The organism is Anabaena sp. FACHB-595 (assembly GCF_048568275.1).
In the GTDB taxonomy this organism is placed as follows: Bacteria; Cyanobacteriota; Cyanobacteriia; order Cyanobacteriales; family Nostocaceae; genus Trichormus.
Window position 1 is genome coordinate 115,343 of the sequence record NZ_CP183475.1, and the last position, 57,671, is coordinate 173,013.

General features: G+C 40.0%; 44 protein-coding genes and 3 pseudogenes (2 of these 47 running past the window's edge). 21 read left to right on the forward strand and 26 right to left on the reverse strand.

What is annotated here, in order from left to right; genetic code table 11:
• Nucleotides 1-1,760, forward strand: partial view of a heavy metal translocating P-type ATPase gene (locus ACN222_RS29400; protein WP_044520284.1) — the 3' portion only. 793 nt of this gene lie to the left of the window's left edge; the window shows 1,760 of its 2,553 coding nt (coding positions 794-2,553); its start codon lies off the left edge, out of view; it ends in the stop codon at nucleotides 1,758-1,760.
• A gap of 46 nt (nucleotides 1,761-1,806) precedes the next feature.
• On the opposite strand, the gene ACN222_RS29405 is transcribed toward ACN222_RS29400, so the two are convergent.
• From ACN222_RS29405 to ACN222_RS29430, 6 genes and pseudogenes are all read right to left on the reverse strand, one after another.
• Entirely contained in the window at nucleotides 1,807-2,505 is a 699-nt protein-coding gene (locus ACN222_RS29405) for a phosphatase PAP2 family protein (RefSeq protein WP_010993951.1), read from the reverse strand.
• A 250-nt stretch (nucleotides 2,506-2,755) separates the two neighbouring features.
• Nucleotides 2,756-3,299, reverse strand: a pseudogene (locus tag ACN222_RS29410) (group II intron reverse transcriptase); the annotation flags it as partial.
• 28 nt (nucleotides 3,300-3,327) lie between these two features.
• Nucleotides 3,328-5,094, reverse strand: a complete 1,767-nt coding sequence (locus ACN222_RS29415) for a hypothetical protein (RefSeq protein ID WP_010993953.1) — start codon at nucleotides 5,092-5,094, stop codon at nucleotides 3,328-3,330.
• Nucleotides 5,095-5,247: 153 nt separating this feature from the next.
• Nucleotides 5,248-5,337, reverse strand: a pseudogene (locus tag ACN222_RS29420) (DNA-binding response regulator); the annotation flags it as partial.
• Nucleotides 5,338-5,396: 59 nt separating this feature from the next.
• The gene (locus tag ACN222_RS29425; RefSeq protein WP_044520248.1) at nucleotides 5,397-6,140 is read right to left on the reverse strand and encodes a membrane protein; all 744 of its coding nucleotides are present in this window, start codon (nucleotides 6,138-6,140) and stop codon (nucleotides 5,397-5,399) included.
• 109 nt (nucleotides 6,141-6,249) lie between these two features.
• The gene (locus tag ACN222_RS29430) at nucleotides 6,250-7,449 is read right to left on the reverse strand and encodes an MFS transporter (RefSeq protein ID WP_010993955.1); all 1,200 of its coding nucleotides are present in this window, start codon (nucleotides 7,447-7,449) and stop codon (nucleotides 6,250-6,252) included.
• A gap of 458 nt (nucleotides 7,450-7,907) precedes the next feature.
• On the opposite strand from ACN222_RS29430, the gene ACN222_RS29435 reads away from it, so the two are divergent.
• The gene (locus ACN222_RS29435) at nucleotides 7,908-9,263 is read left to right on the forward strand and encodes a mechanosensitive ion channel family protein (protein ID WP_044520286.1); all 1,356 of its coding nucleotides are present in this window, start codon (nucleotides 7,908-7,910) and stop codon (nucleotides 9,261-9,263) included.
• Between the two features lie 51 nt (nucleotides 9,264-9,314).
• On the opposite strand, the gene ACN222_RS29440 is transcribed toward ACN222_RS29435, so the two are convergent.
• From ACN222_RS29440 to ACN222_RS29460, 5 genes are all read right to left on the reverse strand, one after another.
• Nucleotides 9,315-10,706: an MFS transporter gene (locus ACN222_RS29440; RefSeq protein WP_010993957.1), complete on the reverse strand. Its 1,392-nt coding sequence runs from the start codon at nucleotides 10,704-10,706 to the stop codon at nucleotides 9,315-9,317.
• 278 nt (nucleotides 10,707-10,984) lie between these two features.
• The gene (locus tag ACN222_RS29445) at nucleotides 10,985-11,611 is read right to left on the reverse strand and encodes a class I SAM-dependent methyltransferase (RefSeq protein WP_044520250.1); all 627 of its coding nucleotides are present in this window, start codon (nucleotides 11,609-11,611) and stop codon (nucleotides 10,985-10,987) included.
• A gap of 147 nt (nucleotides 11,612-11,758) precedes the next feature.
• Complete coding sequence (locus ACN222_RS29450; RefSeq protein WP_010993959.1) at nucleotides 11,759-14,884, reverse strand: CusA/CzcA family heavy metal efflux RND transporter; 3,126 nt, start codon at nucleotides 14,882-14,884, stop codon at nucleotides 11,759-11,761.
• 48 nt (nucleotides 14,885-14,932) lie between these two features.
• Nucleotides 14,933-16,618, reverse strand: coding sequence for an efflux RND transporter periplasmic adaptor subunit (locus ACN222_RS29455; RefSeq protein ID WP_010993960.1), 1,686 nt, complete (start codon nucleotides 16,616-16,618; stop codon nucleotides 14,933-14,935).
• A 235-nt stretch (nucleotides 16,619-16,853) separates the two neighbouring features.
• Nucleotides 16,854-17,582, reverse strand: a complete 729-nt coding sequence (locus ACN222_RS29460; RefSeq protein WP_010993961.1) for a DUF305 domain-containing protein — start codon at nucleotides 17,580-17,582, stop codon at nucleotides 16,854-16,856.
• Nucleotides 17,583-17,946: 364 nt separating this feature from the next.
• On the opposite strand from ACN222_RS29460, the gene ACN222_RS29465 reads away from it, so the two are divergent.
• The 7 genes from ACN222_RS29465 (at nucleotide 17,947) to ACN222_RS29495 (ending at nucleotide 23,981) form a co-directional block, all read left to right on the forward strand.
• A complete protein-coding gene (locus tag ACN222_RS29465; RefSeq protein WP_010993962.1) occupies nucleotides 17,947-18,315 on the forward strand; it encodes a four-helix bundle copper-binding protein in 369 nt (122 codons plus the stop codon).
• A 305-nt stretch (nucleotides 18,316-18,620) separates the two neighbouring features.
• Nucleotides 18,621-20,882 (forward strand): heavy metal translocating P-type ATPase, encoded by a 2,262-nt coding sequence (locus tag ACN222_RS29470; protein WP_010993963.1) that lies wholly within the window; start codon nucleotides 18,621-18,623, stop codon nucleotides 20,880-20,882.
• Between the two features lie 11 nt (nucleotides 20,883-20,893).
• Nucleotides 20,894-21,805, forward strand: a complete 912-nt coding sequence (locus tag ACN222_RS29475; protein WP_010993964.1) for a cupredoxin domain-containing protein — start codon at nucleotides 20,894-20,896, stop codon at nucleotides 21,803-21,805.
• 109 nt (nucleotides 21,806-21,914) lie between these two features.
• Complete coding sequence (locus ACN222_RS29480; RefSeq protein ID WP_010993965.1) at nucleotides 21,915-22,328, forward strand: heavy metal-responsive transcriptional regulator; 414 nt, start codon at nucleotides 21,915-21,917, stop codon at nucleotides 22,326-22,328.
• A gap of 235 nt (nucleotides 22,329-22,563) precedes the next feature.
• Nucleotides 22,564-22,758, forward strand: coding sequence for a heavy-metal-associated domain-containing protein (locus ACN222_RS29485; RefSeq protein WP_010993966.1), 195 nt, complete (start codon nucleotides 22,564-22,566; stop codon nucleotides 22,756-22,758).
• Between the two features lie 106 nt (nucleotides 22,759-22,864).
• On the forward strand, nucleotides 22,865-23,059 hold the full coding sequence (locus tag ACN222_RS29490; protein ID WP_010993967.1) for a hypothetical protein: 195 nt from the start codon (nucleotides 22,865-22,867) through the stop codon (nucleotides 23,057-23,059).
• Nucleotides 23,060-23,102: 43 nt separating this feature from the next.
• Complete coding sequence (locus ACN222_RS29495; RefSeq protein ID WP_010993968.1) at nucleotides 23,103-23,981, forward strand: hypothetical protein; 879 nt, start codon at nucleotides 23,103-23,105, stop codon at nucleotides 23,979-23,981.
• Between the two features lie 126 nt (nucleotides 23,982-24,107).
• On the opposite strand, the gene ACN222_RS29500 is transcribed toward ACN222_RS29495, so the two are convergent.
• On the reverse strand, nucleotides 24,108-24,359 hold the full coding sequence (locus ACN222_RS29500; RefSeq protein ID WP_010993969.1) for a thioredoxin family protein: 252 nt from the start codon (nucleotides 24,357-24,359) through the stop codon (nucleotides 24,108-24,110).
• A gap of 194 nt (nucleotides 24,360-24,553) precedes the next feature.
• Here ACN222_RS29500 and ACN222_RS29505 point away from each other — a divergent pair.
• From ACN222_RS29505 to ACN222_RS29515, 3 genes and pseudogenes are all read left to right on the forward strand, one after another.
• Nucleotides 24,554-24,859: pseudogene (locus ACN222_RS29505) on the forward strand (MerR family DNA-binding protein); the annotation flags it as partial.
• Between the two features lie 205 nt (nucleotides 24,860-25,064).
• A complete protein-coding gene (locus tag ACN222_RS29510) occupies nucleotides 25,065-25,250 on the forward strand; it encodes a hypothetical protein (RefSeq protein WP_217651766.1) in 186 nt (61 codons plus the stop codon).
• Between the two features lie 251 nt (nucleotides 25,251-25,501).
• Nucleotides 25,502-25,945 (forward strand): hypothetical protein, encoded by a 444-nt coding sequence (locus tag ACN222_RS29515; protein WP_010993971.1) that lies wholly within the window; start codon nucleotides 25,502-25,504, stop codon nucleotides 25,943-25,945.
• 93 nt (nucleotides 25,946-26,038) lie between these two features.
• On the opposite strand, the gene ACN222_RS29520 is transcribed toward ACN222_RS29515, so the two are convergent.
• Entirely contained in the window at nucleotides 26,039-27,283 is a 1,245-nt protein-coding gene (locus ACN222_RS29520) for a ParM/StbA family protein (protein WP_010993972.1), read from the reverse strand.
• A gap of 755 nt (nucleotides 27,284-28,038) precedes the next feature.
• A complete protein-coding gene (locus ACN222_RS29525; RefSeq protein ID WP_010993973.1) occupies nucleotides 28,039-28,617 on the reverse strand; it encodes a hypothetical protein in 579 nt (192 codons plus the stop codon).
• Nucleotides 28,618-29,496: 879 nt separating this feature from the next.
• Here ACN222_RS29525 and ACN222_RS29530 point away from each other — a divergent pair.
• Both ACN222_RS29530 and ACN222_RS29535 read left to right on the forward strand, forming a co-directional pair.
• The gene (locus ACN222_RS29530) at nucleotides 29,497-29,865 is read left to right on the forward strand and encodes a plasmid mobilization protein (RefSeq protein WP_010993974.1); all 369 of its coding nucleotides are present in this window, start codon (nucleotides 29,497-29,499) and stop codon (nucleotides 29,863-29,865) included.
• Nucleotides 29,866-29,907: 42 nt separating this feature from the next.
• The gene (locus ACN222_RS29535) at nucleotides 29,908-31,413 is read left to right on the forward strand and encodes a relaxase/mobilization nuclease domain-containing protein (RefSeq protein ID WP_231865445.1); all 1,506 of its coding nucleotides are present in this window, start codon (nucleotides 29,908-29,910) and stop codon (nucleotides 31,411-31,413) included.
• A 193-nt stretch (nucleotides 31,414-31,606) separates the two neighbouring features.
• On the opposite strand, the gene ACN222_RS29540 is transcribed toward ACN222_RS29535, so the two are convergent.
• A complete protein-coding gene (locus tag ACN222_RS29540; RefSeq protein WP_010993976.1) occupies nucleotides 31,607-32,182 on the reverse strand; it encodes a class I SAM-dependent methyltransferase in 576 nt (191 codons plus the stop codon).
• 394 nt (nucleotides 32,183-32,576) lie between these two features.
• On the opposite strand from ACN222_RS29540, the gene ACN222_RS29545 reads away from it, so the two are divergent.
• The 3 genes from ACN222_RS29545 to ACN222_RS29555 all read left to right on the forward strand — a co-directional run bounded on the left by ACN222_RS29545 (nucleotide 32,577) and on the right by ACN222_RS29555 (nucleotide 42,391).
• Nucleotides 32,577-40,322, forward strand: coding sequence for a hypothetical protein (locus tag ACN222_RS29545; RefSeq protein WP_010993977.1), 7,746 nt, complete (start codon nucleotides 32,577-32,579; stop codon nucleotides 40,320-40,322).
• A gap of 7 nt (nucleotides 40,323-40,329) precedes the next feature.
• Nucleotides 40,330-41,100, forward strand: coding sequence for a hypothetical protein (locus tag ACN222_RS29550; RefSeq protein ID WP_010993978.1), 771 nt, complete (start codon nucleotides 40,330-40,332; stop codon nucleotides 41,098-41,100).
• Nucleotides 41,101-41,602: 502 nt separating this feature from the next.
• Nucleotides 41,603-42,391, forward strand: coding sequence for a response regulator (locus ACN222_RS29555; RefSeq protein ID WP_010993980.1), 789 nt, complete (start codon nucleotides 41,603-41,605; stop codon nucleotides 42,389-42,391).
• Nucleotides 42,392-42,395: 4 nt separating this feature from the next.
• On the opposite strand, the gene ACN222_RS29560 is transcribed toward ACN222_RS29555, so the two are convergent.
• Genes ACN222_RS29560 through ACN222_RS29570 form a run of 3 tightly spaced genes read right to left on the reverse strand, consistent with a single transcriptional unit; the run spans nucleotide 42,396 to nucleotide 44,809 of the window.
• Complete coding sequence (locus ACN222_RS29560; protein WP_010993981.1) at nucleotides 42,396-43,016, reverse strand: DUF6753 family protein; 621 nt, start codon at nucleotides 43,014-43,016, stop codon at nucleotides 42,396-42,398.
• Nucleotides 43,017-43,071: 55 nt separating this feature from the next.
• Nucleotides 43,072-43,878, reverse strand: a complete 807-nt coding sequence (locus tag ACN222_RS29565) for a hypothetical protein (protein ID WP_010993982.1) — start codon at nucleotides 43,876-43,878, stop codon at nucleotides 43,072-43,074.
• 22 nt (nucleotides 43,879-43,900) lie between these two features.
• The gene (locus ACN222_RS29570) at nucleotides 43,901-44,809 is read right to left on the reverse strand and encodes a hypothetical protein (RefSeq protein ID WP_010993983.1); all 909 of its coding nucleotides are present in this window, start codon (nucleotides 44,807-44,809) and stop codon (nucleotides 43,901-43,903) included.
• A gap of 308 nt (nucleotides 44,810-45,117) precedes the next feature.
• Here ACN222_RS29570 and ACN222_RS29575 point away from each other — a divergent pair, with 308 nt between their 5' ends.
• Both ACN222_RS29575 and ACN222_RS29580 read left to right on the forward strand, forming a co-directional pair.
• Nucleotides 45,118-46,077, forward strand: coding sequence for an Rpn family recombination-promoting nuclease/putative transposase (locus tag ACN222_RS29575; RefSeq protein ID WP_010993984.1), 960 nt, complete (start codon nucleotides 45,118-45,120; stop codon nucleotides 46,075-46,077).
• Nucleotides 46,078-46,217: 140 nt separating this feature from the next.
• A complete protein-coding gene (locus ACN222_RS29580; protein WP_231865446.1) occupies nucleotides 46,218-46,436 on the forward strand; it encodes a hypothetical protein in 219 nt (72 codons plus the stop codon).
• 68 nt (nucleotides 46,437-46,504) lie between these two features.
• Here the strand turns inward: ACN222_RS29580 and ACN222_RS29585 are convergent, their stop codons facing one another.
• From ACN222_RS29585 to ACN222_RS29595, 3 genes are all read right to left on the reverse strand, one after another.
• Entirely contained in the window at nucleotides 46,505-46,822 is a 318-nt protein-coding gene (locus ACN222_RS29585; RefSeq protein WP_010993986.1) for a hypothetical protein, read from the reverse strand.
• Nucleotides 46,823-46,908: 86 nt separating this feature from the next.
• Nucleotides 46,909-49,104, reverse strand: a complete 2,196-nt coding sequence (locus ACN222_RS29590) for a hypothetical protein (protein WP_010993987.1) — start codon at nucleotides 49,102-49,104, stop codon at nucleotides 46,909-46,911.
• A gap of 554 nt (nucleotides 49,105-49,658) precedes the next feature.
• Nucleotides 49,659-50,843: a hypothetical protein gene (locus ACN222_RS29595; RefSeq protein ID WP_010993988.1), complete on the reverse strand. Its 1,185-nt coding sequence runs from the start codon at nucleotides 50,841-50,843 to the stop codon at nucleotides 49,659-49,661.
• Nucleotides 50,844-51,363: 520 nt separating this feature from the next.
• Between ACN222_RS29595 and ACN222_RS29600 the strand changes: the two genes are divergently transcribed.
• A complete protein-coding gene (locus tag ACN222_RS29600) occupies nucleotides 51,364-51,816 on the forward strand; it encodes a helix-turn-helix domain-containing protein (RefSeq protein ID WP_010993989.1) in 453 nt (150 codons plus the stop codon).
• An 85-nt stretch (nucleotides 51,817-51,901) separates the two neighbouring features.
• Here the strand turns inward: ACN222_RS29600 and ACN222_RS29605 are convergent, their stop codons facing one another.
• The 5 genes from ACN222_RS29605 to ACN222_RS29625 form a co-directional block, all read right to left on the reverse strand.
• Nucleotides 51,902-52,408, reverse strand: a complete 507-nt coding sequence (locus tag ACN222_RS29605; protein WP_010993990.1) for a hypothetical protein — start codon at nucleotides 52,406-52,408, stop codon at nucleotides 51,902-51,904.
• Between the two features lie 271 nt (nucleotides 52,409-52,679).
• Complete coding sequence (locus ACN222_RS29610; RefSeq protein ID WP_044520258.1) at nucleotides 52,680-53,945, reverse strand: hypothetical protein; 1,266 nt, start codon at nucleotides 53,943-53,945, stop codon at nucleotides 52,680-52,682.
• A 271-nt stretch (nucleotides 53,946-54,216) separates the two neighbouring features.
• Complete coding sequence (locus tag ACN222_RS29615) at nucleotides 54,217-54,696, reverse strand: hypothetical protein (RefSeq protein WP_010993992.1); 480 nt, start codon at nucleotides 54,694-54,696, stop codon at nucleotides 54,217-54,219.
• Nucleotides 54,697-54,717: 21 nt separating this feature from the next.
• A complete protein-coding gene (locus ACN222_RS29620) occupies nucleotides 54,718-55,182 on the reverse strand; it encodes a hypothetical protein (protein WP_044520259.1) in 465 nt (154 codons plus the stop codon).
• Nucleotides 55,172-57,349 carry a DNA translocase FtsK gene (locus tag ACN222_RS29625; RefSeq protein ID WP_010993994.1) on the reverse strand — a complete coding sequence of 726 codons (2,178 nt, stop codon included), beginning with the start codon at nucleotides 57,347-57,349 and terminating at the stop codon, nucleotides 55,172-55,174. Before ACN222_RS29625 ends, ACN222_RS29620 begins: the two co-directional genes overlap by 11 nt.
• A 55-nt stretch (nucleotides 57,350-57,404) precedes the next feature.
• On the opposite strand from ACN222_RS29625, the gene ACN222_RS29630 reads away from it, so the two are divergent.
• On the forward strand, nucleotides 57,405-57,671 hold the 5' portion of the coding sequence (locus ACN222_RS29630) for a hypothetical protein (RefSeq protein WP_010993995.1). It continues 384 nt past the right edge of the window; only the first 267 of its 651 coding nucleotides appear in the window; its start codon is at nucleotides 57,405-57,407; its stop codon lies beyond the right edge, outside the window.

Below are 57,671 nucleotides of genomic sequence, written 5' to 3' on the forward strand. Positions count from 1 at the left end.
GCATTGGTATAGTAATTGCTGGCTATCCGATCGCACGGGCTGGTTTGTTTGAGTTGCGCTTGCGCCGCGCCGATATGAATCTGCTGATGACCATTTCGGTGATTGGGGCAGTGATTTTAGGAGACTGGTTTGAAGGGGGGCTGGTTGTCTTTTTGTTCTCTTTAGGCACAACATTGCAAGTTTTCACCTTTGGTCGTACCCGCAACGCAATTCGCTCACTGATGGATTTGACTCCACCTACTGCTACAGTTAAGCGCGGGAATCAGGAATTTACAGTTCCCGTCGAAAGTATTCAGCTAGGTGAAATTTTGACGATTCGACCAGGAGGGCGTGTGGCGTTGGATGGTGTGGTTGTTTCTGGTAACAGTGCTATTGACCAATCTCCAATTACGGGAGAGTCAATCCCAGAAGATAAAGATGTTGGGGATACTGTCTTTGCTGGAACACTAAATCAGACAGGTTTTTTAGAAGTTAAAGTTACGCACACTTCTAGCGATACAACCGTTGCCAAAATTATTAATTTGGTGGAACAAGCTCAAGAAAGCCGCGCACCCTCGCAGCAGTGGGTGGATAAGTTTGCACAAGTCTACACACCGATAGTGATTTTAGCAGCGATTGCCATCGCCCTAATTCCGCCCTTGGCTTTTGCTCAACCTTTTAACGTCTGGCTTTACCGCGCACTGGTCATGCTAGTAATTGCTTGTCCCTGTGCCTTAGTCATTTCTACCCCAGTTTCCATTGTCAGTGCTATTGGTGCTGCAACTCGGCGGGGCGTTTTATTTAAAGGGGGTAATGCACTGGAAACTGCTGGACATCTGACTACCCTTGCTTTTGATAAAACCGGCACAATTACACAAGGGCTACCGATTGTGCAGCAGGTTTATGACTTGGGGGTGGTGAGTGGAGACATGGTATTATTGCTTGCCGCTTCCTTAGAACAAAAGTCTGAACATCCTTTAGCAAAAGCTATTGTGGTCAAGGCTCAAGAACTGGGGCTAGAGTTAGAAACTCCCCTTAATTTTACAGCATTACCCGGTAAAGGGATTCAGGCAAACTTTGGTGAGCAGTTATATTTAGTTGGTAATCGACGGTTGTTTTCAGACCAAGGTATTTGCTTGTCTGATGAAGCTGAATCTTTGTTAACTGAAATTGAACAATTCGGTCAAATTCCGGTGTTGGTAGGGACGAACGGGGGGTTATTAGGAGCGATCGCCCTCTCTGATGGCATCCGCTTAGAAGCCACCGAAGCCCTGCGACAATTGCAGAGGGTTGGATTGAAGCGGTTGGTGATGTTGACAGGCGATCGCGCATCTGTAGCAAAGCAAATTGCCCAACAAGTTGGAATTACAGAGTATCAGGCAGAACTATTACCTGAAGATAAACTCCAAGCAATTCAACAATTGCGTCGTCACGGAGTAGTAGGTATGGTTGGGGATGGCATTAACGATGCACCTGCTTTAGCTACGGCAGATATTAGTTTTGCTGTAGGTGGAATTGATATTGCTTTGGAGACAGCAGATGTGGTGCTGGTAGGTAGTGACTTGAGACAGCTCGCTTATGCAGTAGATTTAAGCCGACGTACTGTGTCAGTGATTCAACAGAATGTGGTTTTTTCTCTGGTAACTAAGGCTTTATTTTTACTATTGGGGACGTTTGGGTTTGTTGGTTTAGCGATCGCCGTCTTAGCTGATACAGGAACTTCTCTGTTAGTTACTGCAAATGGAATGCGGCTATTTAAAACCAAAACTTTGAAAAATTAAACAAATAACGCATATTCTACAGAGATTAGTAACGTCATTAAAGGTTTTACTCTAGTAATTGTCCTTGCCTGAATTTCTGTAGTTTCAGCATCGCAATACATATCATTAACCACAAAAATCCAACACCATATCCAGCAATTACATCTGTCGGCCAATGTACTCCTAAATATAGGCGACTGATGCCAATTGCCGCTATTAAAATAACTGTTAAAACATAGATTAACCGTGAAAATTGAGGATAATGAGTAGCTAGTATATAGGCAATAAAACCATACAATACCATAGAGCCTAGTGCATGACCGCTAGGAAAACTGAAAGATTTTTCAGAAATCAAAACTGTCCAAAGTTGCGGACGGGGTTTTGAGAAAAATAACTTTAAACCTGTATTTAGAGTTAACCCTCCTATACAAGTAAGCGCAAAAATATATGTTTCTACTCGGTAACGTCGCCACCAAAGTATTCCTAAAGTAAATGCTGCGACTACTACTACTGTCTTTGGATTACCAAGATTCGTAATAAATAACATTAAATTATCAAGACTCGGATTGGCAAATTGATGTAGCCATAATAAGAAAGATGTATCAAATGCAAAAGCTTCTTTCTCTAAAACTTCTTCAGCAAGCTTGGCGACAACAAACAGGATCAGCAAACAAATTGCAAGTCCAACTATACCAATTGTGGCAATTAAAGGAGCTAAACGAGGGTATATATGGCGCAACCAAAAGGTAGAAATTTTTCGTATCATTGAATATGTCTAAGTCTGTTATGGATTTATAGCTTACAAAATAATAGTCAAGAACTTGAAAAGACGATTTTGAATCGAAAATTGAGTTATTTTGCTCAAACTAGGCTTCTAAGCACCTGGTTTAAAGTAATCTAGTAATCTATCTCCTGAATCTTCCCTTACTAGGGCTACCACTATACAGTTTTTGAGTTTGTTGATTTTTCATCGATTTTCACATCTTTATGGTATTGAGTTAGGTCGAGGGGGAGTATTATCTCCCGCCCCTCCCAATTAGAACCGGACGTGCGCCTTTGGGTGCATCCGGCTCCCGACAAACTTACTTATTTGCTCATGTGGATGTAATGATGGCAGGATTGATGAATAACGAGGAGGTTTTTAGGCTTCCAGTTATCATGATTACCATCTACGTGATGAAGATGTACATCTTCACAATCTGCAAACTTAAGTCCGCAGTGTCCACAAGTATGGTCTTGTTTTATGAGTGCTTTGGCTGTCACGCCATCATAGTGGAGGGATTGTCTCTTACTCCAGTAAACAATGTCACCATTAAAAGGAGACGCATCTCCTTTAACCATGACGTGCTTGTTTTCTGAATACGGTACTGCGGGGAATGCTTTATCTATTAAAGCATCCGTTTGATAGCGGTTAAGTTTGGATTCTTTATTAAAGACATTCCATGTTCTCCTGCGGGTGAACCACAGTCTGAACCTTGAGCCGTCCATCTTACAGTAGCGATGATAGTTTCTCCAGCCTCTAATAATGGGGGAGAGTTTTTGACTTTTAACTAAAGCACCATCTCACCGTTCGCGTAATAGAATTTGACTAAGAGGAATTATCTACAAGATTGCTATAAATATCAGGAACAAGACCAAGCAAACTAATAATTTCCTGTTGTAGAGGGTTTAAAGGAGGAACATAACCAAAACGCTGACCACGGGCTTCAATAATCGTCAAAGTGATATTAGAAAAAGCACGTAACAAGCGTTCAGCAGTAGGTTGAGCAGTCCGTTTTTTTGGATGTTCGGGATACAGTCCAGCAAGAGAGTTGACCTCCTGTACAGTCAATTGTCGTCTGACAACAAACTCGATGATTGTCAGCAAACGTAGGGCTAGACTCAGTAAATTAATCAGACCTGTAACTTGGTCATCACGTTGCACAAACATGGGAGCAATGGAAAGTGACGCACCCTTGAGACGATGAAAACCACGTTCAGCAATCCATTCGTCTCGATAAGTCAGTACAGCTTGTTCAATAGATAACATACTCTTGGGAGCATTGCTGACAAAAGCTCTCCAGCCAAAAGTTTTGTGAGTTTGGGCAATAGCATCTTCATTGCGGATAACGGTCTGAATTTGATACCTAATTTTTCGAGTAATTTGCTTGGGGCGAGATGTGGGACGACCTCGACCAATGTAGGTTTCTTCAACAGTTTCTTGGCACTCATAATCGAAACTCAATAACCCTTCAACTCGATGAAGGCGCAGAATTTCTGTAGCTTTTTGCAATAAAACCTGTAGGTCGTTGATTTGTCGTTTACCACGACCTTTTTGTGGAGTTAACGCCATCAACTTCTGCTGTGCGTTGTGAAGTCGCTTCTCTAATCCCTGAAACTGTTGTTTTGCAAGCGTTGGTGAGTGAACAATCAACACCCTTTCTTGCCAGCATAGTAATGGCAATTGTTCATCAACAACCTCGACATGACGACACACCTCATAGCCAGTGGCGATAGTTGTTTCAAGGGCATCCAGGTCTGGGCTGGTTTCGGTGTTGTGATGAAAACTGGTTCGCTTGATCTCAACAAGTGGAAATTTACCCATGACAGCATCATTTATCCAGCCAGCAAGAAGTTCTGGAGTTTTACCCACATTAGATAATGGGCATAGGTAGTAATCTCCCTGAATATGTATGTTGCAGCGTGTTGATAGTGAACTCATTTTACAGTCACCAACAAACAATAACCCTTTTTTGTTCAACGTGGCAGCAATTTGTTGGTATGCGGGAATGTAGAGTCCATCATCTGCTTGTTCTCCAGATACTACCTGGGTGACAAGAGGCATCCCCAATGGGTCAATCATTCCCATCATCAGTTTTACCTGTGGTAGATTCGGGTCATCTTTGCTGTGTCCAAATTGGAATAAACCTGATTCGCTGATGAGATGGTGTCCACTGATTGTTGTTGCATCTAAACGTACTTGCTCCACCGCTAATTCATAGGCTCGGATGCTCTTTTGCGTCAGAAACCGTTCTATTTGTTCCCAGGTTTCGGGCTTGCTTAATCGCTTCAACAGTATTCCTAAACGGTCATCGGTAAAGTCTGTTTCTCTAATGTTGATTCCGCATACTTGCTCTATGGTGTAGTGTCGTTGTTCTACCCATTCCCGAACACGTACTTTTCGGTGGTCGCCCTGTGAGATGATATATGATAACCAAATGCAAGCCACCCATCCCCAATCCAGTCCTTCTTGTTTCCAGTGACGTGGCAAATGTTGGTTGAGGATTTCTGGCAGTCCCATTTTTTTCATCACCTCTAGCAGCACAACCACATCATCGATTCGTTCTGATATTATTTGTTGGGGTAAATGTGCCATTTCTCACACTTACCATTAAACTGTTACACCTTACACAACTTTCTTCCTAGCACAAGGGCGACGGGAAACGATCACCTACGGTGGGCGGAACGCCATCGCCTGCTTTGATACTCTCTCTTATTTCATCTATTTCACCAAACTCATCCTCGATTGCGCGAACGGTGAGCAATGATGCTGGTGTTTTAAATCTTCGGCTAAGGGTTTAGCAATGCGATCGTCATCTTCAACTATTAAAATTCTCATATTTCTATACTATTTATTTTGTATTTAACAAAAAATAGTCATCTATCTGCTTAAACGCATCACTCAATTGGGTAACGCACTTTTTTCTCCTTTCGCACGGAAAAGAATAGGACAACCGCCAGCAGGATAAAGGCGATCACTGAAGCATAGCCCCTTGGCAGTGATAAACCGCCATCTTTTATCGGTTTGGTAAGAAAATCGCCGAAGGTAGCTCCAAAGGGTCGCGTGAAGATGAACGCGAGCCAGAATAGGAGAACATCGTTCAACTTTGTTACGTAGTGAAGGGCGATGACAACACCAATGACGCTGGCTGTCACGAATGCGCCCTGGATATAGCTCAGTCCTAAGTTGCTTGTCAGAAAATCACCAAAGGCCGTTCCCAAACTGTTGGAGAACACAATCGCCAGCCAATACGTTGTCTCTGCGTCTTTCCTCACAATTGGATAAACGCTCAAATCTCGATCCCGGTAATACCAGATGGCAAGAACGCTCAACAGACTGGCTACCAGGATCAGCGATCCCATTGCGTAGCCTAGCCCAAGCGATCGATCCATCAGGTCTGAAACTTCAGTTCCGGCTGTGGTTGTCGCAATGATGGCTAACCAGTAAAGGGCTGGACGATATCTGTCAGATTGAATTTGAAAAAACAGGAGAATCGCCAGAATAGCAAAAGTTACGGCAAAGGCTATGTAATACCCCAGCCCAAGAGACATTGAGATAAAGTCACCTGCTGTTTCGCCGAGCGTCGTGGCGATGATCTTCATAATCCAAAAGAAAATTGTGACTTTTGCAACTTTGTTCATTATTGCTCCTATTTGCTGCTGGACTACCAACACGTTATCTGAACTTGCAGGTTCATCGTAGAGAGAAAAAGTCAAGAACTTGGAAAGAGATAGCTAGCAATGAAGATTTTTACTCTTTACCTACTGATTTTCGTCTTCCACCTTCAAATACCAGCAGTAATGCGATCGCACTCAAAGCGAAAATACTTCCAGTGATGAAAGTTGCTTTTGGACTGATTGTTTGCCACAAAACACCTCCCAACAAACTAGCTGGTAAGAGTGCTACACCAGTAGCTAAATTAATTAACCCAAAAGCAGTACCTCGTAGATGGGACGGAACTCTATCTGCTACCAGTGCTAATAATATGCCCTGACTCATCCCCTGATACAGCCCATACAGCCCAAACAGTCCCCACACCTGCCAAGGAGCATTAACAAATGCAAAACCTAAATATGCCAACGCATATACACAAAATCCACCCACTAGTAGCCCCAATCTACCAATGCGGTCAGATAGCAATCCTACTGGATAGGCACTGAGGGAGTAAGCTATATTCATTACAACTAGAGTAAGTGGTACTAGTGAGGCGGATACTCCAGCTTGCTGCGCTTGCAGCAATAAAAAAGCATCGCTAGAGTTACCGAGATTAAATAGTAATGCAACCACAACTAGCACCCAGTAGCTTTTACCCAAACTTTGCAAAGCAGACCAATGTAGAGGATTATTCTGCCTTCGATTATTTCTATTGTCAGGTTCGCGCACGCCAGTTGCCAAAAGGGCTACTGCTAAAATTCCGGGAAGCACTGCTAACCAGAAAACTAGACGAAAGTTCTGTCCTGAAAAAGACATCAAGATGAATGCAACTAGTGGCCCAGTGAATGCGCCGATGGTGTCTAAAGATTGCCGCAAACCGTAGGCAGCTCCACGATTAACGCTATCGGTAACATCTGCTACGATTGCATCGCGGGGAGCTACACGAATTCCCTTACCAACGCGATCGCCAAAACGAGCCATCAATACCCAAGCAGGACTAGTTGCCAATGCGAACAGGGGTTTAACTAAGGTAGATAATCCATAACCAACAACAGCTAATTTCTTACGCTGTCCTAAATAATCACTTAAGGCTCCTGAAAAAACTTTCAGTACAGAAGCAGTTGATTCTGCAATTCCCTCAATCCACCCAACTGTTAGCAAATTTGCTCCTAATGCTGAAACTAAAAATAACGGCAACACCGAATGAATCATCTCAGAACTAATATCAGTTAACAAGCTGACAAATCCCAAAACCCAGACATTACGGGGGATGGTTTGAAAAGTTTTTGTTGTCACTGCTGTTACCTTTGAGTTGATGACTGGCAATTCGGTGCTAACAGAAAGCTGTAATTGTTAAATCACAGTTAATTGCATTTATCATCATCACACTTGACGATGAAATTAGAATGAAATTCTATCGACTCCAAGAAATCTCAATTTGGAGCAATTTTTACGGTTGGCGTAGTGCTTGTAGTTGTTCTAATTGTTGTGTTTGTTCTTGCAGCCGAATAGCAAGGCGATACCTTTGGCGGGCTATGCCTACGCACACTGTTAAAAAATTGCTAAACAGACAATATGCCAATGCGTTAAGCTATTATGCCTTTTTAGCTTCAGGGTTTCTTTCGCAAGCATGAAGACAAATATCGCACATAGCTTTATTTTTAAGCAATAACAGTAATTTATTAATCTTATCAATAGGCAAATCAAAAATTTTGATTTGTGGCTAAGTGGATGTTTGCGAGGGTAATTTAATTGTGAGGCTAAGAACCAGGACAGTAATCACAAATCGCTTGAGCAAACTAGCACGGACTCGCACAATTTGGGTATTTTTACTCACCATTTTGATTGTGATATCAATAACTATACCCAATTCAGTGAGAGCGCAAGATGAACGAGTAACAGTACGTCTAGATGGTCGTGCATTGTTCCGAGTAAGTGCAGTGGATAACACCAAGGCATCAGATCGAGCAAGGCAAATCGAACGACGCATGAATCGGTTATTAGAAAATCCAACAGCAATTTCTCCACCTCAGATTGAAACTTCCCAAGATAAGCAAAAGCGTGTTATTACTACTGCGGGAGTACCAATTGTTACTCTAACTACAACAGATGCTCAAGACAATTTAACAACCGTTGACGCGCTAGCTATCCAATGGTCACAGGCAATTGATGCTGCTCTTAAACGAGCAAGTCAACGCCGCCTTTCGCCTTGGGGGCGATTTGTAGCAGAAGTACAAGCATCAGTAGAGACTGCTTTTGGGCGACTGATAGAATCTGCCATCACAATTATTCCGCGTGCGATCGCTGCTATTTTAGTAATTGGTCTTTTCTGGGCAATAGCCACATTCATACGCTGGCTGATGCGAATTATCTTCCGCCACATTGTTGAAGATTTGACTGTTGAAAACCTAATTAAGCAGGTTGCATATTACGCCGTTTGGACACTCGGCTTGATAGTTGCCCTCGATGCTTTTGGTTTTGATCCCCAGGCTGTGGCTACTGGATTAGGATTAACTAGCCTTGCCTTGGGATTTGCCCTCAAGGATATCATCTCCAACTTTATTAGTGGTATGCTAATTCTTGTCTTACGTCCTTTTGAGTTGGGCGATCAAATTGTTGTTGGCGAAACCGAAGGAAACGTTGAACGTATAGAATTGCGTGCTACCCAACTTCGTACATACGATGGTCGTGTGGTACTGATTCCTAATGCTGAAGTGTTTACTTCTCGGATCATTAACAACACAGCTGCACCTATCCGCCGTAGTAGTGTCGAACTATTCATTGGTTACGATAGCGACCTGCAACAAGTAGTTACTGTATTAAAAAATGCAGCCCAGGCAACACAAGAGGTACTTGATGAGCCGGGGGTTTCTGTGCGGATACGAGAGTTAGGACAAGATGACGTTGTAGTTGAAACGCGCTTTTGGACAGATTCGCGGCGTTCTGATTTTGTGGCTACGACATCAGCAGTTAGACAGGCGATAGTTGCTGCGTTGAAAAAAGCGAATATTGGATTACCAGACCCCGATGTAAGAATTTTAGTGCCGCGTCATCCGCAAAGGTGGCAAGCAGCATTCGGTTTAAAGGATAATGACAGTGCTTCATCTTAACCCTCTGATAAGTTTTAAGCAATATCTGATCGGAATATTATCAACAACAGTTTAATGACTATGACGATGGTGAATGTCCCTAGTGTGAGGGTGAGTGTGATAAAGAATCCTCGTGTGTTCGTGAAGATGGTTGTGAGGTTCAGCTATAACTATCCCCTCATCGTGGTCATGCTGATGGCATTCATCGTGGATATGTTTATGTTTATGCACAGTAACATATTGTAGATGTTCGTGTTCATGTGGATGAGGCGAGAGGGTAATTTGCACTACCACTAGCAGCATCAAGCCCACTAAGCTACCGTAAATAAACTCACGTTCAGCAAAGTGACTTCCTAACCAACCCGCAAGAGGGTAGGAGATTGCCCACCAAAGATGACTCCAGGCAAAGTGTGCGCCATAAACTCGCCCTTGTATAGCAGTCGGGATACGGTCTGCAATTAATGTCTGAGTAGGTAAGTTGACTAAATTTTGCCCCGCACCCGCTACCAACCATAAGACCATCAATACTGTTAAATTTGCGTAGTTGGCAGGTAATAAAGCCAAGGTGATCAAAGTTGCACCAATAAAAACAAACGTTGTACGCGGCAAACTTCTATTGAACGTACCATAAATAACTGCACACAGAGTTGCACCAATCCCAAAAGCTGCCATCACCCAGCCGTACTGCACTTCTCCAAACTTAAGTGTACCTTGCACATAGCCAACAGTATTGACTAAGATTTGCGCTCCGGCAATTGATGCGACCAACTGCATTGCTAGCGCGTAACGAATAGGTGCATCTGTAAGCAGGCGAGTTGTACCGTCTTTAATGTCTCCCCATGTTCGGCGTGTTGTTCTGGAAGGCTGTTGATTTTGTGCAACTACGAGCTGACCTGGTAGGGTAAAGATTAACACTGCCGCGATCGCAAAGCTGAGAGCATCCAAAAAGAAGACTTGTCTTGCACCAATGAAGGCGGCGACACTTCCAGCGATACCGGGGCCAAGTACACCAAGTAATTGGTAAGTAGCGGACGAAAGTGCGATCGCGCCTGCATAGTCATTCTCACTCGTGACTAATGGAATCGTGGCTTGGTAAGTTGGGGTGAAGAAAGCATTAAAGACGTTGAGTGCAAATATTAATACGTAAACTTGCCAAATCTGCGTCACAAAAGGCAACATACCCACAATTAACATTCTGAATATGTGGGTAACAACCATGATTTTCTTGCGGTCGAGTCGGTCTGCGATCGCACCTGCAAGAGGAGACAGCAATACAAAAGCAGTCACACGCAGAGTTAAAGCGACTGAAAGCACAACCGCCGCATTCTTTCCAGCTAAGTTAAAAGCCAGAAGGGCTAAACCCACCCAAGTAAGTGCATCACCCAATAAACTAGTGGTTTGAGCAGTATACAGCCTTGCAAATACCGGATTTCTCAAGCTGCGGAAAAATGTCAAGGTATTCATTTATCAAGGGGCATAGTTATAAAAGTCTTTTATGGTAATATTTTAACACTAATGGGGGGAGGGGGCATATTTATCAAAGCTGGCAAATAGTCTTGACAAAACCATTTTCACCACTCTGCTATTTTCTAGAAGGGGTGTAGTATTTTTAGCGTTGCTGTTAGCGCAGCTTGGCGTTAGCCATATCATGGGATGATCTCACCTAATTGGGAACGCATTTTTAATAGTTTCAACCGCCAATTCATTCCGCATTTATGCAACGTCGTATTTTTTATTTTTAGTCATGGTTGTGGTGTCGCTGTAGCAACCATCATTCCCCACACTACACCAAAATGAAATTTTGTCGCTCGCTCAATATCAAACTGTGCAGATTTGAGTAAATTGTGAAATTCAAATTGGGAATAACACTGCTTATAAGCAGGATCAACCAACTTTAATATAAAATCGCAAAGGCGGCACAATAAATAATCTTTGCACCAATCCAAAATAATTACTTTACCGTCAGGTTTCAATACACGTTTCATCTCTACTAATGCGGCATTTGGGTCATCAAAATAATGGAACGAATTGGCAGATACAACCACATCGAAACTATTATTTTCAAATGGCAACGTCGACGCGCTAGCATTATAAAACGAGACATGAGGATACGCTTGAAGTTTTTGTTGAGCTACAAGCAGCATCTTCTCTGAAATGTCTACTCCAATTATACATTGCGTTGGGTTCTCAGTTAACAATAACCGTTCAAATTCACCTGTTCCACAGGCAACATCCAGCACAGTTGTTGATGGAGATATTTGCGCCCAGTCTTTCAGAAATGAAAGCGTATTTGCAACATAACTATTCCAGCGTTGGTCATATATTGCTGCTAGCTTGTCATACTGCTGGCGAACTTTGGTTTCGGTCATAGTGAATATATGGAACTCTTCATTAACCTGATTACTGACACATTTTGTACTGAAAGCATCAAGATGACTCAAAGTTTACTCAAGGAAAACAATTATATTTAAACCTTTCATCAAGGATTCTAGAAGATAAAATTCCTATGATATTTATCATTGCTCAAAAACTGCTTTTGGTACTTTGCCATCCTCTACAACTGAGATAGTACGTTTAGGCAACAAGAACTTACCAAACTTAGCATATAAAGCTGGTAAGACCATCAAAGTTAATGCGGTAGAAGTAAATAAACCACCTAACACCACTACAGCTAAGGGCTGTAATATTTCTTTCCCTGCACCTGTACCAATTACTAAAGGTATCATTCCTAAAGCTGAAGTGAGAGCCGTCATCAAAATGGCGACCAATCGCTCCATCGAACCCTCAAAAATTACTTGCTGTAAAGGCATTTCTTGTGCAATCTTGCCGTTGTAGTTATCTACTAGCAGTAGTCCGTTACGTGTTGCTACACCAAATAGAGTAATGAATCCTACTAAAGAAGCGACAGAGATAATCCCACCCCCCAAAGCAATAGAAAATATACCTCCCACCAAAGCCAGAGGTAAGTTAATCATGATCATCAGCATGGCAGCAACAGATTTAACTGCGAAGTACATTAAGACTGCAATGATGACCAACGCTAATCCGCCAAAGACTAGCAAATTTTGGGTGGCTCGTTGCTCTGATTCAAACTGACCGCCGTATTGAATAAAGTAGCCTGTGGGTAATTGTACTGTCTCTCTGACTTTACTTTGAATCTCTTCAACAGCAGAGCCTAAATCTCGACCGGAGACATTCGCAGAAACAACAATCAGCCGTGAGACATTTTCCCGGTTAATTGTGTTGGGGCCAGTTCCATAGTCAATGCTGGCGACCTGAGCTAGAGGTATTTTTTGACCTGTAGGCGTATCTACCAACAAATTGCGGATGATGTCTAAATTATTACGTGATTTTAGCTGTAACCAAACCACCAAATCGAATAATTGTTGGTCTTTGAGAACTTGTGATACAACTTGTCCATTAAGAGCAGTTTCCACCATCTCAGTCAGATTACCAACAGTTAAACCATAACGAGCAGCTGCTTCTCGGTTGAATTGAATTTGTACCTGTCTAATGGGAACTTGGGGTTCGAGTTGTAAGTCTACCAGTCCGTTAATTCCAGTCATAGCCGACTGAACTTCAGAGCCAATGTGGCGTAGTTGGGCTAAATCAGGTCCGAAGATTTTGACTGCGATCGCACTTCTTACTCCCGATAATACCTCATCCATGCGATGCGAAATAAAGCCGCCAATATTAGGAGCAACTCCGGGAATCTTGGCAAATTCCTCTCGCAACTTCTCAATACTTCCTTCCCGATCTTTTAACCCTTCTGCACTTAATTCCACATCTAAATGTCCCAAATTCACCCCCCCTGCATCCGCATCACCAGCAGCGCGTCCAGCTCGTAACTGCACCGTCTTAAATCGCTTGTCGTCTTTAAGCGCATCTTCCAACGCGAACCCGACTTGGTTTGTCGCCTCCAGAGAACTCCCTGGATAAAGCAAAACTGTGTTCACTAAGGATGGTTCTTGAAACTCTGGCAAAAATACCCTTCCTAAACTCGGCAAAATTACCAAAGAAGCTACTAAGGATGCACCCGCCACTACCAAAATAATTGTCGGGAAACGGATGGAAAAATTTACCAGAGGTCGATAAATTCGTTGTGATAAAGCACTTATCCAGGTATCATCGGCTGGTAATTGTCGATTTGCTAGCAAAATCGCACAAAGTGCCGGAGATAATGTCATTGCCACTAATGTAGAAGCAAAAATTGATACCAAATAGGCAACACCCATTGGCGCGAATATCCGACCTTCTACACCTGTAAGGGTGAAAATCGGTGCAAAGACCACGCCAATAATGACGGTGGAGAAAATAACACTGACTCTGACTTCTACAGAAGTATCATAAACAACTTTAAAGGGATGCACTGGATTACTTGCTACTTGGTTTTTGCGTAGACCCCGGTAACAGTTTTCCATATCTACAATTGAGTCATCCACTACCGAACCAATAGCAACAGCTAATCCTCCCAATGTCATCGTGTTGATACCTTGGCCAAATAAGCCCAGAATCATCATGCCAATCAAAACTGATAACGGAATGGCGCTGAGGGTGATAATCGCGGTGCGCCAGTTCATCAAAAACATCAACAAGATGATGGAAACAATGATAATGCCATCGCGTAGAGAACTGGTAACGTTTTCAATAGCAGCTTCAATAAAGTTTTCTTGACGGAAGGTTTCTGTGACTTTGACATCTTTGGGTAAGCCAACTTTAATTTCGGCGATCGCCTTTTCCACAGCTTTAGTAACCGTGGGAGTATCATTCTGTGGCTGCTTGTTGACCATCACCACAATTGCTGGCTGACCATTCAAACTGCCATCGCCACGTTTTAAAGCTGCGCCAATGCTGACATCTGCTACATCTTGCAACAGTACAGGCGTTCCGTTCCGCGCCGTTATTGCAGATTTACCCAATTGCTCAATTGACTCGATGCGCCCCAAGCCACGAATAATTAGCTCTTGATCTGGATTTACTAAAAAGCCACCAGCAGCATTGACATTTGCTCCTTTAGCCGCAGCTGTGACTTCATCTAAGGTGACATTAAAAGCTTTTAATTTCGCTGGGTCAACCAATATCTGATACTGGCGAATATCACCACCATAAGCAATTACTTGGGAAATACCCGGTACAGCTAGCAATCTATTGGTAACATCTTGGTCAACTAAGCGCCGCACTTCCATCAGTGGGGTTGTTTCAGCAGTGAAAGCATATTGTAGGACTGTGCCAATGGGAGAAGAAATAGGCGAAATTTGTGGATTTTCCACGCCCTCTGGTAATTTTTGCTGTACTTGTTGCAATCGTTCTGTTACTAGTTGACGAGCTTGATAAACGTCAGTCCCCCATTTAAAAATGACTTTGACGACGGAGATGCTGACAGCAGAGGAAGAACGTACTGTTTCTACCCCTGGTGTACCATTCACTGCACTTTCAATCGGCAAGGTAATTAGTGTTTCTACTTCTTCTGGTGCTAATCCTGGAGCTTCGGTTTGAATTTCAACTTGAGGCGGAGCAAAGTCAGGAAATACATCCAGTGGCATCTGGGTGAGATTATATGTACCCCAAATTGTGACTACAATCGCTCCTAGCACAACTATCCAACGTTGGATAATTGACCACTTAAGGATAGCATTTAACATATTTTGTTCAATTAATGTTCAATTAAATTACACCAAGGTTGAGTTCAACTAAGATTGTGGATGCTGAGAGTCTTTTTGCTCATGCACAACTGTCGATCTAGATAAAACTGGCGACTTAGAGTTGTCGTCATAAATCTCTCTTTCAGACACATGAGCGTCTAACTCTGAGTTATTTACTAGTATCAAAGGCGACTTACTGCGACGACCAGCCCAAAAAGTACCTGCCATAAAAGCTACAGTAGCTAGAGTAGCTCCCCCTCCTGCGGCAATCCACCAGGGTAGTGGTAAGCTAGGCGTTTTAGTTTCCGTTACCTGTGCAGGAATTTCGGTGTGTTCGTCTGCTGTCGTCTTGGTATCACCCCGCAAAGATTGAGCGTAAAGTTGCGGCGCGCGCTGGGTAACGATCAAATCACCCTCGAATAAACCAGTTTTTACCTCAACCATGTCTTGCGAAGTTTGACCCAAGGTAACTTCAACAGGTTGATAAGCGTTACCATTCTGCACATAAACCTGTTTCTTGCCATTTGCTTCTACCACAGATGCACTGTTGATAGCCAAAACATCTGACGAAGTTTGGTTTGTCAACACTTCCAACTCAGCAAACATTCCAGGTTTGAGAACTCCACTGGAGTTATCTATTTCGGCTTTCACAGGCACAACGCGCGTATCACCTGCTACCACAGATTCAATTACGGCAATTCGTCCATTAAAGGTGCGATTAGGTACAGAAGCCACTTTCAAGCTGACTCGTTGACCAGTCTTAATTTTGTCTAAATCTTTTTCATAAATATTCGCTGTGGCAAAAACACGGCTGTCATTCACAATCGTCATTAACTTGCCACCTGCGTCCTGGAATGTTTGACCGAGAGTAACTTCTCTGTCAGCAACCTTCCCGGAAATCGGAGCATTTACTGTCACCAGTCCTTGAGCATTAGCCCGGTTTCCCAATTGAGAAAGGCGAGTTTGATATGTGGTGCTACTAAGTTGGATTTTTGATTGGGCCAGTTCAACAGATGATTGAGCCGTTTTGAGTTTAGCCTCAGCCTCGATCACATCGCGGCGACTGTTAGCTGTGGTTAGTTTAGCCTTAGCTTCTGCTAACTGGGTTTGGGATTCTAGGGCTGTACGACGTGGCAAAGCACCAGCATCAGCTAACTGTCTATCTTTGTTATACTTTTCTTGAGCAAATGCTACTTGGCTTTGGGCTTGAGCTATTTCAGCTGCGGCTATTTGCTGATAGCGATCGTAATTCTGCTGGGCTAGCCTCAAGTCAGCTTGTGCTTGCCGTAAATCAGCCTGACCTTGTGCTAGTTTTTCTTGGGAGTTAACCCGCAATTCCACCAAGTCAGGGCTGGATACAACAGCTACAGGTTGGCCTTTCTTGACGTTTGCACCGGGTTCTACTAGTAATTCAACTACTTTTGCCCCTGAAATTGGGGTAGTCACTTCCACTCTTTGGCTGGGTAAAGTTTCAATTTGTCCAGTAGTTTTAATACCAACTGCTAGTTTTTGGCGTTTAACTGGCTCAACTTTAATTCCTAACCGTTGGGCAGTTTGAGTATCAACTTGAATGGAACTAGTTGCCGGAGTGGCTTCACTTTCTCCTTGAAATTCATTTCCGTGTCCGCCGTGGGCTAAAACTACTATGGGGCTTGCTAATAACAGCAGGCTGACAAGTGTACCAGAAACACAACGTATGATAACAATTGGTTGGAAACGCAAAGAGTTTGGCATCGCTATCAGAAATCCTTAAGTATGAGGGCAAAGGAAGGCGATCGGGTATTTATATTTGGTAAAAAAAGCTAGCTTTTTTTAGGAGATTTTTCTGCACCTCATTCTCAGTCTTTCATCTCAAAATGAAATTGGCATGAAATTGAGAACTGAGAAACTAGCTTTCTTTGACATCTAAAATTCTCAATTGCGTCAGCAAACTTTGTACCCGTTTCTAAGTAGAAATTGAAATTTGAGATTACTGGTTATACCAAGTTTTGCGCCACTGTTTCATTTGGTTAATTTCTGTGTCTTGGGCTTTGATAATTTCTTGAGCCAAGTTTTTAATTTCAGGACGTTGAGACTTTTGCAAGGCATCTTTCGCCATAACTACAGCTGCTTCATGGTGCGGAATCATCGCGTTAATAAAACGCAGATCAAATTCTGCATCAGCTGCACCCAAATCTATATCCATCATCATGGCTTGCATTTGCTCAGAAGACATCTCCATCATGTGACCCATTTTGGCATCATAAGCCATTGGTTTATCTCCCGCTTTGGGATACCAGGCTGTACGCCACTGTTTCATTTGCGTAATTTCTTGGTTTTGTGCTTTGATAATTTCGTCTGCTAGGTTTTTAATCTCAGGGCGTTTCGATTTCTGCTGTGCAACATTCGCCATTTTCACTGCTCCCTGATGGTGCGGAATCATCGCATCTATAAACCGCAAATCATAATTAGCATCGGCTGGGCCTAAATCCATTGCCATACCGTGCTTCATACCGCTACCATGATTCATCATACCGTCATGGTTCATGGGTTGCTTATCGCTAGTATCAGTAGCAGTAGTAGGGTTTGGTGTTTGGCTTTGGTTTTGGGAGGCAGTTGTAGAACAAGCTGTTAAGAGGCCGCTAGGAACAGAGGCGATCGCTACCAAAGTCAATGACAAAAAGCTATTTTTCAGAGTAGAAAGTTGCATAGGGTTCATCTAAATATTTCCTGATTTCATTTTCAAATATCCAGTTGGCTGGAGAGTCAACCCCTTGGGTTATTTATCTTTGGCTTGGGTAATAAAATTGCCCAGATAACTAGCTATTCACAAAGCAACTGTTGCACTTACTAGATAGTTTGACAGCCAAAAATGAAATCAGGATGAAATCAAAGGTTGGTGGTAGTCGTACAGATGTAAGAGTACATATCAACATGAAATCTGCATGAAATACCCATACCTCAGTAGTTAGAAATATTTATTACCTCATTGGTATGACGCGATCGCCTTCGCAAATCTTTAAGGTGAGTCTAAAGGCGTTATTGCCTTTGGTAAACCTAAAAAATTTCAAGAGGGTGAATACATGTCTATACAAGAACTCACTTTGAGTCAAGTGAACCAGCAGATGCAACAATGTATTCAAAACTGCTTAGACTGCCATAGCATTTGTTTAAATACCGTGACTTACTGCCTACAAAAGGGTGGTCATCATGCCAAACCTGCTCATATTCGATTAATGCTTGATTGCGCTGAAATTTGCAATACAAGTGCTAATTTCATGCTTCGAGCTTCTGACTTACATTCTCGTACATGCGGCGTTTGTGCTGAACTGTGTCAACGGTGTGCAGATGAGTGCGATGCTTACGGTGACGATGCTCAAATGAAAGCCTGCGCTCAGATGTGCCGTCGATGCGCGGATTCTTGCCGACAAATGGCAATGGCAACTGCATAAGTCATCGTAAAAGCTAGCTGGCTGCCGTGTAGTATTTGCCGCAAACTGTGCTTAAAAATGCGGCAGTCAGCAAAGATAACCTTAGCACTGCAAACAGTAACTTCAGACTGATGCTGCTGGTATTCATAGCAATTTTATCGCATATTCACCATCTAAATCTCTAAGTGTAAGCACTCACAAAGCTGCATCTAATATGTGCTTAAAAAAATTCTTCAGATGGCCTCTTGACTCTCCAGTGAACTGGAGCATTCAAGATGAAATCAGTTAGTTATTAGTTAACGCTATTTAGTAACTGGAGCAGTCAGATGGAGAATACCACACTCAAACTGCGTGGCATGAGTTGTGCCTCTTGTGCCAGCAGCATTGAAGACGCGATTAATTCTGTCCCTGGTGTTAATGAATGTATCGTGAATTTTGGAGCAGAACAGGCAACAATTGAGTATGACCCCAGAAGAACTGATTTAGAAGCCATTCAAGAGGCGGTAGATGCAGCAGGTTATTCTGCCTATCCACTCCAAAAACAAAACCTGATGGCGGGAGACGATGATGCAGAGAAAAGACATCGCTTAAGAGAATCCCGCGATTTAATGCGAAAGGTGGCGGTAGGAGGCATCATTAGCACTGTGTTAGTTATAGGTTCATTGCCTATGATGACAGGGTTGCACTTACCCTTTATCCCAGTATGGCTGCATAATCCTTGGGTACAGTTGATACTCACTACCCCAGTCCAGTTCTGGTGTGGTTACTCCTTCTACATTAATGGATGGAAAGCCTTAAAACGTCATGCTGCCACAATGGATACCCTAATCGCTTTGGGTACAAGTGCGGCGTATTTTTATTCGCTATTTCCCACTTTATTCCCCAGCTTTTTTATCAATCAGGGGTTAACGCCAGATGTATATTATGAAACTGCTGCGGTCGTTATTACCCTAATTCTGCTAGGAAGACTATTTGAAAATCGCGCTAAAGGACAAACTTCAGAAGCTATCCGTAAGCTGATTGGGTTACAAGCTAAAACAGCGCGTTTGATTCGCAATGGACGAGAAGTAGATGTGCCAATCGAAGAAGTACAGATTGGTGATGTGATACTGGTTCGTCCTGGTGAGAAAATTCCCGTTGATGGCGAAGTAGTTGACGGGACATCGACAATTGATGAAGGGATGGTAACAGGGGAAAGCGTGCCTGTCAAAAAGCAACCAGGCGATGAAGTGATTGGAGCTACTATTAACAAAACTGGGAGTTTTAAGTTTCGGGCAACACGAGTCGGAAGTGATACTGTGCTGGCGCAGATTGTCCAATTAGTACAGCAAGCACAGGGTTCTAAAGCCCCAATTCAGAGATTAGCAGACCAAGTAACTGGATGGTTTGTACCTGCGGTAATTGCGATCGCACTGCTCACTTTCATCATTTGGTTTAATTTTACAGGTAACGTGACTTTGGCACTGATTACCACTGTTGGGGTACTAATTATCGCCTGTCCTTGTGCGCTGGGTTTAGCCACACCGACATCTGTAATGGTAGGAACGGGTAAAGGTGCAGAAAATGGCATTTTGATTAAAGGTGCTGAAAGCTTGGAACTGGCGCACAAAATTCAAACAATCGTGCTGGACAAAACTGGAACCATCACTCAGGGTAAACCAACAGTCACCGATTTTGTCACCGTCAACGGTACTGCTAATGGTAACGAAATCAGGTTGGTGCAACTTGCGGCATCTGTAGAACGCAATTCCGAACATCCATTGGCAGAAGCGGTTGTCAGATACGCCCAATCTCAAGAAGTGACGTTAGCAGATGTCAAGGAGTTTGAAGCTGTAGCAGGTAGTGGTGTGCAAGGTATAGTTTCTGATTCTCTCGTGCAAATTGGAACGCAACGCTGGATGTCAGAATTAGGCATTGACACCCAAGCCTTGCAACAGGATAAAGAGCGTTTGGAATATCTGGGTAAAACTGCAATTTGGATTGCGGTTGACAGACAAATTCAGGGATTAATGGGGATTTCTGATGCCATCAAACCTACCTCCATACAAGCAATTAGTGCTTTGCAAAAACTGGGTTTAGAGGTGGTGATGCTCACAGGTGATAATCGCCGCACCGCCGAAACCATTGCCCGTGAAGTTGGTATCAAGCGTGTTTTGGCAGAAGTTCGGCCCGACCAAAAAGCCGCTACAGTGCAGAAACTACAATCAGAAGGAAAGATTGTAGCAATGGTTGGAGATGGTATCAATGATGCACCAGCACTAGCTCAAGCCGATGTCGGAATGGCAATTGGCACTGGTACAGATGTAGCGATCGCCGCGAGTGACATCACGCTTATCTCCGGTGACTTGCGAAGCATTGTCACAGCCATTCAACTCAGCCGCGCCACAATTCGTAACATTCGTCAAAACCTATTCTTCGCCTTCATCTACAACGTTGCTGGCATTCCGATTGCTGCGGGTATTTTGTTCCCCATCTTCGGTTGGTTACTTAACCCCATTATTGCAGGTGCAGCAATGGCATTTAGTTCGGTTTCAGTGGTTACGAATGCCCTACGTCTGCGTAAATTTCAAGCTAAACCAGTAGCATAAGGAGGTAGCAAATGTTGAGTAAAATAATTCTTAGCAGTATAGCAGGCTTGGGATTGGCATTCAGTGTTGCCTCAAATAAAGTAAAAGTAGTTGCACAGATGAATCATCAAATGCCAGCTACCGAGAGATCGCAGACAACTCAGTTCCGCCGCATTGAGCAACCACTGTGGGTAAAAGGTGCAGTTACAACAGTCGGCTTGGGGTTAATCGGACTAGAAATCTGGTGGTTTCTCCTCAGTAAACCAAAGTCTCAAAAAGCCGAAGCCCGTGATGGTATTCAAGAAGTTGGCATTACTGTAGATGGAGGCTATGAACCTAGTCGAATTCTAGTCAATGCAGGTCAAAGAGTCCGCCTTAATTTCCTACGTCGCGATCCTAGTAGTTGTCTTGAAGAAATACGCCTACCTGATTTCCATATTGCCAAAAACCTACCACTCAACGAAGTTACACCCATTGAGTTCACATCCGACAAACCAGGTACTTATACCTTCAACTGCGGTATGAATATGTTCCGAGGAGTTATAGAAGTTCAACCTACTGACTCGACTGCAAAAGCAACCTCAGTAACTACTTCTCAATCTACTCACCAGATTCAACCAGAGCTTTCTTTGCCTACAGAGTCAGCAACAAAAGCAGTGAAAACACCAGAAGGTACTCAAGAAGCGACTATTACGGTTGAAAAGGGTTACAAACCGGAACGAGTAATTGTAGAGGTGGGACAACCAGTGAGATTGGATTTCCAACGTCACAATCTGAGCAAGTGCTTTGATAAATTGCTAATACCAGACTTTGACTTAGCTGTTAACCTTGCTCCTAACCAAACCACTTCAGTGGAATTTACACCTAAGTATCCTGGTGAATATCAGTTCACTTGCGGTATGAAAATGTATCGTGGTGTTGTGGAAGTAAAGCCTGCCACATAATCCAGTAGCAAATAATTAGCAAGATGATCCTGTTCTCACTTGACTCTCCAGCTAACTGGAGAGTTTAAGATAAGGTAAATAAACTTATTTAACATGAGAGCAGCTAAATATGCTAGTCCAAGAAGAGCCAAAACTCATTGGTAATGTTGCCAAGTCTAGCGGTGTACCTATTAAAACTATTCGCTACTATGAAGAACTTGGTCTACTCAAATCATCAGCAAGAACAGAAGGCGGATTTAGATTATTTAACTCTGATGTTTTGGAGCGACTGCACTTTATTAAACGCGCTCAAAGCTTAGGATTAAGCTTGTCAGAAATTAAGGAATTTTTAAATGTTCATGATGGAGGGGAATTACCTTGTGAGCATATAAAAATTAAACTAGAAGATAAGATTAAAGCTATTGATGAACAAATTCATCAATTACTGATTTTGAGACAAGAATTATCAGGATTAGTTTCTGGTTGGGAAACCATACCTGAAAATCCTGAAAAAACAATTTGTCCTATTATTGAAAGAAATTAAACAATCAAGCTGTTCATTTATTTTTTTATCAGTATATCAACGCATTAAGCTAAGTTGATGTACTGATTTCTTATTGAGAGAAATCAATTGATAAAGAAATTAGTTATTTTTAATTTTACCTATTGACTCTCCCGTAAGCTGGAGAAATTAAACTAATTTTAGTCGAGTAGATTAAGCGTATATCTATTCAACGATTTTCAGAAAATTAGTTATCCTCAGTAAGAAATTTAACACTATGACGCTGCAACTAACAGTTCCCAAACTCGCTTGCTCTGCTTGCGCGAATACTATCACGAAAGCAATTCAATCAATTGATTCTACAGCCACAGTGCAAGCTGATCCAAAAACAAAACTTGTCAGTATAGAAACTCAAGCACCTGAGACTAAGATTAAAGAAGTAATAGCTGCTATAGGCTATCCATCTGTTTAGGTTTTTGAGTTTATTCTACTATCAGTAGTTAGCATTGGATGAACTGCTGATAGTCAAATATTCCTTTCAGAAAAGTCCTTCTGCTTTTAGAAGAGAGGTGACTTATATGAGTTTACTTTTTCTGATTCCACTGACGATTGGTTTAGCAGTTAGTTATTTGTTTAAAAATTCTACTGATGACATAGCAGAATTAACAAGTTTATCTACAGTTGCTTGCTTAATTGTCAGTTTAATATTAGCACCTTGGCAACTAAAAGTTGTGGTTCTAATGCTTGCCATATTAACTCCCCAGACGAATTGAGACTTTTGAATAACTTCAATCATTAAAAAATGGAGCAAAATCAATGAATAGATTTCTGAATACAATTGCTATCACTACTACTTTGATACTAATTCAAAGTTGCTCTTTATTAATTAGAGACAAAGGAAAACCAATATCTGCTGCCACAGATCAGCATGAAGAACATTCTATGGGTAATATAAATCACAGGGAACATTCAACAAGTGGCATAGGTGATGGGAAGAAAGCATTTACCCAGGCAAAACTTAAAGTCCCAAGCATTATTACCCCTAATAAAAATATTCCGATAGTAATTGGTGTTCAAGATTCGGATGGGAAAGCAGTCAAAAACTTTGATACTTTCCAAGAAAAGCTCATGCACCTCATCCTTGTCAGTGATGATCTTCAGTTTTTTAGTCATCTTCATCCCACATATAAAGAAAATGGGCAGTTTGAAGTTGCAGCCCGTTTTCCGAAAGCAGGCAATTACACATTTTTTAGTGACTACAAACCTGCTGGTCAAACAGAACAAATCTCAGTGTTGAAAACACAAGTTCCTGGAAACAGTATTGCAGCCCCAGAAATTAACCTAAATCGCAGTAAAACGTTCAATGATATTAAAGTCAATCTTGCTGTTTCTGAACCTACTGTGAAAGCGGGTAAAGAAGTCAGCTTAATGTTGAAATTACAAGATGCTTCTAATAATCAACCGCTTACAGACTTGCAGCCATACTTAGGAGAAAAAGGCCATTTAGTTATCCTGCGACAGTCAACCTCATTAACAGCAGCAGATTACATCCATGCTCACGCACTAAAAGATGCTCCTGCTGGACAAGTTCATTTTATGACTAACTTTCCGCAACCAGGAAAGTATAAGCTTTGGGGTCAGTTTAATCGCAATGGCAAAATCATCACTGCTGATTTTTGGATCGATGCTGTTTAATTTAGCTGATGTTTTATTAGTAAAACGAGAAATGCAAAACTGTTGTGTTTCTAACTTTATATGTACATAGTACCTTATGTGAATTTACCACCCATTTGGGTGGTAAATCTCTGCTTATTACTACTTCTAATTTAAGGGTTGACCTACACCAGCTGCTCGCAACTGTTCTAGATTTGGTTTACCAGTTAAGACAAGTCTTCCATTAATCGCAATCGCTGGTACTGCATTTACTCCATACTGCTGGGCTTTTTCTTGCTCTTGTCGCAGGTTATAAACTGATACTTCACAATCAGGACAAGTCAGTTCTTGCACCATTTGCACCGTCTCATCACAAAGAGGACAGTCAGCTGTAAAAATCTCAATTTGACGTTTTGTCATGATGTCTACCAAAAATTCTTTCTACTCATTCATTCTGATGCCTCTAGTTGGCTATAGAGTCAACCCCATAGGTAAATATTATTTTTCAAATAACCTTTATTAAAATTTATTGGATATATAATTCCCTAAAAGTTGCAAGCCTGCATTGCCAAGTTTTAAGCTAATATTTTTACCTACAATTATTGTAATTAAACATCAACAGGCTGCAATTCATCAAAAAAGCCCAATCTTTACAGTTTTCCCTGTCTGAAATTCAACAGGTGCTAGGCATTCGTTCCCAAGGCGACCCTGCTTGTCCCCTCGTTCGGGATTTACTCAAACAGAAAATTGCTCATCTTGAGGAGCAGATTTATCGCATGAAGCAACTGAAGGACGAGCTAGAAGCATATCAACAGCGTTGGGCAAACCGACCCTTGGATAATCCGTGTAATCAAGAGCTTTGTAGCTTGATTGAGGAAGTTGCTTGCTCTGATATGCACGTTCACAATTTACGAAGCTAGTAAATTGATTACTTGACTCTATACCCGAATAGAGACTTTAGAATGGCCTTAGTTTCCCAGAAACTACTAATTTAACAGAATAATGGAAAGTAAAAAAATGAACATTAGTACAGGCGTTAAGATAGTATTGAGCGGAGCTGTAGCTAGTTTTGCGTTGCTTACGTTAACCCCTACTGCTTCCTTTGCAAACACATCCAGGGAAGTTGTGACTCCTAATCAATCCGTCAGGGCTATAAACGAAGCAAAACTAATCCAAGTGCTGACGAGTCAAAGAACAACGCCAACAAATCGAATGCCACAGCAGCCAGAACAAACGGGATGTAAGTGTTGCCAAGCAATGATGAATCATAAGCCAGGAATGACGAACAACCAAGACAGCCCATCAAAATAGAGCTTGATAAATCCCTCGGCGAGACACACATTTGAATTTGAAATGTTAAAAAAACTAAAAGTTTTTAGAGAAGTCTCGCCGAAAAATACTGATAAACTAATTCCTAAAAGCGTACTTGGCAACAGCGTAAACGTTTATCAGCAAAATAATTAGAAGTCATTTAATTATACAGAACATCTCACTTGTAAAAGTGGGATTTTTTTACTAATGCTGACGCAGCTAAGAGTGAAAAACCTATCTAGGAGACAACTATGGCTGCTAATAAATCCACTAAACTCAAAGTTACTACAATCGATGATTCGACAATGGAGCAATTCAAAGTTGAATCATTTGATGTGCGTAAGTACAACGCCATTTTCTATTCAATTCGTGATCTTTACGGACGCGAATCACAACGGCAATTGGGATCTGATAATTTCGACTGGAAGGCTTTTAAGACTCAGTTTGAAATTTGTTTTGGTCGTCCTGAAGATTATCGTTACACCACAGAACAATTGTTGACTTTCGCAAAACACAAATTCAACATGAGTTTGGAAGACTTGTTAGCTTATAACCGTAAATCATGGGAACTCCGCAAAAGACGAGAACAACAATATGCAGAAATGGAGCAAATTAACTCTGTAATTCAACACTTTCCAGAAATTACCAATTCTCATGTTGATTGTTCCCAAATGCTAGACCAACAGCTATACTAAACTTTAAAAGAGTCAGTTAAAAAGTACTGTTTTATGCAGCACCTTATTCTAACTGATTCTTTTTTTTACTAAACTGATTTTTGTCTGAACCTATCAAACATTCTCGTTTACAGCAATAAAGGTACTAGGCCGCTCACAAGGAGTAAAGTTATACTTACGTTTGACTTCTTCACCTGTATTATTTGTATTACCTTCAACAGATTTAGTTAGCGGTACAACCTCAGAGCGTATGTAACCAGTCAACTTATCAAACTGAATAATCATGTGCTGGTGGAAAGCCCAAACATCCGCCATCCGATTGTCCATACCAGAAGATATTTCATCAGGTATAAAAATATTACCGTGCCAGGATACTTTAATCCCCTCTTTCTGGAAGTAAGCATCTATTTCTGGACGAATGTAATCCGCAGTTCCTCCGCAGAATACCAGTTCTTCAATGTCCTCATCCATCTTTGATCGCAACCACCTAGCGATCGCACGCCAATATTCGTCTCTAGCAAGCAATAAAGTCTTGGACATCGACTCGCCATCAAGTTGAATCTCATCGTCTTTGCGCTTGCGTGAAAGTTTCTGTATCACCAAGGGGTCACAACTAACTCCAGCTTCTACCAACACTTGGATAACATTGGGGTTATCAGAGCTTAGTCCCGATGTCTTGGAAATAAAATTACTCACTAACCAAGACATACCAAAATTGCTGGTTATTCCTGTGCCAATTGAACCACTCCGAAAAGTGAAAATACTTGCGTTACGATAACCAAGCATCACATACATCGAAACAGGTACACGATCGCCAAGCGTTCGCCTACGGTGGAAAAATATTCCGCTACCTTCAGAAGCTGCATCATAACGAAGCATTTTCACCCGCATCTTACCTGCTGGTGTATCAAACCCCCGAAACGTATCCTTCAACCGAACCTGTAACTGTTCCTTGTCTTGCACTTCACCCGGCGGCAGCAGGACACTCAAGTAAGCTGCAACATCATTACCCAGGTTCAACTTCTCCTTAGCCAGCCAAAATGCTCCGCAAATTTTGGGGATTGCCAATTCGTACTTTAGCTCCTTCAGTTGCGATATACCCCCAAACCGACGACGAGCAAGTTCTCCCAAGGCGAAATACTCATTGCCTATCCCTACCCAAGCACGAGATTCAGGACTACCTTCAGGTTGGACGCTTTCAACTGAGGCTTTAGCAACATCCGCTATTTCTGAGTCTAAAAGTAAAACAACTGGCTTTCCTTCTGGATACTCCTGAACGATAGCCTTGGTTTTACTTGCACCCATATCAATCGTAATTACTATCTTTTTTACGTCTATTTTCTCCTTAGTTTTGGGCATATCTTTATTTTTTATTAATTTTTACTATAGTTCCTAATTTAACCGAAATGGTAAATATACTGTGGTGAAAAACACTTTCTTTACAGGGGTTAACAGGTTTTTTACATACAAAGTGCGTAGAAAAAACCATTACAGTTATGTTCATCAGTAGTGCTACAACTTTCATACTCAACTCTATTGAGTAAGGAGTCCACAGCAAATTACCAATAAACAACCAAGTCCAAATCGTTGAGGGACTAACTGAAGTCCCTCCACAGCACTAATACAAATCAAAATTATATTTTCTAAGTAAACCAAAGTATCAAATATTTCTTTATAATCGTTGACACAAACACTTCCTAAATCATGGCTAAATTACCCCAATCACACCCCAATTATGTATCAAATAAAAGTTAAATTATTAAAACTAATTAGCCTTTTCTCTGTAATTAAAATAATGTGATTGTCATCATTAAACCCCGTATTACCTCAACTATCCCCACAATTACCTCATTAAGAAGTCTCGCAATTGAGCAGTGTTGTGTAATGACAAGGTATGTCAAATGGGGTCAATTATACCATTTGCTTTACAGTGAGATTTTTAATTGCAGCTTTTATAGATGAGATATATGAAGCGATTATTCTAAGCGATCGCATTCCAGGAGACATTGCCGACAGCAACAGACATGACAAGGATAGGAATTACACAAGTATCACAAGCAAAAGCAGAGAATATGCTTTTCTCTAACACCTAATACCCATTCCTCATAATCTCCTCATTCCAGACGAAATCCTGCATCAACTTCTATTTCTGCCTTGACAATTGGGTCATCCTCGTCATCATTAAAGAACCCATCATCTTCAGAATCTTCTTCCAAAATATTTGATCCGGCTGGTTCTGAGGTAACAGGTAACGAGACAGGACTTGGCTCAGTGGAATCAAAAAAAGAAACCGAAGGGGAAACCAAATTAGCTGAAACAGAAGTGATTCCCACTCCATTAGTTCCAGATGTTGGTTGTAACCCAATTGCACCCTGCGAAAAAACTCCACTATGAGGATTAACAAGAACTACTTGGGGCAACCCCTCCATCCCAAACGTCCGTTTCATCTTAATTATCTGGGCTTCAAGTTGCGCGATCGCATCATAGAGGGCTGAGTTCAATTCCATACCAGATACTCCGGCAGTCGATAGTGCAAACGGTAGGTAATACGCCCGCAGCGCCTCACATACTAGCTCAGTTTGCCCTCGCTTCTTCGACTGGAGATAGCTAATCACTATCCCATCTTCTGTATCCTTATTCCGCATGATTCGCGCCAACTCAACCGAATCAGTAGGCTTACTCGCTCTTGCCATAATATCTCTTCTATTAACGTGCAAACCAAACTTCTCAGTAAGCTATTTGTCAATACTCTTACCTTAACCATACGGTAGGATAACTCACCCCCGTATTTACTCCTAACTACCCCAATTCACACACTAATTACCCCAATCAATTGAAAATCAGGTCTAATTTTTGACAATGAAAATAGATTATTAACTGACAAATAAACTCAGAAGACTTGCATAATTGAGGTATTCTGAGGGCAAATTTACCCAATTATGTCAACATTATGTCGAAGGTTAATCAGCTTGGCACAAAACTCTACAGCCTGCTCTACATATGAATTTACCTCAGTTCAATTTCACAACAGGCAATTGCTGTCGCCATACAGTCCTGTAACTAAAACAAGGTATGTTCAATAGGGTCATTGTTATTCCTATTCTATTGTCAATAAACTAAATTAATTGAGAATATACTCAACACATCATTTAGTATGTAGTTATAAATACTAAGTTTGTTTTATATTTACTGTCCATAGTTAAATGAATTGACACAAATAACACTTTTTAATAATTATATTTACTTACATATTAACCCATGATAGTACATGGCATCCACTAGGCGATCGCAAGCTGACGACATAATCATACAATCTCTACAATCCAGAACTTGCAGCATTAACAGTAAAGTTTACGGCTTCAGTGCCAATGACAACAAGAACTATAAGATACTAAATTTGTATCCACATCACAAGTTACAGTACTCTCACTGACGGCATCTTACTTCAGTGTAATTTATACCAAAAATAGCAAAAGTATTATCCGCACTTGAAGCCGTACACGGCTGTCAGATTTCTCGCTATCCACCGATACCGCAGTACAGTCTCCAACTATGACATTTACGCCGAAACAATGAAACAAGGTATGATAAATGACCCCGTAAAGCGAACTAAATCAATCAAGGTATACCTCTTTGAGGAAGAAAAAACTACCATTGAGGAAAAAGCCAACGCTACAGGAGTCACTGCATCTGAGTACTTACGTTCCTGTGGGTTAAGACGGGTACTAACGACAAAACCGCCCACCGACTTGATAACTATCCGCGCTACTGCTGGAAACCTTAAAAGCGAACTGATGATGTTATCTCACTTAGCGAAGGAAACAAACAATCAGCAAATTTTGGATACTGTTAATAAGGCGATCGCACTCGTAGATCAGACTATCGCAGCTGCATTTAACCTAAACGTTCCAGACAAATCACCCTCAAGCCAAGAGACATAAGGCATTACAGGTTCTATAGCCCCCACTTTCAACTATCTCAATTTGATTCCCGTTATCTACAAAAAACCCAATTTTCTCGACACGCTCAAGTATGTCTTGGGGAAAGATGATGCTGCGATTGTCGATACTAATATGATGGGAACAAAGCCAGATGAATTCAACCAGCAATTTCTCACCATCAAGTACACCAACAAAGCAGTTAAACGGCAGTGCGCTCACCTCATCATCTCAATAGCACATCGCCCGAACTACCACGAGCATTTATCTGATAGTCAGTACAGTTATGTAGCAAGAGAATATCTCAAGGATATGGGATACTTGCCCAAGGAAGAATCATCTGTAGCAGCTACCAGTCAGTTCGTTGCAGTACGCCACCACGATCGCAACCACGAACACCTGCATATAATCGTCGCCCGGATTCGGTTAGATGGCAGCTTAGTTAATGATTCCTATGATTATTTCAACTCCCAAGTCTCAACTAGACGCATCGCGGCGGAACTGGGATTAGAAGTAACTCCGACAACAAATGAAGCTGTCGCTTCTAAGTTAGAGCAAGAGTACGGAATAATTACACTCACCAGCCCCAACCGATCAAAAAGCATTAGAGCAGTCAACAGTAAGCACAAAACCCCAACAAGTAAGGAAATTATTCGCCAAGCAATAGGAGAAGCCATTAAGGACAGTCCCACCGTCTCTACGTTTATTCAACGCCTGGAGGAAAATAACATTGGAGTATTGCCTAAGATGCAGGGGGAAGAACTACTAGGCTTTACCTACATTCATAATGATGTCAAAATTGCTGGTTATCAAGTATACAAACCTTATAGCTGGAACAAACTGCGGTCTGAATATGGAATCACGTACGACCCATATAAAGATAAAGAAGTAATTCAACAAGCTAAAGCCAAAGCAATTGCTCGCATAAATAGCATAATTTTAAGTAATAATGATTACTTATATAGTGATAAACCTACTAATAGCAGTACAAGTGATAGTAATAGTGATACTGATAGTAACTCTAAAAAACTTGTTACTACATATACACTAAATAGTAATTATCTCAGTGAGATTTCGATAATACAACCAAAATCAGAAGATAACCTCACTTCGGAAGCAAATAAGACCAAGAAAAAAGTTCAGCCGCATCCAAAGAAACAGCACCCACAACAGGATATTTCAGAAGAAAACGGTCTTACTGCTAAACAATTCCTGGAAGAGCAATCTTCCCCTGTTCCTCCTTCTCTTAACCTTCTGCCTTCTACTCTCAAACATTTGCCTTCTATAATCACTGACTATATGCTTGTTACCAATAACTTCCGTATCAAAGGACGGGAGTTGAGTGCCAGTTTACATAGCAATACTCTGAGTGTTTACCGTCATGGAGATAATACTCCTGTGATGCAAACCTGCTACAGTCAGAGAACCTGGTACGAAGAGATACCAACTCGACTAACAACAAACGAAATTGAGCAGATTGAAAGTTTGCGTTTCTTTACGCAACAAGTATTAATGAATAAACAGCGATCGCAAAGAGGTATTGAGCAGTAGTAAATTTGCTAGTAGAGAGAATTTAATCTACTGAGAATTCCTATTGTTGATATATGAAATACGAAGTGTTCAAATTTGAATACTTCGTATAAAGCATTAATACATCTAGGTTATAGCTAGAACAGAGGGCGACCCTAAAATTTTGGCTTAAGCTGTAAGTATTTGTTAGATGGCATTCATTTTTGACAGTTGGTCATGGGGCGATCGCCAATGCACAAAAATCGCGATCCGTCTCGACTAGGCGCGCTTGAGTGAAACCAGCAGTCGTAAGTATCTGAGTCAATCCAGTACTTGATTGCCCTGAATAAGAAGTAAAACCAAGTGCTATTTGACCACCAACCTTCATAACTCGCCGCACTTCCCGCAGCCCAACTAAGGCATCTGGCCAGACTTGCATAGAGTTAACCGCCAGCACTTTATCGAATTTGTTGTCTTCAAAGGGCAAACTTTCCACCGAACCTTGCCGTAAATCAACCAGACCCATCTCAATCTCTGCCATGTTTCTAGCTGTAGCTTGCTCAACCATTTCTTGAGAGTAATCGATGCCTGCGATATATCCTGCTGATGCTAAAGAGGATAAACGCTGAATACCCACTCCTGAGCCGAATCCAACTTCCAACACTTGGTCATTTGGCTGAATATCGAGTAGGTCGATCACCGAATAGGTAAACGCTTGGTTCATGGATGCCATAATCATGCCACCCAACCTACCTAGCATACCCTTCGGGCGACCAAACATCTGCATGAATATACTGTCTACAATGCTCATCAGTGTTAATCGCCTCCCTACTGTGATGCCTCTATGCTATCTAGTATTGAGTTTTTAACACATTGTCATTCTGCTTAAAACTACAAACACAACCATAATCACAAACATTACAAAAGTTACTACGGATTTATAACTAAGTAAAAAGGAGCCAATAAGTTTGTATATTTTTTGTCATACTTAAACTTTGAGATCACGCTGAATAAGTATTTATCAATAAAAAGCTAAGTAAAATTTTTATAAAATTGTATTTTAAAATACCCATAAATTGCTAGTCTAAATTAGAAATATGTTGAATAGATTACTGATAAAGAGACAGTAAAATTAAACTCTACGGATACTTTAGTGCCAAAAAGTGAAAATTTATCTTTAATTTTATAAGTTTAATTGTTCATATATGACAATTCAAGCTAAACATTTTGACACTAGATTAAATCAATGGATTCATACAGATGGTAATACAAATAATCCAGATTCGCTGTTAAAAGAAGAACTTAATAATACTCTACTAGAACATTTCTTTCCTGGGGTAAACTTTTCGTTCGGGCATATGGACGAAAAGTCTACTGTGGAACAATTAATTAATCATCCTGAAGGTCATAAATTATTATTATCGTCAAAAACTCGGTTGTTATATGGCCCCGAAGAATGTCTAGATACAATTAGGCAATTATGCCCTGATAACAAAGATAGAGGTGCTTACGGGTCTATCTTTCTTGGTTCATGTAGAAATGCTGTCAATAAAGAGTTAAACATCCTAATAGTTGATGATCATAATGGTGAAAATGGCGGCGTTATTAGTAACGACCAGGCGTATCGGCTAACAGGAGACTGTTACGGACAAATATCAAAAGACTTGTATCACGAATTAACCAAGCATCAAAAAGGTGATAAATATCGAGTAATTCAGCACCGCTTCGGTTGGACTGAACGAGACGGAGATGATAATAAATACCGTTTTGGTAAAGGTACATTACGCCCTGCTAACCTTGAGCAAATCCTCAATTATCAAAACTCGAATAACTCAACTAAAATTGACCTAATTCTTCCCTTATCTGCGTTCAAGGGAACTGATAAAGATAATCCTAATAGCCCGACTAAGCCTCAAATTAAACCTGGATTGTACCGACAAAATATCTGGCTAGGTGAAAAATCACAATCTGAACTCGGCAAGACAGCTATCTCACAGTTACTCGCTTCATTCCCTAACGGACTGAAAGACTTTACTGAACAGCTAGAACTTGAGGCCAAAAAGCTTAAGGAAGCACAGGACGACCCTCGGCAACTTGCACAACTTTACTGCGAAAAGTACGAGAAGCGGAAAGCTTTTTTAGAAGAACAAGCAACCACACTAGAAGAACAAGCAGCAGAAGATCCAACAGTAGCAGAAGAGTTAGAAACTTTGCGATCGCGCATTGCTACTGACTCGTTTATTTACAAACTCATCAAAGCTGACCTGCAAGGAGAAGGGCAACTTCTCGAAACTGAGAAAGTACAGCGCGAACTTGCCCGGTTCGTCCAAAACGAGTGGAAAGAAATCGCCATCGGCAAGACGTTAACGTTTGAGCGAGCAATGGTCATTCCCTCCAAAGACCTGCAAAATGGGGAAATTTCCATACCGCATTATCAAGACGGAGAAGAAGTTCTCAACTTCCGCTCCCCTTTCCTCAACTCAAATGGTCTGTGCGTCTCAACTAACAAAATTGTAGAAGATATCCTTGGTCCTGATGGCCAACCTCTCGCTGGTGCGATCGCTGTATCGGACGAAACAAGCGATCGCATTTACAACCGCCTCAATGAGCAAATTAAATCTATCCTGCCAGAAGCTCAAGGAAAAAATCTTCAATTAGAAGGTATTGAAAATTACTTAGACCAAAATATTAGTAAGCTCGAAACTAGAGATAAAATCGAGTTTACTAACAAATTTAACCAGTATATTTTAGAACTAAAATCAGTTGGTTATAAATTAGAGATTCTCCCTCAAGAGTCCGAACAAGAGCGTCAAGCACGCGACTACGATGGTGATTGTATCGGCTTCGAGCGGGCAACCAAGTATCCTAACCTCACCACCGAAGCAAAGGAGCGTAACCTTCCTGAAAACGCCTACGCTCCAACTGTCAAACTTAAAAAACAATCTTTTTACCAAGAAGATGGCAGTCAGCCAGAATTTGAGGAAATCGCCATCCACATGAGCGATGGCATTAGTGTGGGTGTTATCAACAATCACCTTACCGCAATTGAGGCGTTAGAGTCAGAAATTACGATTCTAAAAAATTTTGTTAGCGAGAAAGACTCAATTGAGTACGTACAGCAGGTAGCCAAACATTACGAAGATTTATTCAAAACAGAAGTCTGGGCAAAATCCAAGGGTATTGAAGGGAAGGAGATTCCAAGCAAGTATCGCAGTTACATGGAAGAGTTCATCAAAACCGTTCGACAAGAACCCACCAATACACTAGTAGCGATGAATATTAATACCCAAATGTACCGTGAAATGATTGCCGAAGCAGCATTTCAAAATCAAATTGCAGTTGACCTTTTCAAGAGTGCCAAAAAACCTGAAATTGAAATTATTCGCAACAACAGTCGGATTCTTCACCGTGAAGTCAACTATATTAAGGATAAGAAGAAAGATGTCTATATTGACAATACAATTCAACCGACAGGATATTCTCCTGTTGAATTACTAATTGCTCAAACCAATCAGTATTTTGAAAAAGCTCGCCTCGAATCGCGTGAAATCGTTCAATTTCAAGCTTTATTTGAAGAGGTTGAATTTTCTAACGAACAGCGATTAAAAGCTACCCTCATCAAAAAAGAATTCGACAAATCATTCAACCGAGCAAGTGAGCTATCTAAACAAAAAGAAACTGAAAAAGGGCCATCTGTAAAAATTACCCTTGCTAATGGTAATCAAGTAAGTATAACTAATCTTCTACAGTATGATAATGAATTTATCTGGAAAGCTAATACAATTACGATAAAACTATCAGAAATATCCGAAGATAAGCGCAATAATAACCGTCCGCATAAATATTTAGTTTATGCTCAAATTAACGATGAAACTGAGAATGGTAAACCCAAGTTTAGAAAATTAGGGACACTGGCGAGGGAGCAAGAAAATAAACTCGAAGAGATAGTAATTACACTTGGGGAGGAAGTAAAATCTAACAAAATATCATTCCAACCTGAACTAAGCGAAGGTCAAATTAAACTTCTTTACCAAAAAGCTTACCAGATAGCAGAGGAATTTTATAATTCGCTCCCAGAAGACCAAAAGCTAACAATGGCAGCTGCCACCTGGACGGTATCCACTACTCGTGAGAGTAATAATGATAAAAGTAGCGATCGCCAAAATAAAGTTTCTAATTTCGCCTTTGCTGCCTTTCCTCAAGAGATTATCAGTCAGTTAGATACACTCAAGTTTACCGAGTTTAGTATCACTGGGTTTGACCGGAATAGTGAGTTTTTTAATGAAAATCAACCTCAGAGTATTCGATTTAATCTAGCTGAAGATGGAAAAAGCGTAATTGAAATCCAGAATCAAGAGGGTAATTACGAATCATTCGGAAATATTGAACAAAGTAACGCCCGGCTACCAATTGGTACTATTGCTATTGGCAGTATTGAAAAAGGTGAAGTATACACCACCTCTGTTACAACCAAAGTACCTGGACTACCAGAACTAACTTTCAAAGTAGGCGAAGTTAATAAGTTTGGAAATTCCCAAAGGTTTAATAATGAACCTGTAATGTTAACAATCGAAAAGGTTGACCTGATTCGGGAAGACTATACTATCTATCTTCAAAATGGCAATAAACCTGAAAAACTAGGCAATATTGATAAAGAATCAATCAAAGAAGGTATTACCCAAGGCTGGCTAGCAGAAAAGCCTGGGAATGGGCAACAGTTACATCTTAAAATTCAAACTATCATCACTGGACAAAATGCCTATGCTATAGCAGAGACATCTCAGAGCAATCTGTTACGAATTAATATTACGAATCCAAAATACAAGAAACAGGAGATTAACAACCAAGCATTTCAAGAAACTTTAGTTCGTGCATTTGATAAAAAGCACATTTATATTGCTAAAATTGGCGACCAATCACTCGGTATTATTGGTCAGCATAATGAACGTCTTGAAGCTGATTTAAATAAAGGAAATATACAAAAACAGTGGCAAAGGAAAGAAACTAGCACTGTACAAAAATTAATTGATGCAGGTATTATTCGCCCAAACCAACAACGAACCACTATCCCTGTACAGATTACCAGTAATGAAAGTACTTGTAAAATAATAATTGATCCAGAAACAGTACAATATCCCGACAAATGGGTTAAACGCAGTCAGCTTATAAGTAATGAAAAGCCTGTCAGAGACGAGCAGCAAGAAAAACGCAACCAAATACTCGATAAAATTAACGAACGCCCTACAATCATGTTCCAAGATAAAGAGCAAAAATTAGTAGGGCTTTTAGGATTAGCAGTTGATGAAAATATAGCCGAAAAAACCAAAAAGTATCTCGAAAAAGTAGGAGTATCATACGAACAGCTTCCTAGATCACAAGCTCGGTTAGAAGCCAAAAAAGGAATGACTGTATTCGTACTTGATGAAAGTACCATCAGTGACGAATTAAGACAAACCTTTATTAACCGTGCTGGTGGTCATATCAAAAGTGCAGATACACCCTCACAAACCACTCCAATCATTCCCCAACAAACTGTATATTTTTATAATCCAAATCAACAATATACTTCCCCCAATGCATCGCTCTTAGAAACTAAAGAAGCTTTTGGATTAGTAGTTCCCGCACAAAACGCGGTCGCTGTAGCCACTTGGTTAGAATCGAAATCTACTGAAAACGACTATTTTATTGAGAGTAACACAGCTACATTTATTTTCAATAAAAATGATATTAGTGAGGAAATTAATGAAGAATTAAATACTTTGCTTGGAGATGCTATTAATATCGCTGAAGTTGAGGGTTTTGACCGCTACGAACAGCTTAGTGCAGAGTTAAATGAAAAAGTCGCAACTGAAGGTAGTCTTTTAAAATTCAACCAAATTCCAGAAAATAGTGAGTACCAAAAAGCTCTAAAAGCACTTCCTAACCGTCCAAGAGAACTCAATCAAGAAGATTCTCCAGTACCAATTATTCCTGCTAAAGCTTTACCAGAAAAGAATATAACTAATATTCAATTAAATACTAACGCCACAGTTGCAGGAATTTCACAAATCTATCAAAACGCGGTTGAGATACAAGTAGTAAAGAATACAAAATCAGAAGCTAAGAATCAACCAATATTACTACCCAACTCGCGTCAAGCCGATCCAACTAAAGCTATTGAAATCTTGGGTAAGGTAAACGAAAAAAAAGTAGACCAATTGCGATCGCATCTTGAAACCCACCTCAAACCTATACTTGAAAATGACAAATCTAACTATGCACCACTGAGACAAGTCGCCTGGGTCGGTGCAAAATGGGATTTGAAGGAGAAAGACTTCAAGCCAGGGATACAGGACGACAGGTTGATGGAACTTGTCAAACAAGTATATCCTGACGCTGATATTGTGCTGGTAACTTATTCCGAGAACCCCGGTGCTGGCATCAACTACCACCGCGATGACTCCTACGCCGCGACGGAAGCCCGCAGCATTAATATCAGAAATTCTGACTGGGGCTATCGTGCTGCTAAGGAACGAATGGCATGGACTAGGGAAGAGAATCAGGACGCACCATACCAAGAGTTTAAACTTGAGTCGGGTACAGTAACCCGCTTTAACTGCAAAAACGAACACGCTGCACTGAATACTGAGGCTGGCAGATGGTCTATCAACATCTGGTCAATTAAAAATGATCTGGGCAGAGAAAACAGCGTTCGCCAGAAATTTGAAAACTTCCTCACCTCAAACCAACCTCCGCGTGCGGTAGTCCAAAGCAACAACGACCTTACCATCAAAGCTAACGAGTGGACACCAGGGGGAGAAATTAAAGTAGAGCGCAGTTATACCAGCCTCAGAGAAGTCACCCAAAACATACCCTCACACCCTTCAAACCAACCAACTGTCGAAGAAATTATCGCCATTGCCAATTCCACTGCGGCACGCGCTGCTAATCCTCAGATTCCAGACAACCCGACTATATCTGGCAAACCAGTACCAATGGTTTATACGCTGCATCTGCACGGCGAAGCTGCCACAGTACCAGTTAACACAACCATCGATGCTATGCGCGGACACGGTAGAATACACACTACCAGAGGTGTAGACTACCAAAAAACTTATGGTATCAATGAGGGAGATATTGCGATCGCCCAAGGTAAAAACGGCGAGCAAGTTGCTTTTCGGGTAGGTAAGCAATACAAAATTACCACCCAAATGATTCAAGACCCAAGTTACCAGCAAGCCTGGGCGAGATGGGAGAAGCATTCCACAAAAGAACTTACCCAAACTCAAGCGAGTAAGAGTCAGGTATATGGCTTATTCATGGAGCCACTAGGAGATTATGTCAATGGCAAAATTGTTCCGTTCCCAACTAACCAAAAACAACCTGCAACTCCAGTAAATATCAGCCCCGACTCTAAAGATGGGCTGGGAGTAGCACTCAGCCTTGCCACTGCTCTCGCCAAAGAACAAGGCAAGCTGCAAAACGATTACCAAGTTTCAGTCAAAAATAATCCAGAAGCTCCTGCTGGACAGTATGGAATAGAAACCCATGTCCAAAAACCTCAAGGGGTAGCATACGCATCCGCCGAACACGCATTTAATCACCAAAAGCAGTTGCATCCATCAGTTGATGAATACCAGCTAATGGTAGAAGTGCTTCAGGCTAAACTCGAACAACACCCCCGGCTGACTGAGGCGATCGCCAAACGCGGGGGAGTCAATTGGCTAGAGAACTGTACGAGCATAAGTAATGCCCAAGATAAAAAGTGGGAGGGTGAGGGTAAAGAATCCGCATTTATTCAAGCCTTTAGCGAAGCGTATATGTATGTAGTTGCAAAATCACAACAAACTACAGTACAAACCCAGCACAACAAGTCCCAACAGACTGCTCTGCGGCCCACAAATCCACTGTCCCAACTCGAACCTATAAACGCCGCCGTCGCTGAACACATGAAAAAAGACATTGCGATGGCCCAAATAGCTACCCAGTTTATCGGTAAATCAGCTGCACCCCTCGGTACACCTTCAAGCACACGAAATTACGAGCAAGCATGGGGAGAGCGCGCCAACACAGGAAATTACTCAAAAGAAGACATCATTATGGTGTCCGGATCTGGCCCGTGGCGCGGAGTAACAAGCGAGGAAATTGCCCAAACATTTGAAAATCACTATAAACCCTTACTTAATAAGGCAATAGCAGCGAAAAGCTCTTTTATAGTTGGAAACGCACAAGGAACTGACCAATTAGTTCACAATTATCTTCAAGAAAAAGGGTACAGAGTAGAACAAACTTCCCAAGGATACGCAGTATTTAATCCTGTAGAAAACACCAAAGTTAGTAGCGATATTATTTCTACTAATACACAAGTATCAGATAACTCATTAATTTCTAAAAACAAGAGCATTTTTTCATCACAACAAAGCCAAGAACCAAATATTGACCAAGCACTCGCATCATCTGCTCAACCCAATATGCAGCACGTTGGAGCAATGGATAGCATTATCGAGCGGATGAAAGCTAATACAGTGCAAAATCTCCAAGACTGGTATATGGCAGCTGAAAAACTCGGTAAATCAGACACATATCTCAATAGAATTCAAGAGATAACTAATTTATACATTCAAGAAAATATTAGTCTTGAGAATGCTTTTAAGGCAATGGAACAAGACATTAAAGAATTAGAAAAAGTTAATGAGATGACCAGTTTTGCTCAACGTGTAGTTAAGACAATTGGACAAGAGGATATTAATGGCATTATGTCAGTCCAAACAGAAAAATATCAGATTGCTACTCAAACTCAAACCCAAACTTATTTAGTTAAAGATAAAAAGGATAATATCTTGTTATATGTCAAACAAGGAAAAACTCAAGTAAGTAACATTAGTGATGAAACATTACAAGATTTTCAATTTATGAGCGATCGCATCAATAATGCACTCAAAGATGTCAAAAAAGATTTAGTAGAAAGGTAATTTTACTATGAAAGAACTAGTTGAGTTTCCAGTAGAAGGTTTAACTCCAGCAATGCAAGCTTGTCTCCTCAGAGAATTAATCGCACAGCTTAATATACCTGATGAGAAATTTGAAGAATATGCAAAAAATCCTCCAACTGCTGAGGAACGACAAGAGGCTGTGTTAAAGTTAAATTCAGAAATGAATAGAATCAGTGAAATAGCACAAGAAGAAGTAAAGTTAAGTTCCACAGAAATTGAACCTATCAATTTTGTTAATCCAGTTAGTCCAGAGTCATCTTTACAACCCGAAGTAAGCCAGTTTAAAGACAATACAATTGAGCCAGATGTTCTAAAAAATTTTACAGATAAAAATGACGACAATAATGGCAACCTAGTAGAAGAATGTCAACACGATAAAGTGCAATCTATTATCGCTAATTTACAAATTCAACAATTTGTTATTCCTGTAATCTTAGACCGCTTAAATATATTTGGAAAACCAGACAAAGAGACAGAAAGTATCATTTATCAAAGTGAGGCATATACTGCAAGTCTAAAATTAGAAGAAGATTCACAAACTCTTAGCCTTGATAGAAATTCGCCTGATTCAGAAGCAAGCCAAGAAGCACTCCTAGCATCTCGTAATCAGAGCTCAGAGAATTACTCTATCATCATCAATAACCTTACCCATAATGAATTTGAACGTTTTAAGGCTCTGTTCGATGAGCAACAAGCACGCTGCGAACAGAACCAACAAGAATTCAAAAGCCAGGATGCTGTTAAAGAGATAGATTAATTAAATCAACCCAAAGCACACACCATACGAAAAAGCTATAAACCCCAAAATTAGCTTGTTATTAAAGCTCAAGGGAGTTTTGGGGCAAATAACAACCGCAGCAGAAAAATAGTAAAAAGACGCAGTAAAGTCAAACAAACTCGTCGGGTTAATAGGTAATCTACCTAACCCGACCAAACATAGCATTACTATTAAAGACCAAACAACAATATTTTCTATCCATCCTAAAATTTTATTGACATTCATAAAAAATCGTTTATTACTCCCTAAATTTGATAAATACTATTAAAACTAAAACCGTTCAATAAAATTGCCTAGTAAATAGATTGCTTAATGAAAACTACATAAACCATCCAATCACTTTGTAAATTTTTTAAATTTAAAAATAAAGTTTTTAAATAAGCTGATTAATTTATAGTAACTGTAAAGATTAAGAAACAGTAAAAAGTAAGTGGTATAAGTATTATTATCAGGGACAATACTAAACCAAACAGTATGTAATATGAAACCTATTAATGTTGTCATCATTGAAAATGAGAACATATCTAGGGTTGGCGCGGCAGCAATATTATCTGAAACTGGTAAAATCCAGGTATGTGGCCTTGCTAAAACCGGAAAGGAAGGAATAGAAACTGTTGACCAACAAAAGCCAGATATCGTGGTGATAAATATTGATTTACCTGATATCAATGGCACTGATGTCATAAGTTTAATTAAATGCAAACACACGTCAATTAAAATAGTGGTTATGACTGCAAATAGCAGCAGAGATACCATTAACGCAGCAATTAGTAATGGCGCAGACTGCTACTACTGTAAAAATAATGCCAGAGAAGAAGTAGGAGAAAGATTCATTGAAGCAGTAATGGCTGCATACAATAATGAATCATGGATTGACCCAACTATTAATCGCATTTTGATTGATAATCTTAGGTCAAATGACACAGCCGATAGAGATTCACTAGATTTGTTAAGTGATTTCTCTAATAAAGAAATTACAGTTCTCAAATTAGCGGCTGGTGGCATGAAAAATAATGAAATTGCTAATGTCATGTATGTTTCCGAAGGTACAGTCAGGTCATATTTACATAATTCATTTATCAAGTTAGGAGTCAAAGATAGATTAAACGCTATCCGGGAAGCTATCCGTCTGGGAATCCTCAGCTTTGCAGACATGAAAATCGAAGAAGAAGTTACTCAAGAAAGCCATACAAGAGTCAAAACCAACCAAAATAGTCAAAAGGATACAGCTAAAACGAGTAATAAGGGATACAAAGGCTGGGTTGCCTAGAGAGTTAATCAACTGCAATTATGCAGCCACCTGAATACTTCTTCTGCTGACGGCAAGTTTTAATGATGGCAGCGTTTCTAACATAAATACTACGTGCTACCTTACCTTCATTAGATTTGGCCCAATCCAGAAGCTTTTTATCTTCGGGTTGTAAAATAGCATTTCCAGAAGCCGCCTGCTGAAAAGTTACACTTCCAGCAATAGTTTTGTATGTAAAAACACCAATTGTAGCTCCCAAAGCCAGTACAAAACCCAACACTCCCGCTACTTGTGCCAATCGCCAATTACTTACACCCAAGAGAGGCAATGCCCCACCAGCTTGCTTAGTCATCTTAATTAAATCCTTAGCGGCTTGGGCGATCGCATTTTTTTGTTGCTGTATTGCCACCTTAGAAGCACTATTTAACTTATCGTCCACCATGTCAGCCCAACCCACCACAAGCGAGTCAAGCCTACCAGGTAGTTGCTGCAACGCAAATTGGGTTGTACCTAGTTCCGCGTATAGGTTAAACAAGGGATCGTCAGGTCGAACACCCAATTTAAGTATCCAATCAGTGACCTCTGCTTTCTTTTCTTCAGAATATTCTGCAATAACTTTTTCAACAACTTTTGCAATATTGGTCATAGGTTATTTAAGCAGTTAATTTAAAACCTCACTGTCAATTTGGTAAAGCTCATACTTACCATTCTTCAGATGCAATATCTTCATTTACATCAAAATTGGAATTATTTTGTTTATGTGTGCCTATAGAAGCTAGTTCTGTACAGTTCTTACTCAATCCTAAATAATTAGTAGCTATCTCATTAGTCACAATGGAGTTATGAAAATTCTCCATCCAGTTAAATACTATCGAACGCTGAATAGTATTAAGAGGGGAGTCAGTTTCAATAAGTTGAGCATAGGGTAAACCAGTATCCTCAAGCAACTGATATAAGTCATTATATAAACCACCTAAAACTAATTCCGAACCGTTTAATTTTTTAATATCAGCTTGAAATTGACTACCTTCATAGTATCGAAATTGCTTGCCAAAGTAATAGTTTTTGATAACAACATAGTCAACTTGACTACTAAAATGGTTGTATAAATCCTGAAGATAATCTTCAACACAGTCTTTACGATGTGATATCGGGTGCAAGAAAGTAACACGATATCCGAGATGGTTAAGATTTTCTATCAGTGAAACATCTTTATCAAAAAACTTGAACTCTTGATGGTTTTGACCTGGCATATCCGTCAAAACTACATCAATATTTGGAAACATTTCTAAGTCCAGTAATAATCTATCCGAATCGCCCCTAGACAATCCCAAATGGTTTATTTCAAAACCTTTTGATTTATACATCGATAGCTTGTTACGATAACCGTGGTAGAAAACACGCGCATTGCATTTACTTTTCAAGTACAATTCCAGTAAGAGCCTAGAAACTGTGGACTTACCCACACGAGCATCACCCGATGTAATTACAAAACGCTTTCCAAACATAAAAGCCAAGCAACCTATTCAATTAAGCAGCTATATCTTCAGATGGTAAATTTGCATCTTGGTTTTTAGCTTTTTCTTTTTCTTCGTTTTCTCTAAGCTCTTTAGACTTTTCCACAACTGCTGGGTAGTAACAGTCATCTGGTTGTATATCAAAACCCAATAAATTAAATGCTGGCTTAATTTGCGTTTCAAACTCACCAAGCCAAGATTTAATTCTTGACTTAATTACAATATTTGTTTCTTTATGAGTCTGACCTTCATTAAAGGTTAAAGCATGACGGTCAAGAAAGTCATAAGATTTGTAGAATAAATCTGGCATTACAAGTTCTATCAGACCTTCTGCAAGCATATTCTGACGTAGAGAAGAGTCATTATATCGCTCAAACTTTTCTTCTTCACCATGAAATAGATTTTTGACTACAATATAATCTACTTGGTCTTTACAAAGTTCACGAAGTTTTTCTAAAACATTTATAGAGTCAAGAACTCTACTAATCACTGAAACCATTGTCACTCGACAATTAATTTCAGTTTTCAGAACTTCAAAAAATGCAAGCTCTTTGACATAACTTTCAAAGAAACCTCCAGATTGTGCAGGTAAGTCTAATAATGTGATAGGACAATCACTCTCATCTAGATTAATTAATAAATCATCAGCACCACCTCTATGAAAAATATCAATATAACGTATTATAGGGCGGTAATCTTTTTGAAAATATCTTTCTATCTGAGGATTTCTCAAGTCAGCTTCATAAGCAACACAGGGTAAATTTTTATTAATGTAAAGTTGAAATATTGCTCGTGCAAAGGTACTTTTACCCACGCCACCTTTATCACCTGTTATAATTATCAGTCGCTTTTGAGGCTTATCATTAGTATTGGAGGAAGTACTGTTTGACATGGCTGGTTGTTCTTTATTTTTTCTGGACATAATATTATTTACAAAGTAACTAAACTTTGTTGTGTTAGGTTAATGTCAATCTAAATTTTTAAGTTGTAAACAAAAATCAATAAGTTAATGAAATAAAAAAATCAGCAACTATATTGCTCAATAAAATTTTCCTAATTTATTTTGAATAAACTACTTTGAGTATGCAACCTCTCGCTCAAAAAGCCAAGCAACAAAATTCCACATTAAAACAACATTTGTTGATATGTAAATTAGTCATAAATTTTATGTCGTTTAAAGTAACTTGACTTTCAAAAAGGGCATTATGATATTTTGATCGGAAATAATCTATGAGTGAAGTACGAGCTGATTATGATGGTGCTTGGAAGGAAGGTGTAGAACAATATTTTGAAGCGTTTCTTGCATTTTTCTTTCCAGAGATTCAAGCAGAAATTGATTGGGAACGAGGCTATGATTTTCTCGATCAAGAATTGCAACAATTGATAAGAGAATCTGAAATTGGTAAACAATTTGTCGATAAACTAATCAAAGTTTGGCTAAAAGATGGAAAGGAAACTTGGTTGCTGATTCACCTGGAAATCCAAAGTCAAGTAGATACGAACTTCCCTAAACGGATGTTTTCTTACCACTACAGAATCTTTGACCGTTATAACCAAGAAGTTGTTAGCTTGGCAATTCTGGGGGATAATCAAGCAAACTGGCGACCGCAAGAATATAGTTATGGTCGTTGGGGATGTCACTTGAGTCTTCAGTTTCCCATTGTAAAACTACTGGACTATGAATCTCGTTGGTCAGAATTAGAACAAAGTGATAGTCCTTTTGCTGTACTGGTGATGGCGCACCTGCGGACACAAGCGACAACTCAAGATTTAGCAGGCCGATTGCAGTGGAAGTTGAGCTTAATTAAACGAATGTATGAGTTAGGCTATAGTAGAGACAAAATCCAGCAAATCTTCCGGTTGCTAGATAGATTAATGACTCTACCGCCAGAGTTAGACTTAAATTTCAAAGCAGAATTAGAGCGTTTTGAGGCTGAACAAGAAATGACATACATGACAAGTATAGAACGCATAGGTATAGCAGAAGCTACCCAGAAATATATTGCTCAAATCCTAACAATTCGATTTAAAGATATTCCTACTGAATTAGTAGAAAAATTAAATAAATTATATGACATTGAGTTATTGAATCAATTGTTAGAAAAAGCAGTAACTACAGGTTCAATATCTGAGTTTGAGCAACAATTAAGTCAGGAAGATACAAACACAGATAATAAAACCAGCAGATAAAACGCTTCTCTAGTCGGAGTAAAGGCAAAGTCATTTAATTACTCCAGTTGCTAGATAGATTAATGACTCTACCGCCGGAGTTAGACTTAAATTTTAAAGCCGAATTAGAGCGTTTTTAGGCTGAACAAGAAATGACATACATGACTAGCATAGAACGCATAGGCAGAGCGCAGGCTATCCAGGAGTCGATCGCTGAAGTTCTAGAAGCTAGATTTAATCAAGTTACCCTTGAATTGATTGAGCAAGTAAATAAAATTTATGAGCTTGATAAACTCAAGCAGTTGTTGAGACGGGCTAGTATTACAGAGTCAATTTCTGAGTTTGGGCAACAATTAAGTCAAGAAAATACAGATACATAGTTTTAAAGTTGCACGGAACGCTGGCCGTATAGTCATAAATTCTAACTACCAGCTAACTTTGTTTGCTTTCAAATACAAATTAATTCTCCAATCAAATCCGCTGCTCGTTCTCCATATTTTTGTTGAATAGCGTCCCTGTGCGGCAAGCAATCTTCACTTAAAAAGTCGCGGATAAATAGAGAAAAATTAAATCCTCTTTTCGAGTCCACATATTCTGCTAATTCAATATTAAACAACGATTTAAATTCATCCTCTCTTTGTTTGAGTGCTGAATATTTAGTTAAATTGTTGGCTTGGAAGATTGGTTCAACTGCTTGATTAAACAGTTTTTCCATTAAGATATCTTTCATATTTTCTTCTATATTTTTGTACCAAATTTTACTCACAAGTATAATAACTTCTGTAAAGCTGAATCACCTCTTTTTGTGCAGTTAAAATCCAAAATAACGAACATCTTACCGCCTGATGTCCCTCATCTTTCCCAAAATTTTTCGCTCTCCAACTCCAAGGAAAATGGTAAACATCCAGGATTGGCAGCCGCCCACTCGTTAGCTTCTGCAATTAAAGTTTCGTTACCCGAATCGAGGTAGAATTGCATTTTGGCACGTTGCTCTAAGCGATCGCGTTCCTGAGTGCTGAGAATATGTCTCGTGATTACGCAGTATTGGCGCACCTTAGTCCTAGCTTGGGTTAAAGCCATTAACCGTAGTTTTGTCGCTCGCTTGAGTTCCTCGATGCGGTAGGAAACATCAGCAATCTCTTCACCAACAGATGCACTCTGCCGCCCATTGTTGGCAATTTCCTGTGGTGGTTCTGGTGCAACCGCAGCAGGTATCGAAACTACACCCTGCCCATTATCTTCTGTGTTAGATAAGTTTTGATTATCAACTCTTGACGACGTGCCGAGGCTAGAAGGGTATATAAAATCCTGATGAAAACTGAATTCATTTGGGTGTAAAATGTCTGTATGAACTGAATTCTCTAATTGATTGCTGGTTTTATTTAAATTAATTTCAGCAGTATTAGAAGAATTTATGAATTCAAGATTTTCCACAGGCTGGACGACAGCTGAGTCTTGCTGAGAAACATCGGGTTGTCCAACTACCCCTGCTGACTCCAGCCCTTGGGGGGCTGTAGCAGCAGGAAGTAAACAGAAAACCTTCATATAGGGAAAATGCCCGTAATTATCGATTTTATTAGGGGTTCTAACATTTTGAATTGAAAATGAGTTTTGAAAACTATTAAGTTGCCCGTTCTCTATTGATTGATAAGGGTTTGAGCTATTTTCTGCCCAAGGGTCTAAAATATAGCGTGTGGGATGCCACAAATGTAAGTGCTTTTGTAGTGTCTCTTGAGAGATAGTTTTGTTAAAGCGGCGTTTATACTCAGCACGTATAGCTTTTGCCCGTTCAGTAGCACCTGCTGGTAATCCACTATCCCACTCTATTGCTCTTACTACTATCTGGATGCGTCGTTGGGCTTGTTGACTGCGTTCCCAGTTCTGTTGGTGGCGACGGTCAAATGGAATTACGTTATCTTTAGGTTGATCAATGCTACTAACACCTGCTATGGCTTCTGCAAATGTGTTGGTGAATGTACCCAACAGCCGTTCGGGATAACTAACGTAGGCACTGTACCATTTGTTACGAATCGTGCATTCTACCCAATGCCGTACTCTAGCTTCGATTTCATGTTTGTGTCGGCAATATTGCTTATAGCCAGGGGCGTTAATTGCGGTGGAGAGGCAAAATTCGACTAATTTATCGCCTCTTAAGTCTAGAAAGACGATTCCGTAGCCTGCAAAGATTTGTAGGAGGGTGTTTGTTTGTCCTTGTCCTGTCCAACCGATCGCAATTGTTTCTTCCCAGTTGGCACGCCACTGTGCAGCATCAGCAGACTCTTGCTTACGATATCTCTCCTGTGCAATTTGTTTTTTGGCCTTGTTTGCTACCCGTTTTAATTTGGTTAAATCTTGCCGACTGGCCGCACGATCGCAATAGTCAAGGAAGATAGAAACGGAATCGCTAATAGCTTGTAAGTCATCATCAAGTAAAAATGACCCACTACCCGGTTGCATGGGACAACGGATGGCTTTGTAGTTGGTTATTTGTTTGGCACTATATGGTTTAGTATTGGGAAAGATTTCTAGGTGTCCTTGGCGCAAGATAAAGCCTGCATTTCTCAAGGTAATCTCTAGAGCGCAGGCTAAGGCAAAGGTAGGCAGGTGAGATGCAAAGTTTAAAATCAAGTGATAGCCACCACTAAAGCTGGACTGGAGAATGACAATATCAACTATGCCAATGTCCTCTAGTGCCGCTTTGATGCGATTTATAGATTCAATGTTATGGTAGTCGCCAAAGAAGTCTAAATCGATAGTGGCGTAACGGGTTGTGTTGTCAAAGCGCAGACCTACTAATTTTGACTTATCTTGGTGCAGCTTCCACAGTTGGGAGGGTTGCAGGTAATAATCGATAGTGCGCCATGCTGGTTTTGCACCTTCTACTAAAGAAGGGGCAACTATCGCCCCAAATGGATGCCAAAAACGCTCTACGTAGCGTTTACCCACAGATTCTGAGGGTAAATGGGGTTTGATTTTCTTTTTTGAAAGCTGTGAAAGACTTAATGGGGGCTTGTTATCAACATCTGCCCCGAAATCTTCTTGGAACATGAGTGACTGTCCTGATGGTTTTCGTGCATCAGGTAGCCTCGCTGTTGGTCAAAATGTGTTAGCCTAAATTTGAAATTTTTGTTTTATTAAGAAGCGGTTGGTTATCCGCTTGTTGGAGACGACTGGTAATCGTCTCATGGTTGAAAGCAAACAGAGGTTATACTTGTTTAGGCTTAGACATACGTAGGCTTAGGCTAAGATTTAGTCCAACACGCTTCACCAACAACAATGCGGCTACCCAACTTTTTTTTGAGAGCTATTTAAAGTAAGTTCTAACGAAGTTGTGACTAAATCTAGAAGAGACTTTTGGAATAAGAATACAAAGCTAGTAACACCTAAAAGTGTCACCAAAAACTGGCAGAGGTTAGTACAATTGGTGAAGATGAAATTACACTTCACCAACGAATTTAAAAACAAAAAACAGTCAAATATATCCATACGAGTCCAGCACCCAAAAAATGAACCCGTACTGCAATCAGTATTGAGATGCTAATCTATTAGGTAACATTAAATTGTGGGATAAATTCTCTGCTAGATTAACTGCTCACAGCTACCTATGCAGCACGAACATTACCCTTTTTTCTATTTGTAGACACTTCCATTGCTTTCATTTGGTTCTTATAATCCTCCCAAGTTTTTTCAAATACGTCAGACTCGTACATCCGCAATAAAACCTCCTCTTTATCAGTTAAATTTGGTAGTTTTAACAACTCCGCTAAAGACACTTGAACTGGAAAAACATCCCTAAATTTTTCCATTAAGTGAAGTATTCTTTCTCTCTGTTCCGCAGATGGTTCGTCTTGCAACTCTGCATAAATCTGTCGCGGACGTAGATTCACAATTTCTAAGTTCATGTTTACTAAATTCCTCAATCCAAAGACAACAAATTCATTAGTTATACCTATAACACGCCCCACAATTTCCAACTCTGTCCGCAGTCTTTTCTTAAATTGATATACTTGACCAACTTGGAAACGCCGAAACGGATTGCGATCGCCATTCCGCATCCAAGCGATACCATCACTTATACTACCTATCTCATCCGCTTCAATCAGGTCTATAACCTGGTCACAGATATCTTGATTGCAAACAAACTTGTACGCTGCATCAATACTTCGGTTAAATTCCGCCTCCAGTGCCACAACTGCCTTAAATTTTTGAAGTTCTCTTAATTGAGAAATAAAATCAAATACTTTCTTACCCTTGTGATAACTACCAACACTTATCCTTAGATTCTCTGAAACCTCCCGAATCACAGGTTTACCTTTTTTTAATTGAGAGTTACTCTCATCTATCGAAGTGTTCAAATTTGAATACTTCGATTCATTCAAACGACGAGCGCTTTCCCTCTGTCTTTCTTTCGCTTGGGGACGAAGTACGCTCTCCCAGTACTGCCCCTCATGAAATTTCTGGTAATGAGTCTTCCCTCCTTCCCGGTGGAGATTAAAGTCAAGCACTAGTTTCAAATCTTCTTCAGGCGAGCCAGACTCGACAAATTCCACTTTCACAGCAGAAATTCCCAACTGGCGAGCTATCTGCAATCGGCACTTACCTGCCAAGACCACATTTACACCAGTACGTGCAGTTACCTTCAAAGATTCCAGAATCCCTTTTTCCGAGATACTTTTTTCCAAAGCTGGACGATTCTCATTTTCACCATAGATTTCTATCAGCTTCGGATGAACAACTAACTCCGCAGGAGAAATATATACAATTGCCGGATTATGCACCTCAGACATTATTAATACTCCGGGTCACAAATTGTCTAAAAAGATAAGTTCAATTTTGAAAAGCCCAAGCAGAAAACCAGAATAACTCAAGCAGCAAGACTTACAGCACTTTCATCCACTAGAGAAAGTGATATTATTAAAAATAATTAATTTTTGTAAAAAGTAAAGGATTAGCTACCAGAAAAACTATTGAAGAAAATTTTCCAGTCAGCAAACTATTATTCCCAACCCATTGAAAACTAATACGACTGAAGATATATTTAACGCACTGGTATTTGGGAAAAAAACATCTATCCAAAGAAAGATTTGTAAAACTATGTAAACTCATGATATGATTGCTCTAGTTAGTTAAATTGACAAAACGATGTCCCGCCCTGTTCTAGTAACAGGTAGGCTTGTTTTTTCCTCAAAGCCCTGGTGCAAACAGGGCTTTGAGCGAGTTTTTAAGCAAAATGAACGCTACAAAAAAAGTATACCAGTCTTGATTCCATTTGGCAAAATTGTACAGTAAAGAGGGGTAAATTTTTAGATGCCTCGTCTTCAAATATTAAATTCTATTGAAAAACAAGCACTAGAACATATAGCGGCAACCAGCAGCGATGAAGTTAGCAAAAGAGCCAAGATTCTGCTAGGACTAGACGAAGGCAAAAAATATGTAGCTTTAGCCCAAGAAATCGGTGTAACCGAAAAATCAATAGCAAAGTGGAAGAAAAGATGGACATCAAGTACCATCTTGTCAGAAACCCAAGAGTCGGCGATCGCAAAAGCTAATGAAGTATTGGGTGTCAACGTAGGCAGACCTAAGAAGTGCAAAAGTACAGAGGCAAGCAAAATTGTCGAAATCAGCGAATGGAGCAAGAACCGAAAACCTAGTCGCTCAAAGCACCACTACCATATGCAGGTAGCAGAAGAAGCCGCTAGGAGAGGTTTACCAACACTATCGCCAAGAAGTATAGGACGCATTTTGGAAGCTCAACCTTAATAGAAAAAGTCATCAAGCAAGTACCATCCTAGCCCAAGGGAGTAGTTTTGCAATCCCAGTTTTTACCGAGGCTTTTCATCAAAATTTAAGCAAGCATTTCCACACACTCGACCACTTGAGCAGAGGTCACTTGTTGCGCGATCAGAAAGTCAACGAGTCCATCAAGTTTTTTACGGTTGTAGACGGTAGAATAGCCTTGGATTCGGCGTTCTTTGCAGAACTGTCGCAGCTTCCGCGCACCTAAATCCAAAAGCTTCTTCCTTTCTTCCTTAACGTCTACTAGCACAAGCTGTCTAGCTTCATCCGCAACCCCAGTTTCAACAACTGGCGGAGCAGTTTCAATAATGGAAGATTCTGGTTTAGAAAATTCTTCCCAAACAGAAGCAGCACCAACACCAGTCAAATCCCCATGAGTTTCCAAAACTGGCAACTCTTCAGAAATCACCCCAACGCTATTACTAACTTGAAGTGATACTGATTGAGCAGGGACAAATATCACATAGAAGATTGGGAAGACCATCAAAAACAACTCGATTGGAAACAAAACATCGTTAACAGATTGCACAAAAGGCGATATTGCAAAAGCAGACATAATGTGGTTCCTCCATGAATTACTGATGGGCGGCGTTTAGCGGCTTACCACCCAGTAGCGGGGGAAACCCCCGTACTGAGTGAAAGCTTTTACACGTATCCCAGCCAATAGCAGGAGAAAGGAGGATAAATTGCCTTTTTAAGCAATTAGATGAACTAAGTTTTCCAAAATTTGCAGATGTTGAATTCTAGAGATTATTAATTCAAAATACGGGAATTGCAAAAATGCGATTTTTCCGGCTTGTACTCGCAGCTTTTAGAAACCTCCTTATTCATCTCAACACTCCATATTTTTTACTCTTAAGGTAGTTAACGTAGCTAACCAAGTTGTAGTTATATCTGAGTTCTTGAGGAACGAAAGTTGAGTAAGGATGCAGCGATACACCATCACGACGAAAGCAATGACAGGGCGCATATATATCAAAAAAGATAGATATTTCATCACCATCAACTTCGATTTGAGCTATGCCCTTAAGTTCCTTTGCAAACTCTAAAACTTGTCCTGATGCTACATAGTCAAAGACCACTACATTTCGAGTACGGAAATACTGGATGTAAGAAAGAAGTGTTGCTTCCATACCAAGCTCAAGCAATCTGTCAGAATGTTTAAGCAAGATACCGGAATAGGAAAAAGAAAACCTACGGTTAGCGTATTCATCCCACAAGATAAGATTGCCATAAAATTTGTAAATATTCGCTTGATTGAACGATATTTCTCTATTTAAATTTTCGACAACAGCATCATCTTCAAATGGGAACAACGCCTTACGTTCATCCCATTGCTTATCTGGACAGCAACCATTTTCAAACCATCCATGTGGATGAATACCACAAACAATATTATTGGCACCATGCAGTAAATTACACCCAGCACATACTCGCAAATAGCAAGAACTAAATTCTTCGCTATTAACTGCATTAATATAGCGTCGGTGTATATCTAAATGCTCCTCTAAAGCTTCACAAGATAAAGGTTTATACGAGGAGAATGTTTGTCCAATTAATCTGTCTGGATCGGTTTCATCATAGATTACTGCCAAGTCGTCAATTTGGTGAGAACGTAATTCTTCGTAAAGTACGAATTTCCGATATGGTTCTTCCTCAAATCTAGAAACAACCAAGCACTTTGAATCAGAATGTCTTGCAAAATTCATCACCGTGTAAGTGTAAATTGAAGGCAGACAATCAGATTTTTCAGAGTTCTCAGCTTTTGTTAATACAAGCGGTTTTATGTCAGCTATTTTTGCAGTTTCTCTACTCGAATTAGTTTCCTCCGATTCTTCAACAATGCTTAAGAAAGCACCACCCAAGGAAGCAAAAATAATTCCGGTAAAGCCCAATACAATAGCACCAGTGCCAATATAGACAATTTGTTCAGAGCGTTCTTTCTCGACGATTGGGAATCCGCCCTTAGCTAAGTACAATAAGCCCAAACCAGAAAAAGTTGCTACAGTGCCTAAAGCAATAGCAGTCAAAGACACCATTCCAAAAGCAGCATTAAGGTTTCTCAAGCCATTAAACGCAAACTTCTTCAACATAATTTATCCCTCCAAAATGCAGGTCACAAGATTTTTAATTACTCTTGCCCCGGCACAAATTGGGATTTGCTGAGAACTACACTACTAACCTACCCCTTACTCTATTAACAATTCCACAACTATTTAATAGATATGTACTCGTTAATTTTCAGTCTCAGTAGTAGTTTCATTCCCAATGGTGATAGCAAGAGTCGAACTTGCTTTGTTGCTGAAAACAACAATCTAACCGAACTGGAATATCACCAAATAATAATATTTAGAAATAGCATATCTACTTTCCAAAAGTCCAAGTATTAGTTTCGTTTAATTCCAATTCTTCAAAACAGTTAACAAAACCCGTAAAATGAAAACATCTTAGCGGCAGCCGAGATATTAATAGTAAAGAAAAATTTTCTAGTTGAGCCAACTGTTGTAATCTCAATAAATCGTCGCTAAAACTATCGCTAACAAAGTGCAATCTATCAAAATTATCAATCACAAGTAGTCTATTGAATCCTTCAGATAATTCGGTTACTATATTTTGCCAATCCTGCTGGTAGTACAAATCAAAACTCATAGGAATAACATCAAATAAATGAGCCACACTAAAAGGATATTCAAGATTGAGATAAACAGATTCTAAAGTAATATCTTTAAGTAAACAGTTTTTAACAGTAAAAGTCTTACCAATATCCTGTTTACCCCATAAATTAACATTCTTGCCTGCATTTAGTTCACCAATCAACCAAGTATATTCTTTATAACGTAACATTACTATTATCCTTTAGATAAACTACAATTGTTTTGAGATTAAATGTGTGATTTTTTGATTGTGTCTTTCTAAACTACTTCTGGAGAATTGGTTAGATACAATAAAGTTCTCTAATAAAAAATCAGGTGATTGTGAAAGTCTTAACAGCACACCATCATCACCACTACTGCGATGATAGTAATGTACAACAGGTGATTGGATAACTGTCAGGTTATCGTTACGAATTGCTCGTCCTGTAACTAGCCCATCCATAATAAATTTAGCGGCAGCAGCTACATTATCACTATCTCGTGCAAAATTTTTGAGATACCAATGAAACTCAATCCACACTGTACTATCTAAACAAAATTCACAGTCTCTAACAAATTCACCAATTAAGTTTGTCCAGTACTTCTTAAGTTCAGCACTAGCTTGCCAACTCGACCGTGCCTGGTTAATAATTTCGTTCATACAAGGGGGTAAAGGCATGGTTAGTTCAAATATCATCTTCACCGCCACCTTTAAAGTTATTTAAAAATTCTTCGACAACGTTTCTAAATTTCTTGTATGACCTACCATCTTGACGGGATAAATTGAATACTGCTTTGACAATTTCATCAAGTTGATAGCCTTTTTGATGCAAATTCATAATTGAGTTTCTTGCTTCTTCGTCAAGTTGCACCTTAAAACTAAAGCTGCCCTCAAAATCAGTCTTAGATTGCTTAGTTTTAGTAGCAGTAGTGGCTTTAAATTTACCATTATCATTACTACTACTCTCGTCATACAGACTAGCGACAAATTCATCAAAATCTAACCCAGATTTCCATGCTGTATAAGGATCGTTCTGGTTTTTTGCTTCCAAGAGTAATTGCTGGAAGTATTCAGGGTCTTCATCGTCAGCAACATATAAAGCTTGGAGTCGTAAAACTTCAGTCGTCTTGTACAAGAAATCACCGTATCCCAGCAAATAAACCGCACGCTTGTCTTTATCGTCCCCAAGGATGATACAACTGTCTTCAGGGCGAGTTGTAACAAAGGCTGTCTTCGCTGGAAAGTTTGAACGAATCAACGGGTCTATCACGTTTTTGTCAGGTCGCTGGGTATATAACAATACATGAATCCCCGCACCACCAGCTTTTGCAAGCAACTTCATCAGCGCAGTCTCAATGCGATCGCAGTAGTTATCATCAGAAAGTAGGTCAAAACACTCGTCAATCAGACAAATCACTCGTGGCATGATGCAATCAGGTGCGAACCGTGAGTTGTACTGTGCGATCGTTTCAATACTGCTGTGGCGCTCAAATTCCTGGTAACGCAATTCCATTTCTTCGACCAAGTAATCGAGTAAGTTAGCGGTAGACTCTGCATCACGCGCAACTGGGGCAACAAGATGGGGAAGTCCATCAAATTTACCAAAGGTCACGCGCTTAACATCTGAAAGTGCCAATCGAACAACAGAAGGGGGATATCGTCGCACCAAATACAAGATTGCGGCTTTCTCAAACTGCGACTTTCCACCCCGCGTCCGCCCACCACCAAGGATATGAGTCACGTTATCGCTATAAAGGGGAATTTCAACATAAGTGCCATCAACATCAACACCACCGGGGATAGACACCGAATAAATGTCAGGTTCGCCGTCAAAACTAAAGTAATCACGAAAATAAGCAAATTGTCTGTCTAACCTGGGTATGTCAAATACAACTCCCCCAGGCACTACACTCACCATTGGCGCAACTTTCAAGCCTAATTCTTCACCAAGCTGCTGTACTAAGTCATTACCGATGTCTTCTACTTTTTTATAACTAACACCTCGTTCTAGTTTTACCCTAATACGGTTAAAAGTAGGGCCATTTTTGGCATCAACATACTTAGCATTAATATTAAAATCTTCTAAAGTATCAACTAATAGTTTTCCTGCTTGTCCCATAGTTAAAATATTTGAGCTAACAATCCCATTATTAGCAATTTCACTATTTAAATATTTAGTTTCTTTTAAAATAATTGAGCCATCACCTGTCACTTTTAAATCTAGTGGTTTACCTGTGGCACGCGCAACAAGCACTGCCGTTCGACAGCAATAGTTTTTAATAAATTTATCTTTAGATTGATTGGCTAAATCAGTAAAATAACTAATTGGTTTATTATTTAATAATAAATTATAAAGGTTCTCTTGAACTAATTCATACCCAATCTGCTTAAGATAAATATTTTTTATAGACTCAATATATTCAAATAAAGATTCAATTGGCGAACTACTAACTATCTCAATCATTTTTTGATACACGTTATTTTGCTCCCACTGTGATGGCATTCGATGGAGATGGATATATTCAAGTGCATAACGTACAAACTCGTACTGATTTAAAGTACAGTGTTCTGCACATATTGATAATATTTCATTATCGTTCGTACCTGCAATTACTGATTCGTATATTACCTGAAATAAAAATTCTAAGTTAAATTCAACAACTGGACGTGATAATTTTGCTCTAAAGTCAATCTGCTTTAAAACAGTTTCAGCATAAAAAACCATTGCGTCCGGTAAAGCTTCCTGTACATTCTCTATAATCTCTTCATTGCTCAAACCATCTTGTTTGGCCTGTACAATTGCAGTCCAAAGCTGTTGTTTTTGAAATTCAGTATTGTTGTTATTAATATACATTTCTAACATTACTTTTCTCAATTATTAGAATGATAAAATTGAGTTAAGGACTAAAAAATTCACTATGAAAAATTGGAATAAGTGGAATGCAGAAGAAGAAAAACTTCTTGCTAGATTAGTTACAAAATGCTCAAATATTGATGAAATACATCAGGAATATTTTCCATATAGAAGTAGACAATCAGTAAAAGGAAAACTGAGGTTACTAGGATTAACACTTGAACCACAATGGACTGTCGAGGAAGAAGAAATATTACATGAACTTTACTCTGAGCTATCACCAAAGATGATACAATCTCAGTTCATGCCTCATAGAACTCTTCCCGCAATT

Coding starts and splice junctions, on each gene's coding strand:
- ACN222_RS29405 (WP_010993951.1), bottom strand. CDS start 2,505: ATGATACGAAAAATTTCTACCTTTTGGTTGCGCCATATATACCCTCGT.
- ACN222_RS29415 (WP_010993953.1), bottom strand. CDS start 5,094: ATGGCACATTTACCCCAACAAATAATATCAGAACGAATCGATGATGTG.
- ACN222_RS29425 (WP_044520248.1), bottom strand. CDS start 6,140: ATGAACAAAGTTGCAAAAGTCACAATTTTCTTTTGGATTATGAAGATC.
- ACN222_RS29440 (WP_010993957.1), bottom strand. CDS start 10,706: ATGAATACCTTGACATTTTTCCGCAGCTTGAGAAATCCGGTATTTGCA.
- ACN222_RS29445 (WP_044520250.1), bottom strand. CDS start 11,611: ATGACCGAAACCAAAGTTCGCCAGCAGTATGACAAGCTAGCAGCAATA.
- ACN222_RS29450 (WP_010993959.1), bottom strand. CDS start 14,884: ATGTTAAATGCTATCCTTAAGTGGTCAATTATCCAACGTTGGATAGTT.
- ACN222_RS29455 (WP_010993960.1), bottom strand. CDS start 16,618: ATGCCAAACTCTTTGCGTTTCCAACCAATTGTTATCATACGTTGTGTT.
- ACN222_RS29460 (WP_010993961.1), bottom strand. CDS start 17,582: ATGAACCCTATGCAACTTTCTACTCTGAAAAATAGCTTTTTGTCATTG.
- ACN222_RS29465 (WP_010993962.1), top strand. CDS start 17,947: ATGTCTATACAAGAACTCACTTTGAGTCAAGTGAACCAGCAGATGCAA.
- ACN222_RS29470 (WP_010993963.1), top strand. CDS start 18,621: ATGGAGAATACCACACTCAAACTGCGTGGCATGAGTTGTGCCTCTTGT.
- ACN222_RS29475 (WP_010993964.1), top strand. CDS start 20,894: ATGTTGAGTAAAATAATTCTTAGCAGTATAGCAGGCTTGGGATTGGCA.
- ACN222_RS29480 (WP_010993965.1), top strand. CDS start 21,915: ATGCTAGTCCAAGAAGAGCCAAAACTCATTGGTAATGTTGCCAAGTCT.
- ACN222_RS29485 (WP_010993966.1), top strand. CDS start 22,564: ATGACGCTGCAACTAACAGTTCCCAAACTCGCTTGCTCTGCTTGCGCG.
- ACN222_RS29490 (WP_010993967.1), top strand. CDS start 22,865: ATGAGTTTACTTTTTCTGATTCCACTGACGATTGGTTTAGCAGTTAGT.
- ACN222_RS29495 (WP_010993968.1), top strand. CDS start 23,103: ATGAATAGATTTCTGAATACAATTGCTATCACTACTACTTTGATACTA.
- ACN222_RS29500 (WP_010993969.1), bottom strand. CDS start 24,359: ATGACAAAACGTCAAATTGAGATTTTTACAGCTGACTGTCCTCTTTGT.
- ACN222_RS29515 (WP_010993971.1), top strand. CDS start 25,502: ATGGCTGCTAATAAATCCACTAAACTCAAAGTTACTACAATCGATGAT.
- ACN222_RS29520 (WP_010993972.1), bottom strand. CDS start 27,283: ATGCCCAAAACTAAGGAGAAAATAGACGTAAAAAAGATAGTAATTACG.
- ACN222_RS29525 (WP_010993973.1), bottom strand. CDS start 28,617: ATGGCAAGAGCGAGTAAGCCTACTGATTCGGTTGAGTTGGCGCGAATC.
- ACN222_RS29530 (WP_010993974.1), top strand. CDS start 29,497: ATGAAACAAGGTATGATAAATGACCCCGTAAAGCGAACTAAATCAATC.
- ACN222_RS29540 (WP_010993976.1), bottom strand. CDS start 32,182: ATGAGCATTGTAGACAGTATATTCATGCAGATGTTTGGTCGCCCGAAG.
- ACN222_RS29545 (WP_010993977.1), top strand. CDS start 32,577: ATGACAATTCAAGCTAAACATTTTGACACTAGATTAAATCAATGGATT.
- ACN222_RS29550 (WP_010993978.1), top strand. CDS start 40,330: ATGAAAGAACTAGTTGAGTTTCCAGTAGAAGGTTTAACTCCAGCAATG.
- ACN222_RS29555 (WP_010993980.1), top strand. CDS start 41,603: ATGAAACCTATTAATGTTGTCATCATTGAAAATGAGAACATATCTAGG.
- ACN222_RS29560 (WP_010993981.1), bottom strand. CDS start 43,016: ATGACCAATATTGCAAAAGTTGTTGAAAAAGTTATTGCAGAATATTCT.
- ACN222_RS29565 (WP_010993982.1), bottom strand. CDS start 43,878: ATGTTTGGAAAGCGTTTTGTAATTACATCGGGTGATGCTCGTGTGGGT.
- ACN222_RS29570 (WP_010993983.1), bottom strand. CDS start 44,809: ATGTCCAGAAAAAATAAAGAACAACCAGCCATGTCAAACAGTACTTCC.
- ACN222_RS29575 (WP_010993984.1), top strand. CDS start 45,118: ATGAGTGAAGTACGAGCTGATTATGATGGTGCTTGGAAGGAAGGTGTA.
- ACN222_RS29580 (WP_231865446.1), top strand. CDS start 46,218: ATGACTAGCATAGAACGCATAGGCAGAGCGCAGGCTATCCAGGAGTCG.
- ACN222_RS29590 (WP_010993987.1), bottom strand. CDS start 49,104: ATGTTCCAAGAAGATTTCGGGGCAGATGTTGATAACAAGCCCCCATTA.
- ACN222_RS29595 (WP_010993988.1), bottom strand. CDS start 50,843: ATGTCTGAGGTGCATAATCCGGCAATTGTATATATTTCTCCTGCGGAG.
- ACN222_RS29600 (WP_010993989.1), top strand. CDS start 51,364: ATGCCTCGTCTTCAAATATTAAATTCTATTGAAAAACAAGCACTAGAA.
- ACN222_RS29605 (WP_010993990.1), bottom strand. CDS start 52,408: ATGTCTGCTTTTGCAATATCGCCTTTTGTGCAATCTGTTAACGATGTT.
- ACN222_RS29610 (WP_044520258.1), bottom strand. CDS start 53,945: ATGTTGAAGAAGTTTGCGTTTAATGGCTTGAGAAACCTTAATGCTGCT.
- ACN222_RS29615 (WP_010993992.1), bottom strand. CDS start 54,696: ATGTTACGTTATAAAGAATATACTTGGTTGATTGGTGAACTAAATGCA.
- ACN222_RS29620 (WP_044520259.1), bottom strand. CDS start 55,182: ATGATATTTGAACTAACCATGCCTTTACCCCCTTGTATGAACGAAATT.
- ACN222_RS29625 (WP_010993994.1), bottom strand. CDS start 57,349: ATGTTAGAAATGTATATTAATAACAACAATACTGAATTTCAAAAACAA.